52 protein-coding genes and 2 pseudogenes are annotated in these 53,942 nt (G+C 37.0%); 19 read left to right on the top strand and 35 right to left on the bottom strand.

The genetic code is table 11. The features are described from left to right. Nucleotides 1-80 precede the first annotated feature (80 nt). Nucleotides 81-455: a hypothetical protein gene (locus FTU80_RS15830; protein ID WP_180086092.1), complete on the bottom strand. Its 375-nt coding sequence runs from the start codon at nucleotides 453-455 to the stop codon at nucleotides 81-83. Nucleotides 456-723: 268 nt separating this feature from the next. On the opposite strand from FTU80_RS15830, the gene yddG reads away from it, so the two are divergent. Beyond that, nucleotides 724-1,647 (top strand): aromatic amino acid DMT transporter YddG, encoded by a 924-nt coding sequence (yddG, locus tag FTU80_RS15825; RefSeq protein WP_180086090.1) that lies wholly within the window; start codon nucleotides 724-726, stop codon nucleotides 1,645-1,647. Between the two features lie 24 nt (nucleotides 1,648-1,671). Here the strand turns inward: yddG and FTU80_RS15820 are convergent, their stop codons facing one another. The 14 genes from FTU80_RS15820 to FTU80_RS15755 form a co-directional block, all read right to left on the bottom strand. After that, nucleotides 1,672-2,970, bottom strand: a complete 1,299-nt coding sequence (locus FTU80_RS15820; protein ID WP_180086088.1) for an MgtC/SapB family protein — start codon at nucleotides 2,968-2,970, stop codon at nucleotides 1,672-1,674. Nucleotides 2,971-3,239: 269 nt separating this feature from the next. Beyond that, nucleotides 3,240-4,127 carry a DMT family transporter gene (locus tag FTU80_RS15815; protein ID WP_180086085.1) on the bottom strand — a complete coding sequence of 296 codons (888 nt, stop codon included), beginning with the start codon at nucleotides 4,125-4,127 and terminating at the stop codon, nucleotides 3,240-3,242. Nucleotides 4,128-4,367: 240 nt separating this feature from the next. Beyond that, complete coding sequence (locus FTU80_RS15810) at nucleotides 4,368-5,996, bottom strand: long-chain-fatty-acid--CoA ligase (RefSeq protein ID WP_180086083.1); 1,629 nt, start codon at nucleotides 5,994-5,996, stop codon at nucleotides 4,368-4,370. 407 nt (nucleotides 5,997-6,403) lie between these two features. Next, the gene (locus FTU80_RS15805) at nucleotides 6,404-7,150 is read right to left on the bottom strand and encodes an OmpA family protein (protein WP_257221598.1); all 747 of its coding nucleotides are present in this window, start codon (nucleotides 7,148-7,150) and stop codon (nucleotides 6,404-6,406) included. A gap of 20 nt (nucleotides 7,151-7,170) precedes the next feature. Then, nucleotides 7,171-8,130, bottom strand: coding sequence for a type VI secretion system-associated protein TagF (gene tagF / locus FTU80_RS15800; protein ID WP_180086079.1), 960 nt, complete (start codon nucleotides 8,128-8,130; stop codon nucleotides 7,171-7,173). A gap of 57 nt (nucleotides 8,131-8,187) precedes the next feature. Further along, a complete protein-coding gene (gene tssM, locus FTU80_RS15795) occupies nucleotides 8,188-12,018 on the bottom strand; it encodes a type VI secretion system membrane subunit TssM (RefSeq protein ID WP_180086077.1) in 3,831 nt (1,276 codons plus the stop codon). 28 nt (nucleotides 12,019-12,046) lie between these two features. After that, nucleotides 12,047-13,492 (bottom strand): hypothetical protein, encoded by a 1,446-nt coding sequence (locus FTU80_RS15790; protein WP_180086075.1) that lies wholly within the window; start codon nucleotides 13,490-13,492, stop codon nucleotides 12,047-12,049. A gap of 2 nt (nucleotides 13,493-13,494) precedes the next feature. Continuing rightward, entirely contained in the window at nucleotides 13,495-14,487 is a 993-nt protein-coding gene (gene tssG, locus FTU80_RS15785; RefSeq protein ID WP_180041440.1) for a type VI secretion system baseplate subunit TssG, read from the bottom strand. Next, entirely contained in the window at nucleotides 14,451-16,259 is a 1,809-nt protein-coding gene (gene tssF, locus FTU80_RS15780) for a type VI secretion system baseplate subunit TssF (RefSeq protein WP_180086073.1), read from the bottom strand. Before tssF ends, tssG begins: the two co-directional genes overlap by 37 nt. Nucleotides 16,260-16,274: 15 nt before the next feature. Beyond that, a complete protein-coding gene (tssE, locus tag FTU80_RS15775; RefSeq protein ID WP_078190770.1) occupies nucleotides 16,275-16,751 on the bottom strand; it encodes a type VI secretion system baseplate subunit TssE in 477 nt (158 codons plus the stop codon). Nucleotides 16,752-16,821: 70 nt separating this feature from the next. Then, entirely contained in the window at nucleotides 16,822-17,325 is a 504-nt protein-coding gene (locus FTU80_RS15770) for a type VI secretion system tube protein Hcp (protein ID WP_078190771.1), read from the bottom strand. Between the two features lie 48 nt (nucleotides 17,326-17,373). Beyond that, a complete protein-coding gene (gene tssC, locus FTU80_RS15765) occupies nucleotides 17,374-18,858 on the bottom strand; it encodes a type VI secretion system contractile sheath large subunit (protein ID WP_180050798.1) in 1,485 nt (494 codons plus the stop codon). After that, nucleotides 18,851-19,354 (bottom strand): type VI secretion system contractile sheath small subunit, encoded by a 504-nt coding sequence (gene tssB / locus FTU80_RS15760; RefSeq protein WP_078193364.1) that lies wholly within the window; start codon nucleotides 19,352-19,354, stop codon nucleotides 18,851-18,853. The genes tssC and tssB overlap by 8 nt, the downstream gene beginning before the upstream one ends. 15 nt (nucleotides 19,355-19,369) lie before the next feature. Beyond that, nucleotides 19,370-20,065: a hypothetical protein gene (locus FTU80_RS15755; RefSeq protein WP_180086071.1), complete on the bottom strand. Its 696-nt coding sequence runs from the start codon at nucleotides 20,063-20,065 to the stop codon at nucleotides 19,370-19,372. 372 nt (nucleotides 20,066-20,437) lie between these two features. On the opposite strand from FTU80_RS15755, the gene tssH reads away from it, so the two are divergent. From tssH to FTU80_RS15725, 6 genes are read left to right on the top strand one after another with little or no spacing between them, the layout of a single operon-like run. Beyond that, nucleotides 20,438-23,110 (top strand): type VI secretion system ATPase TssH, encoded by a 2,673-nt coding sequence (gene tssH, locus FTU80_RS15750; protein WP_180086068.1) that lies wholly within the window; start codon nucleotides 20,438-20,440, stop codon nucleotides 23,108-23,110. A gap of 19 nt (nucleotides 23,111-23,129) precedes the next feature. Next, nucleotides 23,130-24,260 carry a type VI secretion system protein TssA gene (gene tssA, locus FTU80_RS15745; protein WP_078193367.1) on the top strand — a complete coding sequence of 377 codons (1,131 nt, stop codon included), beginning with the start codon at nucleotides 23,130-23,132 and terminating at the stop codon, nucleotides 24,258-24,260. Between the two features lie 5 nt (nucleotides 24,261-24,265). After that, a complete protein-coding gene (gene tssK / locus FTU80_RS15740; RefSeq protein ID WP_180086066.1) occupies nucleotides 24,266-25,630 on the top strand; it encodes a type VI secretion system baseplate subunit TssK in 1,365 nt (454 codons plus the stop codon). A 9-nt stretch (nucleotides 25,631-25,639) separates the two neighbouring features. Beyond that, on the top strand, nucleotides 25,640-26,443 hold the full coding sequence (gene icmH / locus FTU80_RS15735) for a type IVB secretion system protein IcmH/DotU (RefSeq protein WP_078190778.1): 804 nt from the start codon (nucleotides 25,640-25,642) through the stop codon (nucleotides 26,441-26,443). A gap of 12 nt (nucleotides 26,444-26,455) precedes the next feature. Beyond that, complete coding sequence (locus FTU80_RS15730; RefSeq protein WP_180086064.1) at nucleotides 26,456-27,127, top strand: hypothetical protein; 672 nt, start codon at nucleotides 26,456-26,458, stop codon at nucleotides 27,125-27,127. After that, nucleotides 27,124-28,080, top strand: coding sequence for a M15 family metallopeptidase (locus FTU80_RS15725; protein WP_180008112.1), 957 nt, complete (start codon nucleotides 27,124-27,126; stop codon nucleotides 28,078-28,080). The genes FTU80_RS15730 and FTU80_RS15725 overlap by 4 nt, the downstream gene beginning before the upstream one ends. A 45-nt stretch (nucleotides 28,081-28,125) precedes the next feature. Here FTU80_RS15725 and FTU80_RS15720 read toward each other — a convergent pair whose 3' ends face one another. The 7 genes and pseudogenes from FTU80_RS15720 to FTU80_RS15690 all read right to left on the bottom strand — a co-directional run bounded on the left by FTU80_RS15720 (nucleotide 28,126) and on the right by FTU80_RS15690 (nucleotide 32,310). Then, a complete protein-coding gene (locus FTU80_RS15720; RefSeq protein ID WP_180086062.1) occupies nucleotides 28,126-28,887 on the bottom strand; it encodes an alpha/beta fold hydrolase in 762 nt (253 codons plus the stop codon). Between the two features lie 176 nt (nucleotides 28,888-29,063). After that, nucleotides 29,064-29,927: pseudogene (locus FTU80_RS15715) on the bottom strand (MBL fold metallo-hydrolase). Further along, nucleotides 29,927-30,346: a DUF6691 family protein gene (locus FTU80_RS15710; RefSeq protein WP_180086096.1), complete on the bottom strand. Its 420-nt coding sequence runs from the start codon at nucleotides 30,344-30,346 to the stop codon at nucleotides 29,927-29,929. Before FTU80_RS15710 ends, FTU80_RS15715 begins: the two are co-directional and overlap by 1 nt. Before the next feature lie 2 nt (nucleotides 30,347-30,348). Beyond that, on the bottom strand, nucleotides 30,349-30,762 hold the full coding sequence (locus FTU80_RS15705; RefSeq protein ID WP_180086060.1) for a YeeE/YedE family protein: 414 nt from the start codon (nucleotides 30,760-30,762) through the stop codon (nucleotides 30,349-30,351). 239 nt (nucleotides 30,763-31,001) lie between these two features. Beyond that, a complete protein-coding gene (locus FTU80_RS15700; RefSeq protein ID WP_180041448.1) occupies nucleotides 31,002-31,247 on the bottom strand; it encodes a hypothetical protein in 246 nt (81 codons plus the stop codon). Between the two features lie 43 nt (nucleotides 31,248-31,290). After that, nucleotides 31,291-32,022 (bottom strand): zeta toxin family protein, encoded by a 732-nt coding sequence (locus FTU80_RS15695; protein ID WP_180086094.1) that lies wholly within the window; start codon nucleotides 32,020-32,022, stop codon nucleotides 31,291-31,293. Nucleotides 32,023-32,049: 27 nt separating this feature from the next. Then, nucleotides 32,050-32,310 (bottom strand): hypothetical protein, encoded by a 261-nt coding sequence (locus tag FTU80_RS15690; RefSeq protein ID WP_078193376.1) that lies wholly within the window; start codon nucleotides 32,308-32,310, stop codon nucleotides 32,050-32,052. Nucleotides 32,311-32,477: 167 nt separating this feature from the next. On the opposite strand from FTU80_RS15690, the gene FTU80_RS15685 reads away from it, so the two are divergent. Next, nucleotides 32,478-32,669, top strand: coding sequence for a hypothetical protein (locus tag FTU80_RS15685; RefSeq protein ID WP_180023739.1), 192 nt, complete (start codon nucleotides 32,478-32,480; stop codon nucleotides 32,667-32,669). Nucleotides 32,670-32,868: 199 nt separating this feature from the next. On the opposite strand, the gene FTU80_RS15680 is transcribed toward FTU80_RS15685, so the two are convergent. Together FTU80_RS15680 and FTU80_RS15675 are read right to left on the bottom strand one after the other, a co-directional pair. Beyond that, entirely contained in the window at nucleotides 32,869-33,261 is a 393-nt protein-coding gene (locus FTU80_RS15680; protein ID WP_180086058.1) for a hypothetical protein, read from the bottom strand. Nucleotides 33,262-33,264: 3 nt separating this feature from the next. Continuing rightward, on the bottom strand, nucleotides 33,265-33,633 hold the full coding sequence (locus FTU80_RS15675; protein WP_078190788.1) for a hypothetical protein: 369 nt from the start codon (nucleotides 33,631-33,633) through the stop codon (nucleotides 33,265-33,267). A 1,119-nt stretch (nucleotides 33,634-34,752) separates the two neighbouring features. Between FTU80_RS15675 and aroQ the strand changes: the two genes are divergently transcribed. Genes aroQ through accC form a run of 3 tightly spaced genes read left to right on the top strand, consistent with a single transcriptional unit; the run spans nucleotide 34,753 to nucleotide 37,019 of the window. Next, a complete protein-coding gene (gene aroQ, locus FTU80_RS15670) occupies nucleotides 34,753-35,208 on the top strand; it encodes a type II 3-dehydroquinate dehydratase (protein WP_078190789.1) in 456 nt (151 codons plus the stop codon). A gap of 15 nt (nucleotides 35,209-35,223) precedes the next feature. Then, nucleotides 35,224-35,640, top strand: coding sequence for an acetyl-CoA carboxylase biotin carboxyl carrier protein (gene accB, locus FTU80_RS15665; RefSeq protein ID WP_078190790.1), 417 nt, complete (start codon nucleotides 35,224-35,226; stop codon nucleotides 35,638-35,640). A 17-nt stretch (nucleotides 35,641-35,657) separates the two neighbouring features. After that, on the top strand, nucleotides 35,658-37,019 hold the full coding sequence (gene accC, locus FTU80_RS15660) for an acetyl-CoA carboxylase biotin carboxylase subunit (RefSeq protein WP_111885487.1): 1,362 nt from the start codon (nucleotides 35,658-35,660) through the stop codon (nucleotides 37,017-37,019). 74 nt (nucleotides 37,020-37,093) lie between these two features. Here the strand turns inward: accC and FTU80_RS15655 are convergent, their stop codons facing one another. Further along, complete coding sequence (locus FTU80_RS15655) at nucleotides 37,094-37,576, bottom strand: hypothetical protein (protein WP_078190792.1); 483 nt, start codon at nucleotides 37,574-37,576, stop codon at nucleotides 37,094-37,096. A 299-nt stretch (nucleotides 37,577-37,875) separates the two neighbouring features. Here FTU80_RS15655 and FTU80_RS15650 point away from each other — a divergent pair, with 299 nt between their 5' ends. Further along, the gene (locus FTU80_RS15650; protein ID WP_257221591.1) at nucleotides 37,876-39,258 is read left to right on the top strand and encodes a sensor domain-containing diguanylate cyclase; all 1,383 of its coding nucleotides are present in this window, start codon (nucleotides 37,876-37,878) and stop codon (nucleotides 39,256-39,258) included. Nucleotides 39,259-39,282: 24 nt separating this feature from the next. Here FTU80_RS15650 and FTU80_RS15645 read toward each other — a convergent pair whose 3' ends face one another. Both FTU80_RS15645 and FTU80_RS15640 read right to left on the bottom strand, forming a co-directional pair. Then, on the bottom strand, nucleotides 39,283-40,443 hold the full coding sequence (locus FTU80_RS15645) for an MFS transporter (protein WP_180086054.1): 1,161 nt from the start codon (nucleotides 40,441-40,443) through the stop codon (nucleotides 39,283-39,285). Nucleotides 40,444-40,723: 280 nt separating this feature from the next. Beyond that, on the bottom strand, nucleotides 40,724-42,121 hold the full coding sequence (locus tag FTU80_RS15640) for an iron-containing redox enzyme family protein (protein WP_180086053.1): 1,398 nt from the start codon (nucleotides 42,119-42,121) through the stop codon (nucleotides 40,724-40,726). Between the two features lie 248 nt (nucleotides 42,122-42,369). Here FTU80_RS15640 and FTU80_RS15635 point away from each other — a divergent pair, with 248 nt between their 5' ends. From FTU80_RS15635 to FTU80_RS15615, 5 genes are all read left to right on the top strand, one after another. After that, nucleotides 42,370-42,843 carry a CinA family protein gene (locus FTU80_RS15635; protein ID WP_180086051.1) on the top strand — a complete coding sequence of 158 codons (474 nt, stop codon included), beginning with the start codon at nucleotides 42,370-42,372 and terminating at the stop codon, nucleotides 42,841-42,843. 189 nt (nucleotides 42,844-43,032) lie between these two features. Then, entirely contained in the window at nucleotides 43,033-43,305 is a 273-nt protein-coding gene (locus FTU80_RS15630; protein ID WP_180086049.1) for a hypothetical protein, read from the top strand. Between the two features lie 84 nt (nucleotides 43,306-43,389). Next, complete coding sequence (locus tag FTU80_RS15625; RefSeq protein ID WP_078193446.1) at nucleotides 43,390-43,686, top strand: hypothetical protein; 297 nt, start codon at nucleotides 43,390-43,392, stop codon at nucleotides 43,684-43,686. Nucleotides 43,687-43,729: 43 nt separating this feature from the next. Continuing rightward, nucleotides 43,730-44,413, top strand: a complete 684-nt coding sequence (locus FTU80_RS15620; protein ID WP_180086047.1) for a DUF421 domain-containing protein — start codon at nucleotides 43,730-43,732, stop codon at nucleotides 44,411-44,413. A gap of 138 nt (nucleotides 44,414-44,551) precedes the next feature. Then, nucleotides 44,552-46,630 (top strand): catalase, encoded by a 2,079-nt coding sequence (locus tag FTU80_RS15615; RefSeq protein WP_180086045.1) that lies wholly within the window; start codon nucleotides 44,552-44,554, stop codon nucleotides 46,628-46,630. A gap of 44 nt (nucleotides 46,631-46,674) precedes the next feature. Here FTU80_RS15615 and FTU80_RS15610 read toward each other — a convergent pair whose 3' ends face one another. Next, entirely contained in the window at nucleotides 46,675-48,645 is a 1,971-nt protein-coding gene (locus FTU80_RS15610) for a choline BCCT transporter BetT (protein WP_180086043.1), read from the bottom strand. Nucleotides 48,646-49,169: 524 nt separating this feature from the next. Between FTU80_RS15610 and FTU80_RS15605 the strand changes: the two genes are divergently transcribed. Together FTU80_RS15605 and FTU80_RS15600 are read left to right on the top strand one after the other, a co-directional pair. Next, nucleotides 49,170-49,730 (top strand): lipocalin family protein, encoded by a 561-nt coding sequence (locus FTU80_RS15605; protein ID WP_180086041.1) that lies wholly within the window; start codon nucleotides 49,170-49,172, stop codon nucleotides 49,728-49,730. Nucleotides 49,731-49,906: 176 nt separating this feature from the next. Next, the gene (locus FTU80_RS15600; protein WP_078193451.1) at nucleotides 49,907-50,140 is read left to right on the top strand and encodes a DUF2171 domain-containing protein; all 234 of its coding nucleotides are present in this window, start codon (nucleotides 49,907-49,909) and stop codon (nucleotides 50,138-50,140) included. A 774-nt stretch (nucleotides 50,141-50,914) separates the two neighbouring features. On the opposite strand, the gene FTU80_RS15595 is transcribed toward FTU80_RS15600, so the two are convergent. The 7 genes and pseudogenes from FTU80_RS15595 to FTU80_RS15565 form a co-directional block, all read right to left on the bottom strand. Continuing rightward, a complete protein-coding gene (locus FTU80_RS15595; RefSeq protein ID WP_111883687.1) occupies nucleotides 50,915-51,124 on the bottom strand; it encodes a cold-shock protein in 210 nt (69 codons plus the stop codon). 367 nt (nucleotides 51,125-51,491) lie between these two features. Further along, a complete protein-coding gene (locus FTU80_RS15590) occupies nucleotides 51,492-51,761 on the bottom strand; it encodes a hypothetical protein (RefSeq protein ID WP_078193453.1) in 270 nt (89 codons plus the stop codon). A 127-nt stretch (nucleotides 51,762-51,888) separates the two neighbouring features. After that, a complete protein-coding gene (locus FTU80_RS15585; RefSeq protein WP_180086039.1) occupies nucleotides 51,889-52,275 on the bottom strand; it encodes a hypothetical protein in 387 nt (128 codons plus the stop codon). 54 nt (nucleotides 52,276-52,329) lie between these two features. Further along, on the bottom strand, nucleotides 52,330-52,542 hold the full coding sequence (locus tag FTU80_RS15580; RefSeq protein WP_180086037.1) for a hypothetical protein: 213 nt from the start codon (nucleotides 52,540-52,542) through the stop codon (nucleotides 52,330-52,332). 3 nt (nucleotides 52,543-52,545) lie between these two features. Continuing rightward, a complete protein-coding gene (locus FTU80_RS15575) occupies nucleotides 52,546-52,761 on the bottom strand; it encodes a cold-shock protein (protein ID WP_180086035.1) in 216 nt (71 codons plus the stop codon). Between the two features lie 125 nt (nucleotides 52,762-52,886). Beyond that, nucleotides 52,887-53,108, bottom strand: coding sequence for a transposase (locus tag FTU80_RS15570; RefSeq protein ID WP_067766975.1), 222 nt, complete (start codon nucleotides 53,106-53,108; stop codon nucleotides 52,887-52,889). Nucleotides 53,109-53,832: 724 nt separating this feature from the next. Continuing rightward, a pseudogene (locus FTU80_RS15565) lies at nucleotides 53,833-53,942 on the bottom strand (IS5/IS1182 family transposase); the annotation flags it as partial.

Raw genomic sequence — 53,942 nt, 5'->3', positions numbered from 1 at the left:
CGCGACTCATAAGTGCTCGGTTATATGCGGGCCAATTGGTTGTGCGGTAGATTTTGTGTGCAGGCTTCTTCATTTGAAAATTATATCGCTGAAAAAGCCTTTACAGATAGGTTTGTGCAACAAAGCCCTTGCAAAGTGGCATCTACCGCTTTGGCCATATTCAAACTGCCGCAGATATAGAGACAAGCCCCTTGCTCTAGCCAATCAATCAATTCAGCTTTTTTTACAACTAGGACATCTTGCACATACTTTTCAGCAAATCCATCACGAGAAAATACCCGATCGATTTCTGCAATTTTACCTTGGCTTTGTAATTCATGTAGTTCATCAGCAAAAATTGCATCAAAAGCATGTTGACGTTCACCATAAATAAACCTGTTTTGATAGTGCACCGTTGCGACGCGTTGCCTTAGATGTGAAAGCAAACTCGCCATTCCTGAGCCATTATCAATCAAAATCTCAGACTTCCCCCCCCTCTTTGCTAAGTGTAAATTTGGATTCGCACGAATACAGGTATGAATATATTGACCAAGTTTTAAATCTTGTGTTAATAAACCAGAACCTAAACCTAGTTCATCGCCATGCTGCTCTTGACGTACGACGAGCTCTAAATATTTTTAATTAAATAGAGTTTGATAATTTCACGCTTATACTAAACGACTGAATAAAGACTATAATAAAAATTAAAAATTCATTCGCCATTTGCGAAATCTTCGAGCAATCATGTCCAAAAATCTTGCAACGCTGATTGGATTCAGTGCAATCTTACAATGGTCTTCTATTGTTGGTTTACTTAAGAAAATTAGTTTCAGTATTGGCCCTGATCTTGCTGTGCTCTTTATGTATACCTTGAGCGCAATTATTCTATTGCTCTTATTTAAAATTCCAAACCTTAAACTGGTTCCGCGCCAATTTTTGATATACGCCACCCTTTTATTTGTGATTTATGAGTTGTGTTTTTCGTATGCCATTGCTTTGGCTCAAACAGCTCAACAAGCGATTGAAATCAGTTTGGTCAATTATTTATGGCCGAGTCTGACAATTGCCGCGTTAATCTTATTTAAAGAATTAAAGTTTAACTTTTTCGTAATCATTGGTTTAGCCATTAGTTTGGGCGGCATTATTTTAATCCAAACTGTTAACGGAAGTTTTAACTGGTCTACAGTCTTTACCAACATTCAGTCCAATCCATTAAGCTATTTTCTTGCTTTTATGGGCGCGAGTTTATGGTCACTCTACTGTGTGATTACCCGTAAATACAGTCATGGACATAACCCTATTTCATTCTTTTTCGTCGTGATCACCATTGTGCTATGGCTAAAAATGTTAATATTTCACGGTATCCCGCGAATGCCTGCCGTAGACTTACATACCGGTATGTATATGTTGACCGTGTCCATTGTAACCGCTTTGGGTTATGCAGCGTGGAATGTAGGTATTATAAAAGGCAATATTACGATATTGGTGACCTTATCGTATTTTAGTCCGATTTTTTCTTCATTAATTTCAATGTTTATTTTACAGACACCACTGAGTTTAAGTTTTTGGCATGGTGCCATTTTAGTGACATTCGGTTCGCTGGTATGTTGGATTTCAACCAGCTGGCCACAAATAAAAGCCAAATTAATGCAATTGCGTCATGAATAATATGGCGCAGTTAATTGCCTCTGATTATCTTAAACTGAATAACAAAACCGCGATTAGGCACAGCATGTGAAGTAACTGTGTTGGTGCAAAATATAGAAAATATTTCCATCCACCTGTGAGAAATGCATTCACACATTTTGAAATCGCATGGGCTGATAATCCAATCACCACAGCATAAACCAATGTTAAATTGTCGATATTACCTTGCATCACCACGGTTGCCATAGCTGCATGGACTTCAAAGAGTGATGCTAATAATGTCCCTAAAATTAAGCCTTTATCACCTAAAGCGAGATTTAATCCATAAACAAGTGCTTGGATCAAAGTAAGCGTGATGGCAATGATTGCCGCCTGTTTTAAGCTAAACATTCGACTATCAGTATTTTCTAACGGCACTGTTTCATTCGCCTCTACACGAAGCATTTCAGGTTCTGACTCTTTATTATGCTGAACTTGAGATGAGCCATAAATCAGATATAACGCAGCAAGGACCAATATCAAGATGCCGATGATACTTGGTATAACTAATATTTTAAACCAAGCAAAACTCACCCCAAGGACAATGATCAAAAGTTGAACCAATGTCGCAACACATGAAAAAAGTCCTGCCCCTGCATTACTTTTGGCATTGGCTTTTCCTGCTCGTACTTCCATGCCTAAGCTTGCGATTGTTGCTGTGCTAGACACAAAACCTGATGCCAAGGCCGATAAGATAATCGCTTTATCAGAAGATAGAAGCCGCTTGGCGATGTGCGCTAATGACTGCACCACCAAGATCAATATCAGTAATTTTAAAATCACATAGGGATTTAATACTGAACCCCAATAGGCTTGATTCGGAGTTAAAGGTAAGGCAATTAGGATCAATGCCAGTAAAAAGACTCCATCTCTTAACTCATAGTCTTTGATCCAATGCGCTGCAAAATGATGTAAGCCTTTCTTTCCAACTAATATGAGGGTCAGCACCACAGCCAAACACGCAGCCAATGGAATATTAAATACACAAGCAGCGCCGATTAAATAGGTCATAACAAAAGCAAGTTCTGTGGTTGTGCCAATATCTTGTTTTTGCTGGCTTAATCCATAATAGCTATACATACTGACGACAATTGCACCGATTACACCAACAGCTAAATGGATTAAAAAACACAATGCTCCAAACAGCGCGCAAATGGTAAATGAGCGTAAACCAGCAAAACTCTGTTCACTGTCCAAATTGTTGTTACGTTGACGCTCCAAACCGATGAGCAGTCCACAACCTAAAGCCGAAGCTAAAATAGTTAACAATGCTGGGAAGGATAATGTTTGTATGAGTATTTCCAAATTTAAGCCCTCCCATCAATACATTGTTTATATTAGCAATATAAATAAAAAATAATTAAAAAAAATTAACGCTAAAATTCGAAAAATAAATATACAACTTGAACATTTTCAATCATGTTCAAAGTTTAGTCATCCTTTAAATCATAAACAATTCCATAATCAATATCCTAGTGGACATGGAATATTTCTCATATTTTAATTAAAAATATATTCGAAAAACTGACTTAAATTCGGCCTTTATTTGCCTTCATGATTGTTTAAAGCACACATTAAGCCCAAATCACCATAATGGCCGCAATCACCACTAAGGCTAATCCCCAATGATCGGTTCTTGCGAGTTTTTCCTTAAAGAAATATGCAGAGATTAAGAGGCTAAATAAGATTTCGATTTGACCTAAGGTTTTGACAATCGCAACCGTTTGCATACTCATAGCAGTAAACCAGCCCAAAGACGCTAGAAAGCTACAGACACTAACGCGAAAGGTCAGACCGACTCTATCCCACATAGCAATGAGCGTTTTACGGCTAAATAGACTGAGGTACAGCAGCATAATCACACATTGAAAGCCAATTACACTCAACAACACCCACGCCGCACGATGCAAAGTCGGTATATCGCTTAGCTCTAAACTGGCTTCACGAACCAATAAAGAGGTAATTGCAAAACTTAATCCACTCCCTACACCGATGCATAACGTTGGCAAAGATAACTTTTGTCGTTGAGAACCTTTGCTTAAAAGAAAAACGGCTATGCCACCAACCAAAACACCAATCCAACCAAATAAACTTAAATGTTCACTTAAGAAAATCACCCCCACTATGGCCGCAAATATGGCTTCACTTTTCGCTAAACCGACGCCGATGGCATAATTCTTTTGCTTAAAAAGCAAGACCATTAAAATCGTCGCTAAAATTTGACTTAGTCCTGCAATCACCACATAGACCCAAAACATAGTTGTAAATGTGGTCACCTGAGTCACAGGCTGTTGTTGGTACAGCACATATAAATAAATGCAGGCAAATGGGAGTCCAAAAATAAACCGTGCAAGGGTGACACCATACACATCAACAGTGGTACTGAGTTGTTTTTGAAATGCATTGCGCCATGACTGCATAAAAGCAGCCATTAAAGTGAACAAGATCCAAACTGGAAACATAAGAAAGGTGGTTTAACGGTGGATGCCTCATCAATTTACGCTTTTATTGAATTGAATGCGACCCAACACGGCTAGATTATTCATTGAACTTGGTTATGGATTCGTTGAAAAAAATTTATTTAAAAACCTCATATTAAGAATATGGTATTTATCAAAATTTAAGTTTTTATAAAAAACGCAAAGGTAACATACCTTTGCGTTTTGCTCCTTACCAACATTTAGTTAGTGACTTATATTAAGTTAGCTTTCAAGTAGTACAGCACCAAATTGCTCACGTAGATCTTTTTTCAGCATTTTACCTGTTCCGCTCAAAGGAATAGCATCCACAAAAATCACTTTATCTGGCACCTGCCATTTAGCAACTTTATCTGCATAATAATCCAAAATTTCTGTATCAGATAAATCGACATCTGGCTTTTTAATTGCAATCAAAACAGGACGCTCATCCCATTTCGGATGGGTTGCTGCAATCACTGCCGCCATAGCAATTTTAGGATGTCCCATAGCTAAATTTTCTAACTCAACGGAAGAAATCCATTCACCGCCCGATTTGATCAAATCTTTTGAACGGTCACTAATTTTTAAGAAACCATCTTCGTTCAGGGTTGCAATATCCCCGGTATCAAACCAACCATCTGAGGTTAATGCAGATTCTGTTTTGCCAAAGTAATTGCCAATAATCCAATGCCCTTGGATCTGTAAATTACCCGTCGTTTCGCCATCACGTGCAACTTCGTGTGTACCGTTTTCTTCATCGGTAATACGTAAATCGACCCCGAATGGTGGACGACCTTGTGACAATCGTACTTGTAATTGTTCTTCTTCAGATAATAACAAATGTTTGGCTTTAAATTGGTTTGAAGAACCTAATGGACTGGTTTCGGTCATTCCCCAAGCATGAATCGTTTCACAGTTAAATTGTTCTTTAAACACTTTTAACATCGCAGGTGGGCAAGCAGATCCACCAACCACATTACGCACTAAACTTTCAAGCTGACTACCCGCTTGTTGCGCAGCATTAATTAAACCCTGCCAAATCGTTGGAACACCCAATGCAACGGATACTTTATAGTCATCAATCATTTGCGTCAGGCTTGCTCCATCTAAACCTGGGCCTGGCAGCACTAAAGTACATCCCACCATTGCCGCAGCATATGGCGTACCCCATGCGTTGACATGGAACATCGGCACAACAGGCATCATAATATCTCGCGCTGAGATATTTAATGAATCCGGCATACAAATCGCATAACTGTGTAAGACTGTTGAACGATGGCTATACAACACGCCTTTTGGATTGCCTGTGGTACCCGAGGTATAACATAAAGAACTAGCCGATAATTCATCTAATTCTGGCCATGTATAGTCTGCAGATTGTCCCGCGATAAGTTCATCATAAAATTTAACATCTGGCACCGCTTCGACAATTGCTGCATCCGGTGCATCTAAACAAATAAAATGTTCAACAGATTTTAATAGTGGTTTTACTGCTTTGATTAAAGGCAAAAAGGTTTTATCAAATAACATCACGCGGTCAGCGGCATCATTGATGATAAAAATTAATTGTTCTGGAAATAAACGCGGATTAATGGTGTGACATACATAACCACTACCTGAAATAGCGTACCAAGACTCTAAGTGACGATGGTTATTCCAAGCGATGGTCGCAACACGATCTCCTAAATTTAAACCGAGTGAAGCAAGAACATTAGCAAATCGTTTTGAATTTTTATGGACATCACCCCAAGTGGTTTTCGTAATCGTCGTGTCTGTATTTTTTGAAATGACTAAACTATCCGCATGATAGCGACCTGCATGTTCAATCATGCTACTAATCAAAAGCGGTTTAAACATCATATTACCAAGCATTCTTTGCTCCCACATTCATCCATATTGAGTTGTTGTTTTTCCGCACTGTCCTGCAGATTTTTTAAAACTTTGCACCATGTCAAAAGTGATTATTCTTCATCGGCAAGGTTGAAAGCAGTAGATATGAAACGCATATCCAAAACTGATTCTTATGTTTTAACCTTAATTGATTTTAGAATCCACTGTTTTATTGCTCAAAATATGAATGCTTTAGTGGTATATAATGCAAAAATTAATAGCATCATCCCAATTCAAAATATGTTCCTATTTTGTTTTCGCTCTGTTGCTTTAAAAAATGTCGATTTCAGTTATCAAATAATTGACTGAATCAATTGGCATAAAAAAAACCCAGTCTAGATACACTGGGTTCATTCGTTGCATTAGCCGTTGTAGTTAAGTTGAAATAGTTACAGCACTTCAAACTCAATACGACGGTTTTTCTTACGGCCTTCAGGCGTAGCATTGTCTGCCACAGGCTTATTTGAGCCCATCCCTTCAGTACTTAAGTTCGCCGCTGCAATATTTTTTGAAATCAGGTAGTTTTTAACTGCATTAGCACGATCTTGGCTTAAACTTAAGTTTTTCTCAGGATTCCCCGAGCTGTCTGTGTGACCAATAATTCGTACTTTTTTCCCACCGACGCGATTCAGTGCGATAACCATTTCATCTAAGATCTGTACCCCAGATGGTGCTAAAATCGTGCTTCCAGATTCAAATTCAATAATACGATTACGTAAAGCCGCATCAATAATGGCCTGCTCAGCCTGATTGACAGAAAGCTGTGCATTGAAACGAAAAGGTGCTGTGACCAAAGACTGAAACTTGGTGGTCGTAGGTTGGATATCATTTTGATTTGACATCTTTCCACTTAAATCGACTTGCGTTCCGCGTACAGAGAGTTTCCCCTGTTTTACTTTTTTTAAGTCGTCATTAATCATTTGGCTTACGCTATTACCCCAACCATTAGGTGCTGTAACCGCTCGAACCTGAATTTTATCAACCACATTTGCCTGACCATAGGTCAAATAGGCTTTATTTAATATTTCTTGCTTGGTTGCTTCATTCGGTACAGCACCTTCAATCACAATAGGCTCTGCCCAAAGCAAAGTCGAACAACCTAAAATGCATACACTCGCAATAAATTTGGGCAACATTGGTAAGATTCTTTGCATCATTATTCTTCTATAAAAGTCTGTCTAAAAAGTTTAATGCCATGAATAAGGCTGATCTGACGCTCACTCAAAGACTGTTCCAAAACGGCTAAGCCTGCATTTTGTTCAAGATAAGGATCAATCCAACTGGCATCGATCAGGGAAACCCAATGATCACTTTGCATATTTTGGGTAAAAACATCACTGAGTGCAGTAATATCAGCACCTTGAAAACCAAACAGTAAAACAGGTGAATCACTGTGTAGGATGCCAATGAGTAACTCAGCATCTTGGTTTTCGACAAAACGACTAATTAGGTTGACCCAAAAAGCCGCAATTTCATAGCAGTAACTAATATTATTAATTGGTAAAATCAACACTTTATTCAACCGAGACGTGCCCTGATGAATAATCGGTTGTAGCAGCAAACCGAGACCAATCATGCTTTGCGCCAACTGATAAGGCGTAAAATTCAATAAACGTGCAAATGAATGCAACGTATGATGCTCATAAAAAGAAGAGGTTTCTTCTGTCCCGAACACTTGAATTTCGTTATTCAGTTTGCCTAATTTATCGAGCAAAATATCGGGATCGCGAATAGAACGCATCACTCGGTTACGCTGATATAAGTCAATTAAGGTTTGTTTATAACGATATGGTGCATACAAAATATTATCGAAAGGATCATCGATTTCTAGCAGATGAGCGAGCACCATTGGAAATTGACGCTTTGAACTGTCTTCACTACTAATCAAATTGGCAACCAAAAAACGCTTATCTTTTGGACTGGCAATAAAGAAATCTAATGAAGGCAGTGAGTTATACGCTGCATTAAAATTGTCTGAACGCATAGCGAACTCAAGCGCCTCCGTGATCCACTGATCGATTAACTGAATCAGTGAATATTGTTCACGGCTCTTTAAGAAGTCACCACGAGCTGGACATTTTCCATAAAACAGCGGTGTCGTTCTCACTTCATACATCGTCACACTCCTTGTTCTTTTGCACGAATGCCACCGCTCTCATTTTTAAATTCATCATCATGGTGTTGCTGTTCCTTGTACAACACTCATCGGTGAAGTCGCTGGCGCTACAGGCGCTTGTCCTGCAGGCATCGTTTGCGCTGCGACGACACGAACACCTTTATTCGTCACCACTTGATCAACAAGAGTCATACCTGAATAGCCTGAACCTGTAGTTGGGCCAGATGCGTTACCACTAATTAAACGGAAATTCACTTTAACAAACACTTTTGGATTTTGTTTGCTACGCCACACCATTTCAAATGAATTACCATTTTGTGTACGCTGAGCGCCTTCAACCAATCGGTTAATACCATATTCACCCGGCTCATCAAAAATCGTATGCGTTTGACCTTCCAAGTCAATTGCAGTAATACGTGCACCCGGAATTGCCCCTTTATTTGGCCAAACGAAGTTCACCCATTGCTGAACACCGTTTTCATACACCATACGCTGACCATCAATATCAATGGTATATGAAAGCAACTGTGTATTTTCTAATGGGAAGAACTGGAAGTTCGATTGATTGGTTGCCGCAGGTGCTGCTTGACTCAATTCCCCTGTAGCAACGCCATTACTTGGCGCAACATAGCGTTGGAAGTTCGCTACAAATTGTGGATTTAAACCAATGCCCAAATCTTTCCATGTTTTCGTGGTTAAGGTATAGCCTCGACGAATCACCAATGGATCCAAATATTCTTTTACAAAACGAGCGATACTTCCGTTTTCACCAAAAATTTGGCTAATTTCATTACTGGTCGCTTGTAAAGTAGCATTGCTATTAAATGGATATTTAGGTGCAAGATTGGTTGTAAATGGTTGATACGCCTGCATTGCCCACAACTTATTAATTTCGTTTTGAGCTGGAATCAAAAGAACTTCAAATGACTGAGTCACCGGCTGCATAAAGAGTTTTTGAATCAACTGTTGATCTAATTCATTCAGACCCACAGACATTTTTTCATCTACGAATTTTTGTGTGCTATTAAAGACTGAGCTTTGATCATTGATGGTTTGTTTCACCAATGTCATGCTTGCAGGTCCCATATCACCGCCACTCTTCAAATCATTGAACTTACTACGTACTTGACTCAAAGACAGCATGTATTCATCTAAAATAGATTTGTTTTGCTGATCATCACGCTTACGAACCAATTGATAGAACACATCAAACTCTTTTGCAATAACACCTTGACCGGCTTTAGAAGCAACTTGCTGTGCCTGCTGCGCATCATCACGGCTGAGGACTTTACGTTTAAACCACGCAATAAAACCTTTCTGAGGCGCAGCCAGTTCTGCTTGAACAATTGGATTATCCCAACTGGTTTCTTTCGCAATACGGTCCACCACTTTACGAATTGGCGAATTCTCAGGTTCACCTAAAATATCGATAAAACGTGACTGCTGAGCAACATCTGCACCTTTTCCATAATGCACAGCATTTAAAAATTTACGCCATTCAGCGATATATTCCTGCTTATAAAGTTCGGTTAACTGTTTACTGATCTGATCTGGACTACCACTAAACGTCAGGTCATCAGAGCGATTGGTATTGAGTACCCAATCTTGGGTATCTGTCGGATTATTCGCAGCTTGGTTAATCGCATCTTTTACATAATCATTCCATGCTTGGTAAGTAAAAATACCCGGCAAGGCATAACTACCTAACATGCTGTTTTGGCCTGTTTCACCTAAAATTTGCTTCACAGTTACTGCAGGGAAACGTACCGAACCACGCATTTTAATTTCATTATAAACGCGGTCACGTGCAGGAATACCCATAGTAACAGCCGTCAATAATTGACGTGTTTGATCAACCAATAAAGGATCAGATTCCATTTGTGGGAACGCAGGATCAGCAGCTAAAGTCATCGCATAAGATAAAACTTGTTCAGCTTTTTGAATCATTTCCCCACGTGGCATTTGACCGCGATTTGAATCTAACCATGAACGCCAGAAACGAGTAACTTGGTCACTCAAATGGCTCGATTCCATATATTTATGATTGCTCATCATCAAATACGCCTTCAGTGCATTATATGCATCCTGAGGGTTAGTATCTGATGGTTCTAAATAGGGCTGATTTGATTTCACAGCTTGAGTGATTTGCACATTGACGTGATTTTCTTTCAACGTCGCTTCATTGGCTTTAACGCGTTGTAAGTACTGCGCCATATTTTGCTGAGATGGTGCCAATACAATTTGTTGAATACCACGTAAATACTCAACTTTAAGTTTTTCACGGATTTTATTCCCTTGGTATAAACCAAAGCTGTATTTCAAAGGACGATCTTCATCAAAGTGATCGAGCTGCTGTAAATGCCCTTGTAATATCAGCAATGCATCCAATTGAGTCGAAAGCTCACTTCCGCTACGGCTTTCCATTTGCACAACTTTGTCTAAGTCAGCTTGAACTTCCGCCACGAGTTGTTGGTTATTACGATACGACCAAACCCATAACCCAAGCACCACAGCAACCAATAACAATGCAGCAATAAATGCCATAAAGCGCTGACGTTTACGTGCAGGATTGATATGTTGTTTAACTAGATTTTTATCTTTTAAAATGACGGTTGAAAAGAGTCCTTTTAAGAAATAACCATGGTCTTGCGAAACAGAATTTGTAGGAATGCCAAACTCACTATCGGTACTTTTCACTAAATGAAAATCTTCAGCGATTTGCTCGGTCATTGGACTTTCAATCACACCTTCTTGCAACGCACTGGTGAAATAGAACCCACGGAATACCGGTTTAAACTGATAAGGGTTGTCTTGAAACAACGTACCAATAAAAGTTTTTAACACTGGCTTTAAGCTTTTAAACTCAAGTGGAAATGTCATTACACTTGGAGAAATATTTTGCGAATGACGACGACTCAAGTGTGTCGTACTGACGCTCTTCAAACCATCGTATAAAATTGAATAATGCTTTTCGAACATCTCAACGGCATGCTCAGATGAGTCTGGATCATAAGGCAGTGTTGCACCCCAAACTTGATCAAATTCATCCTTATCATAACAATCAAAAAATTCAGTAAAGCCGGCAATCAAATCCATTTTTGAAAAAACGATATACACTGGCGCAAAAATTTCTAAACGTTCAGTCAAATCCTGTATACGTGCGCGTAAGTTTTTGGCTAATTTGATTGATTTTTCAGGGCTTTGACTGACAAGCTCCGCCACAGAAACAATTACGATTAAACCATTAATCGGCGCTTTAGAACGGTTTTTCTTTAGAATATTTAAAAAGCCTAACCATTCAGAATGGTCTTCGGCATAAACAGAATATCGACCTGCGGTATCGAGTAACACACCATCTGTAGAGAAAAACCAATCGCAGTTACGAGTACCACTTAAACCTGCCGACACCATTTTCTGATGAGTTTCTTCAAATGGAAATCTAAGGCCAGAATTATAAATTGCCGAACTTTTACCCGCTGCTGGGTTACCAATCACCATGTACCAAGGCAATTCATATAGCGCTGCATTACCCTTTTTATCGCCAAGTTTTGATTTACGGATAAGTTGAATCGAGTCTTTCATTTGCTGATTTATCAGCGCAAGTTCTTCTTTATTCTTTTGTTTGCCGTATTCAGCTTCATTATCTTTGGTAATCGCCTCAGCAAGCTCTTCGCCTTGCTGTTTATGACGATAATGTTGTACTAACTCATAAATACCCCACAGAATTAATCCGAGAATATAAACAGCAACCATAATGTAAAAAGTCTTTTGCGGAATCGAATTATGCATGGCAACAATAGCCACAAAAAATGACAAAGCCACCATCGCTTTAGGATTGGTGACGTACTGCCAAACATAACCGAGGATCGTATAAAATAGTGTGTTCACAATGTTCTCAATTTCGTCTTAATTCTAATTAAACAGTTTCTTGTTCAAGTTCATCTTCTACTGAAAATGCTTGAATAAAAGCAAATGTCGATTCTTGGTCTGTGCTATAAATCATGGCAGTTAACTCTTCTGGCAAGTGCATACCCAACATGAATCCAAAAATTTTTGCCAATTGCTGGGTATTTCCAAGATTCTGTTTTGTATATAAAAAATGATAGGTTTCAATCGCGGTTTCATTAAATTTATACTGTAATTTTTTCACCACTTTCATATCCGTTGCATCATCTAACATCAATAAAAAGGGTTGTTCTTGATCATACTGATCTAAATTATTCAATGCTTTAAGCTCTAAATTACGTTTCAACTCAGGCTCATGTGCCACCACTTGTAGCACTTTATTTGGAGTTAAACCTCGAACTTGAACGTCTGAAGCAGCCAAACACCAACTCGATGCAAACTCTGCAGCAATGTATTTTTCTTGTAACCACATCTTTTCATCAATCCATTCTTGGTCGATTTCAGAGTCAGCATTGAGAATCAAACTGACTTCAAACTTTTGTTTTGAAATCATCTCTAAAATGCTTAACCATTCTGAATAAGCGACTTGAGTGCCGATAAAATGTGGCTCGATATGAATTTGTTCAGGAATGATCGAAAATCCGTCAGAAAGATACTGCTGAATTACATTTGCATAGTCATCATTCCATTGATGAATCAAATTATCAGCAAGCAAAATATGGACATTTAAACGGTTTAGACGTGAAACTTGCTGTGCAGTGTTCGCCAAATGTTCTGGATGTTCATCTTGCGTATAATCTGGATCCACCCAACCCGGATGCATACGGTACTGATATGCCAATTCACTATCATAAAAGAGTGCTGATTTCTTCAGATGCTCAGCAATTAAAAATAGACTTTCAACGTGTTGCTCTAGTTGTTGCTGAATAAGTGACTGGATTCGTTTTTCACGCATGGTGATGGCACTAAATTCATCATCTGCTTCTTCATTGGTGAGTTCATCTAAATCTTTGATTCGAAATGAAAGAACAGGCAAACCGTATGCATTGAATAATTTATCATCGAGTTCAGGACTTTTGAATTGTTGAATATCTTGGATAATTTGTTCGTTTTCACCAAAACTATGCCAAGCTGCTGAAGAATAAACATTTAAACGAAATTGCTGTACATCGACAGGCTTCGGTTTTGCTTGTTCAATGGCCTCAAGTTGTTGTTGCTCAGCTTGTTCTTCTGCACGTTTTTCAGCTTCAAGTTTTTTTTCTTTTTGATATTGAATGCCCTTATAAATCAAATAAGGCGACAAAATAATTGCACATAAAGCGACAGGAAGAAGTAGAAAATAGGTGACCAGATCAAAAGCTGTCGGGTCATAGCCTGTATCTCGCCAGTAAAAAATCACGAAAGCAGTACACAAAACAAAAAGCGTACTAAAGGTTCCAATTATTAATTTCAGCATTATTATAAATTCCCCATTAAGGCATAACAGGTTTCTGTATTATCGACCTGTTTATTCGGCTGTAAAAATGCTCCCTGAGCTAAACCAATTCCGCTCAAAGAATTTAAACACACCGGTTTTATTTCTTCTTTTTGTAAAATTAAGCGCACATCCACCATTAATGTTGGACTGCACCAAGTTTGAATCATTTGTTTTAATTTTAGGCTGCGTGCCTGATTCGGTAAAAATGTTAAATAATCTTCATGATTTAAAGGTCCAATCACGATTTCAATTTTTTCGTCAATCTGTTGAATCTTCTCACCACAAAAAGTATTCAGCCCCAATAAGCTCGGCTGAGATCCACCTAAACATGTTCTCTGATCTTCTTCAAATACAAAAGTTTCAGGGATAAATTCTCGAATATCAAATTTCTGCTTAAAGATACAATTCAGCATGGTTTTTAATGCATAAGCTGTATTGTTTTGCCCCTGCATTAAACCTGAGAATTCAGCAAAATAATCATCTAAATCTGGCTGATCATGCTGGCTACTGATATAACCATTTAATGCATGTAAAATATCAAGATAGTGATTATCCTGCTCGATTTCATAACGAATAGGTAAATGATAATTTAAACTGGCATCAACATAATGTGCTGTTAATTTATGATTAAACAGCCCTAAAAACTTTTGTGTTTCGTGTCGCTGATGTCGCCCGCTGAGCTTAATCTTATTGGTATAGCTATAAGGTAATGCACCTTGAATACCCGTTAAACCCACCATTAAATTTGTCAGTTCAACTTTCTCATCGTTGAACTCTAAACTTTCAATTTCAGTGTTCGGGAAGTTCAAATTAAGTGAACTATTAAACTCAAAGTCATTGGCCCAATGGACCTGAGCTGCTCCATAAGGTGCATGTCTTAACAAACGAGTAGCTTGAACAAACTCGTAGGCTTTCGGTTCTTGGAAAAGTCCGTCAATTACAGAGCTTTCTTGCCACCAACGTTCTGCACGCATTGGTATAACTCCTGTTGACTATTTGCATCAAAAACCGAGACATCGACAAAGCTGTTCATATTGACTTTTAAATTAAAGATATGGGCTAGCAATTGACTAAATATATACAGGCTATGCCCTCTAAATATATCCGCATCGATATCGATCTGTACTTTTAAACCTCTGACAAATAATGGAAACGGTTTACTATCTACAAGTTTCTGTGTGGTAGAAAACTGAATATTTTTTATGGAGTCGATAATAATTTGGTTTTCTTTCGATTTAGGTAAATTATACAATTCCAAAAGTTCTTTAATATGAGAGACCGTATCGCCTTTCGTTAAAGACATATTATTCAAAGATAAATGTGAAATGACCCGCCACTGTTCTTGTTTATTTTGCTCAAAATAATACGGTAACGACGGTCGTTTGAGCATCAGGGCACGACGGGCCAAATTACTATCATTCAGAGTTAATGCATTTTGATCTTTATTATAACTTTCGTAAGGTAACTCACGATTACTACATAGTAGTTCAGTACTAATAAAATCGGACTGAGTGCTATGTGGGTCTAAAGCACGAGATATGATTGAATAGTTTAATTCCTGATGTTTATTCTTCATCTGCTGCGGATTTAAACTATAAAAAAACTGCACTTTATCCTGATGATAATGACTCATTGCAAAAAAAGGCAGTACCGGATAATACACTTCATCTTGGTTACTTTTTTCACGCACCATATTCATTTTTAAAATGCTATAGGCTTGAAAATATTCAGGATGGTGTGCATCTGTCACCAATGGATATTCCATTCGCTTATGATTAATCTTTTGCGGCTCTGCTTGTTTATTGAAAAGATTAACAATTGGTGTAGCAAACAATTTAAAATTTGCCGCATTTAATTCAGAATAATTTCGAATCGCTGCTTGATCATTTAAATTGAGTTTAAAGTGCATTTGAACATCAAATTCACTATGTTCTAAACTTAAAAACTTAATGAAATCTAGATTTAGATTTAAAAAATTGAATTTTTCAGGAACACAAAAATATTCCATCAGTAAACGATATGCATGATGTGTATGTTGATCGATAGGTAGAACACTTTGAACTTCATCAAAGCCCATAATTTCAAATGGATTGGCAATATCAAAAATGTGCTGCCCTACACGAATCGAAAAACTTGTAGTGGATTTAAAAATACTATCCAAAACCTGCAAAGGAAAATTAGAAATAGCGTCTAAAAAGATCGGCAAAGTTTCATTTTTGAGTAAAGCGTGCTTATTCGAAAAAATTTCAAATCCTAAGCTCAATGTAGCATTTTGATTTAAATGCATATGTGCCGATGGATGAGTTTTGAAATTGAGCTGTTTTAATTGAATCGGTAATAATGTAACTTCTTGTACCGTCTGATATTCACATTGAACACCGCGCGTACTTTTGGCTTTTAGACTGGTCGCCTTTGGAATAACGTGTCGATCTATTAATTGCTTAATTTTATTTATATCTTCGAAGCTCACCACAGAACATGCAGGAAATGGTTTTAAATATTGAGGAAACATCACCTCAAAAATTGATCGGGTAAAAACGTCATAACTATCTGCAAGTTTTTTATCAATCCGTGCAGAAATTAAAGAAAAGGCTTGAATTAAACGCTCAATATGCGGGTCATCTATTTGTTCTTGGTTTAAAGACAAACGCTGGGCGATTTTGGGGTATTTACTGGCAAACTCACGGGACTGTTGTCCAAATTCCTGTAGTTGTTTTTCGTAATACGGTAACAGCTCTTCAATCACAGATAACCCACTTCATTAAGCTCTTGGAGAAATAACATATTGTTGTGTTGTTGGTTTTAATAAGGCATCAAAAATAACTGGTTCGTATAAAGGATGAATATTTAAATATGCCTGAATACTTAAACATAGTGCCCCCATATTATGGCCATCCATGAGCATTTCGACTCGAATCTGTTTTAAACGCGGTTCATGTGCAGCAATCGATTGCTCAATTGACTGGCAAATTTTGTCGCGATCCGATGGATTTGCTGTCGATAAGCCCACAAAATCGATAATGCCAAATTGCAAAATAGACTTTTTTGCTAATGGAAAGTCATCAATCAGTTCATCTAATTTTGCCACACGACTATTGAGGAGATCCTCTAAATCGGAAGCAACAGATTCACGAAGTTCTTGCAAAGACAGACCTTGAGTCTGTTGAGCATCAGCTGGTAATAAGCGGTCAAATAATGTCGTTCTAAAACCATAAGGATAAAGCTGATCGAGATTCATATCTTCTTATAAATATTTAAAAAAATGAAAATAGAGGCTACCCAAGTTAGCCTCTATCTGAATCCATCTATTACGCTGCGTATGAAGCAGTGTTGTTAGATAATGACCACTTCTTAGTAACAGCACCTTTCGCAGTACCGTTAATATCTTGTTGGTTATATGTCCACTCTACTGCAGCATATTTCAAACCAAATGATTCGTGTGGAACACCTTCATCATTTACAGTTGGAGTCACGCTAGAAACCAACACATGTTTCAGTTTGATTTGAAGATATTTAATACGTTTGTCGCCATTCGCACGGTAGAAATCAATTTGAACTTCATCAAATGTATAACCTGCTGAACATGCTTCCCAAAGTTTAGGGCTTGTCGCGTCTAAATCTTTAACAAAAACCATATCAGAATGTTCTACACGTTCTGCAGTGTGACCACCCACACTGGAAGAAGTCGCAGATTTAGGTTGACGGATGTTATGCGTCCAAGAGTTTACTTCTAACCAACTCTTGTGCTCTGCATCACGAGATTCGCCGTCTACTTTGTACTTACCACGAAATTGAATGTATATATCTTTCATTGTTCTGAATACCTATTTATTTAAAGTTATTATAGTGTTGACCCAAAATTAATTTGAGGACTGAGGTAACTCGGTCACAAGTCGTAATGAAACAGACAACTCATCCAACTGGAAATGTGGTCTTAAGAAAACCACAGATTTGTAGTGACCAGGCAAAGCTGGATTTTCTACAACTTTTACAGAAGCTTCACGCAATGGATACTGAGCTTTAGCTTCTTGAGATGCACCATCATCAAGTAATACATATTGCGACAACCATTCATTTAAGAAGGTCTCAACATTACCCGCTGATGCAAAACTACCCACTTTGTCACGCATCATTGCTTTTAAATAATGTGCAATACGTGAAACTGCCATGATGTATTGGATCTGGCTAGACAATGCAGAGTTGGCATTTGCTGTATCGCTATCATATTTTTTAGGTTTTTGCGTCGATTGCGCACCGAAAAATGCTGCATAATCCGTATTTTTGCAGTGTACCAACGGAATAAAACCAAGGTCACTCAGTTCTTTTTCACGACGGTCAGTAATTGCAATTTCAGTTGGGCATTTAAAGACCACTTCGCCATCATTGGTTTTGAACGTATGGACAGGCAAGCCTTCAACTAAACCACCACCTTCTACACCACGAATCGCAGCACACCAACCATGCATATCAAATGCATTGGTTAAACGCGTACCAAAGGCATAAGCCGCGTTCATCCATAAATATTCATTATGATTTTCACCTGAAACTTCTTCAACGAAGTTAAATCCTTCAGTGGCAATGCCTTCTTTTGGATCATATGGCAAACGACCCAATACACGTGGCATTGTCAACGCAACATAACGTGCATCGTCACTTTCACGGAATGAACGCCATTGTACATATTCTGCTGTTTCAAAGATTTTAGATACATCACGCGGACGATCAATATCAGTAAAAGACTCTAGTCCCAACATATTCGGGCTAGCAGCCGAAATAAACGGTGCATGTGCAGCCGCAGCGACATGTGAAATTTGCTCAAGCAAATACATATCAGATGGAGTACGGTCAAACTCAAAATCACCAATCAGTGTTGCATAAGGTGCACCACCGAATGATCCATATTCTTCTTCATAGATTTTTTTGAACAATGTGCTTTGGTCAAAATCGGTCGCACCTTGGAAATCTTTAATCAGCTCTTTTTTCGTCGTATTTAACATACGAATTTTTGTTAAAGAATTTGAAGGTGTTTCTTGGCAGAAATAATACAAACCACGCCATGTCGATTCAATTTTTTGAAATTCAGCATGGTGCATGATTTTACTTAACTGAGATGAAATCAATGCATCAATTTCAGCAATACGCTTATCAATTGATAAAGTCATATTGTCTGAAACGGTGATGGTACCTGCCATCACTTCTTTAGCAAGTTCACCAATCAAACTTTTTGCACGATCATGTTCTTGATCTGTACGCGCGATACGACTTTGTTCGACAATTGAATCTAAAAGTGAATATTCTTCGGTTGCTTCAACGTTTGCAGCAGTTGCAGTATTATAATTACTCATTTTCTGCCTCCACGCTCAACTTACGAATTTGATCAGTGTTATGTAACACTTCATCCAATAAATCTTCTAAGCGTTCATTATTTGAAATTTTATTACGCAAGTCAGACAGACGCTCACGCGCAGCAACTAACTTTTGTAGTGGATCAACCTGTTGTACAACTTGCTCAGGAGTAAAATCGGCCATGCTCTTAAATGTAAGATCTACCGACATTTTTCCACCGTCTTCAGTCAAGGTATTTTCAACTTGAAAATTAGCACGTGGCGCTAAAGACTCCATGACTTCATCAATATTATCTAAATCAACATTAATGAATTTCTTGTCTTTTAATTTAGTTTTCTCTACTTCAGATGCCGCAGAGAAATCACCTAACACCCCAACAACGAATGGTAACTCTTTAATTTCTTTACCGTCGCCAACTTCAACATCGTAAGTCAATTGAACACGAGGAGGACGAATTCGTTGAAGTTTTTTCTGTACACTTTCACGTTTTGCCATGAGTGCTTTTCCTTGTTATTTATTCTTCAATGTATCGAAAGGTGAACCACTAGTAGCAGGTTTTTTCGCTGTAGTCTGCGGTTTTGCTGTCGTGGTGGTTTTCTTTTTACTTGCTGCTGTAGTCGTTTGTTTAGGCTTGGTAGACGCTGTATTGGTTCGTTTTTTAGTAGGTATCGTCTGTTTAGATTTCACATTGCTCGAAGATTCAGTACTTTTTTCACGAACATCTGCTGCAGTAGACGTAGATTTATCAATCGTCGGCTGAATATAACGAATATTATCCGACAACACTTTGGCAGGAGAATAGGTCTGTTCATCTAGAGTACGATTTTCATTACTGCGCATATGATTTAGCGCATTATAAGAAATAGCGATACCTGCTAAAAAAGTGACATCAGTAAGTTCAGGCGACTGATAGTTCTTTTCTCGCAGCAGATTGACTGCTTGCAATGCTTTTAAATTGTAACCATTGGCTTGATATTTTTTGGCAATATCTACAAAGATTTCATTTTTTAAGTTCTCATTTTTCTTATTTTTTTTGTCACATAATTGATTATAAAAACCAATAATCTCTGGATCTGTATCACCTACTGCCAGTGGATAATCCTTTAAACAGGATTTTTTCACAGATACCGCTTTATCTTTTGCAAAAACGGTTTGTGTTAAACTGGCTGCTAAAATTATAGGTAATAAAACACTAAATTTATTCAAAATTACCTCTGTATTTCTACGTGCTAAAACTTAATTTATGTGGAGAAATCACCACTTATTTTCCCGTGGGTTTTCTCTTCATTTATCAAAATTAAAAATATGCTGCAGATTTAACAAAAAATAAGCACATAGAGTCAATACAAAAATGTGCCAAACACTCCAAAGTTTGTCGTCTATTTGTTTTTTTTGTTTCATTTTATAAAAAAATCTTTTTCCTTTTTTTATTTAGTCTGTATTATATCGCCTAAAGCAAGACACTAATAATATATAAGGTGTTGATTTTAAAGTTTTTATTTTTATAGCAAGAAAAAAGAGATCACAGTCAAACTTGTAAAATTTCGTACTGTGGATTCTAAATTTGATGAGTTATTTATGAATAATTTAAAAGTTTTAATTACTAAACTTTCACCTCACACCCGCATTTCACTCGAAAAGTCAGCCAATACATGTATTTCACAGCAAAATTATGAAATCGAAATTGAACATTTTTTACTCGAATTATTAACCTATAACAATAAAAATGACCTCCAAATACTCTTAGAAAAATACAAAGTTTCTGCAGACGGTTTGGCAGATGACCTCAAAGAAAGTATTGCTCAACTTCCAAAAGGAAATACGCGCACTCCTATTTTTGCCCAATCCATTGTGCGCTTACTTGAACAAGCTTGGTTATTAGCATCTGCTGAACAAGATCCACAAATTCGTAGTGGTCATTTACTTGTTGCGCTCCTTACCGCGCCAGATTTATACCAAATTGCAGCAAGAGCTTCTTCTCTTTTCGATTTATTACCTATCGATACGATTAAACATAAATTTTTAGATCTTTGCCTAAAGAGCATTGAAAATGAAGATTTAGCAACTGCATCACCAGATGAAAAATCAGCAGCACAAACGAATGCAACTACGCCAGTTAAAACACTAGCTCTAGACCAATACACCATTAATCTTACTGAAAAAGCTAAAAATGGTGGCATTGATCCTGTGATTGGTCGTGAGTTTGAAATCCGCTTAATGCTCGATATTTTGATGCGTCGTCGTCAAAACAATCCGATTTTAACGGGTGAGCCTGGTGTTGGTAAAACAGCCGTTGTTGAAGGTCTGGCATTAAAAATTGCAACCAACCAAGTTCCAGATGCTTTAAAAAATGTCAGCATTCATACTTTAGATATGGGCTTACTACAAGCGGGTGCCAGTGTTAAAGGTGAATTCGAAAATCGCTTAAAACAAGTTATTCATGAAGTTCAAGCCTCTGCACATCCAATCATTTTATTTATTGATGAAGCACACACGTTGATTGGTGCGGGTGGTCAAGCAGGTCAAAATGATGCAGCAAACCTGTTAAAACCGGCGCTTGCACGTGGTGAGTTAAGAACCATTGCCGCAACCACATGGGCTGAATATAAGCAGTATTTTGAAAAAGATGCCGCATTAAGCCGACGCTTCCAAGTAATTCAGGTTGAAGAACCGACTGAAGAAGTCGCAATCGATATGCTGCGTGCCATGATTCCCGTGATGGCAAAACATTTCAATTTACAAATTGACGATGAAGCTATCGTTACTGCAGTCCATGCTTCGCACCGTTATATCACTGGCCGTCAATTGCCTGATAAAGCGATTAGTGTCTTAGATACAGCTTCTGCACGTGTTGCGTTAACGCAAAATGCACAACCAGTAAAATTGGATCAACTTCAAGCTCAATTACATAATTTGAAGCTTGAATTGGCGATTCTTGAAAATGAACATAAGAATATTCCGATTCACCACGAACGCATTGAAAGTGTAAAAACACAAATATCCGCGCTTGAACAGGAGATTCAGTCAACAGAAACGCAGTGGAAAAAAGAACTCGAAATCGTTCAACAGATTAAAACGCTTGAACAAGAGTCCGAGCAAAAACCAGAAAATATTGAAACTTTAAGCAATATTCGTAACCAATTGGCAACGTTACAAGGTCAAACGCCGCTGGTTTTTGAACGTGTGAATGCACAAATTATTAATGAAATCATTTCAGACTGGACCGGTATCCCAGTTGGAAAAATGGTGAATGATGAAATTCAGCAAATTTTGAAGCTTGAAGCACAGTTAGAACAACGTGTGATGGGTCAAGATTATGCACTGCATCAACTGGTACAAGGCATTAAAACCTCTAAGGCAAAATTGGAAGATCCAAATAAACCTCAAGGCGTTTTCATGCTGGTTGGCCCAAGTGGTGTGGGTAAAACTGAAACTGCACTCGCGTTAGCAAACGAGTTATATGGTGGTGAGTCACATTTAATCACCATTAACATGTCTGAGTATCAAGAAGCACATACCGTGTCGTCTTTAAAAGGTGCCCCTCCGGGCTATGTCGGTTATGGCCAAGGCGGCGTACTGACAGAAGCAGTTCGCCGAAATCCATATAGTGTGGTTTTGCTCGATGAGATTGAAAAAGCACACAGCGATGTTCAAGAGCTATTCTACCAAGTATTCGATAAAGGTACTTTGGAAGATGGCGAAGGTCGTGTCATTGACTTTAAAAATACTACGATCTTATTGACTTCAAATGCAGGCTCAAGTGCCATTATGCAGGCCTGTTTGAATCAGCCAGTAGAAGAATGGCCGTCAGCAGAAGAACTTTTAGATGTATTAAAACCAGCTTTATATAAACAATTTAAGCCGGCATTTTTAGGTCGTATGCGTATCGTACCGTATTTCCCATTGCACGATGATCTGCTCGTACGCATTATTCAGCATAAATTAGGTAAAATCACCGCGCGTATTGAAAAACAATATGGTACGCAAACACTTTATACCGACGATTTAGTCGAATTATTATTAAGTCGCTGTACTGAGGTCGATAGTGGTGCGCGTAATGTCGATAACATTTTAAATGCGACGGTCTTACCTGCTTTAGCCACTGAATTACTCATGGCAATGAGCGAGCAAAAGATTCCATCAGTCATTGAAATCGATGTCAAAGACGATGAAATTATTTATGTTTTAGATCCTAAAAGTAAACCTGCGAAAAAACGCAGCAGCAAAAAGACTAAAACCTTAGAAGCATAAGTTAGGAACGATGTAGAATATGAGTTTAGAGCTCGACGCTTTATTGCAACCGATTACGGATGATTTACCTTGCGGTAGTGATTTTTCATTTTCAAATGATTTTCATGCAATTAAAAAAGCTAAAACACAAGATGACCCGCTCTTGGATCAAGGCGACTGGATCGCAGAACCAAAACAGGCAGATTGGGGCTTTGTGCACCAAAAATCGTCAGATCTACTTCGCGAACATACAAAAGATATTCGCTTATATGGTTGGTTGCTTGAAGCGTGGACTCACATTCATGGTTTCGAAGGGATTGCCAAAGGGATTGAACTTACACAAAAAAGTTTGCAAGACTTTTGGCTACAACTTCATCCTGAAATTGAAGATGATGACCTTGATCAACGTTTAGGTTTATTACAAGGGATAATTAATCAAATCCCAACATTAATTAAATCAGTTTCAATCGTTCATGGCGCGGCAGCTTATTCCCTATCCGACTATGATCGACTACTTCATGTTCAAAACCAAAGACGTAAATCCAACCATGAAGATGATGATCAAGAAGAGTCTTTTAATGGTATGGAACAGTTTGAACATGCCTTGTTCAATACGTCAAAATCAATTCAATACCAGTATTACCAACAGTTTTTAGATATTTTAAACCATTGGGAAAACTTAAAAACGACTCTTGATGATTTGATGGGTTTAGATGCGCCAAGCTTTGCTGGCATTGACTCTCAAATCGAAATGATTCACTTGAGCTTAAAAAAAATCTATAAAGCAGATGCTTTTATCAATTCATCGAGCGCTGAACAGGTTCAATCAAATTCTCCAATTGAAAGCCAAACACTTTCCACTGTAACTTCCGTGCAGAATGATATGCAAATAATACAACAACAGCATACACAGCAATTTAAACCTCAAGTGCAAAATCATCTTGAAAACCGTGAACAAGCCATGAAAGTCTTGCAAGATATTGCGGACTATTTCCAAGTGAATGAGCCGCATAGCCCTGTCAGTTATATGCTGCAAAAAACCATTAAATGGTCACAAATGCCTCTACATGAATGGTTAACTCATGTGATTAAGGATGAAAACCCTCTTGAAGCTGTACAAGAAATGTTAGGTGTTCAGCAACAAAGTAATGAATCGAATAGCGACTGGTAAAAACAATGTTTAAAGCAGAAAAAATTTTATGGGGTGAAGGATTATTTTTACGCCCACAACACTTTCAATTACAAGATGCTTATCATGAACAGCGTTTAAACCATACGGTTCGCGCAACAATACCGTTCGCTTATGGTATTCAAAGTTTAATTTTTGATGAATCACAACTCAGTACCAATACTTTGGCTTTGAATAAAGTTGAAATGATTTGGCAAGATGGCGAGATTTATCAAGCACCTGCACAAGACTTATTACCTGAGCCTGTACTACTTGATTCATTAAATTTACGCGGTGAAATGCAAATTTATTTAGCATTACCAATCGTTCAACCGAAGAAACGAAACGTCAATTTTGAAGAAAATACCCAATCGAGTCGCTATCATTCACATTTGACTGAAACTCATGATTTGTTTACAGATGCGACGGCTGCTGAAATCACTTTATTACGCCGCCGTGCAGAGTTTAAAATCTTTGAATTAGGCCAAGAACCACAGCACAATCTTGATGGTTTTCTTTACATGCCTATAGGCCGAATCAAGCGCCAAAGTTCAGGTAATTTTGTCTTAGATTATCAATTTATCCCACCAATATTACATATTAGTTCGTGTGATTCGCTGATTACTGGGCTCAAACGAACGCTCAATATCATCAAAGCTAAAATTAAAACCATTCAATCGAATAATCGTGAAAACGAACAAAAGTTAATTGAATTCCGTTCAGGTGATATTGTGTCATTTTGGTTGGTTAATGCGCTAAATACTGCACATGCGACCTTAAATCATTTATTGCAATATCCACTGATTCATCCTGAACGTTTGTATTTTGAATTATTACGTCTGACAGGTTCCTTGCTCACCTTCTCGACAGCTTACGAAGTAGATCAGCTTCCGCAGTATCAACATCATAATTTGCAAGAAAGTTTTGCTCAATTAGATGTGATTTTACGTGAGTTGCTCGATACGATTATTTCAAATCGATATATCAGTATTAACTTGAAAGAAACCCGTCAATCCTACTGGGTGGGCAGCCTTGAAAGTGACAAAATTACTCGTGATTCTCGCCTGTATTTAGCTGTTTCAAGTAGCGTGATGCCTACACATGACATTATTTCTTATGTACCGCTGCGCTTTAAAGTCGGCAATACTGTCGATGTTGAACAGCGAGTCATGGCGGCATTACCGGCTGTGCCATTGCAACATATGATGCAAGTGCCAACAGCAATTCCGGTACGTTCAGGTGTGAGTTATTTTGAAGTTGAGCCAAATAATGATTTGTATCAACGTATGCTTGATTCTGAATCCATCTGCGTTTACATACCAGCTGGCTTCCAAGATATCTCGATTGAACTTATTGCTGTGATGAATGGTTAAGGAGCAATCATGAATATTTCAAATAATGCCCCTTCACTTTTTGACGATGGTCAAATTGGATTAGGCTCTTCAAAACCAAGTGCTGAACCGAAAATCAACAGTTCAACCAATTTAGTTGATCTACTGCATGATGGTTTTTACATCGTATTTTTACTCAAAAATCAATATGTTCCATCCAGCCCTGAAAGTTTCAGGACAAAAATTATGGATCTATTAAACCGATTTGAAAGCCAAGCCCGTAAGCTTCAATTCAGCAATGAAGATATCACGGACGCAAAATATGCCTATTGCGCTTTATTAGATGAAACCATTGTCACCCAACAAGATGCACGTTTTTTTGATTTACAAAACAATTGGATGATGAATCCACTGCAATTAAGTCTTTTTGGTTCACAGCTAGCAGGTTATCGTTTTTTTGAAAATTTAGAGCAAATTCGTTCTAAGAATAAAGATCGCTTAGCAGCACTTGAAGTTTATCATTACTGCATGCTCCTTGGTTTTCATGGTAAATACCGACTTGAATCGATTGAAATGCTCAATTCACTCGTTGCACGTGTCGGCGATGAAATTGATTATATGAAAGGTAAAAAGGCGTTTTCGCCTTTCGCGGCACTGCCGGATCAAATTAAAAATATTATTCACCGTGAATTACCATTTTTTTGGATCATTATCTTTTGGGCATTGTTTGCTGTATTAGCATTTGGTGGACTGAAATATATGTTATCCAGCCAAAATAATCAGGCGTTATCACAATATCAAAATGTCATAACTGCACCATCGGAACAGGCTTATATCACCATTCATTTACCATAAGACTTAGACACCATGGCAAACGAAAAATCGAATAACGTTAGAATTTTACAGTCGACTCAAAAGAATAATTTACCGCCTTTAGCTCATGCTGCGATTGGCTTTCTTGTTGGTGCTGCGGTCATTATTGTTGTTGGCCTGGGATATTTTTATCTAAGTTCTGACGATCAGCCTGCAAATACAGAGATGACTACTTCTGCTCCAACTGAAGATAAAACTGAAACTGAGGCATCCGCTGCGCCCCGTCAAAGTGAAAATGAGCAAGCTTCAGCTGAAAAAGCACCGCAAACCGTTCATGCAACTGAAGAAAAAGATCCGGATAATGGTTTATATTCGAATGATTTAGCTACCGCTTTCAATCATGGAAATACAACAAAAGTGACTCAGCCTGTTCAAGCTGTAGCGAATAACCGTTCGCCTTTTGAAATTACCCAACCGCAGCGCCCTGTTGTAGCTACTACAACAACCGTTAAACAACATATTCCAACCACATTAGCAAAACCTAAAGCTGCGCCAACAACAGCTAAGGTGACCAAACCTACAGAGCTTTCTACGAAAGCAGCAAAAGAAGAAGAACACTTTGAAGAACCGATGGGTGGAACGCAAATTTCTGAAACCAAACGTCCGAAAGTGGTTGCTGCAACAAACACTGCTAATGCGACTGTGAGCGCTACAGTTTCCCCATGATCATCTTTTTGGTTAGTTGTTTCTTTGTCTTAGCACTGGTGACAGTGCTTTGTTTTTCTTATGAACTCAGAATTAAAGTTCAGGATTTTTTCTTTCAAATCATTCCACAAAGTAAAAAAAGAATTCAGCACGCCAAAAATTTTGCTTATGAACTGAACTATGCAGCAGCACCACAACAAATTCAATCACACTGGCATTTACAACAATGGTGGATTTTATTTGCAGGCTTCTTACTGTTTGCCAGTATTTTATTATTTGCTTTTACTCGCCCGATTACTGCAAGTAAAGTGGAAGCTGATTATTTGCGTAAAGTCGACCCACAAATTTACGCTATGCTCGATGGACAGGTTTTAGATGCACCTCCTGAAGTTGAAGAATATCTTGTTCAAGAGGCAATCGCAGAAGAAGCAGCAATGATTGAGCAGCCATCTGTTATGGCCTCAAGTTTCAATCCAGAAGTTCAAGATATCCATACGCATTCATACTCTACGGATGTACCTTCAGCAGATCGTAAATGGCATAAAATGAACCCACGTTATAAGCAGCGTTTATTGATGGTGTTTAAAATTATGCGTGAACAACATGGCTATGAAATGGTTTTACTCGAAGGTTATCGTAGTCCAGAACGTCAAAATAATTTAGCCACCAATAAAAATACCACTCGTGCCCGTGGTTTCCAAAGTTATCATCAGTTTGGTTTAGCAGCTGATGTCGCCTTTAAACGCAATGGCAAAGTGGTCATTACTGAACGAGACCCTTGGGCTATGCGTGGTTATCAACTTTATGGTCAAGCCGCTGAGTCTGTCGGTTTAACATGGGGCGGACGCTGGAAATCTATTCAAGATTATGGTCATACAGAATATCGTATGCCAGGCCTGAAAAAAACTGCAGAGATGGCCGCACTACTGACCTCAGAAGGTCAGCTTCAAGCCAATAACATTTCGATTGAGTAATATTTCGATGTTTTGCCTTCAAAATATAATTGAAGGCACACCGTATTAATTTAAATAATTTTGTATTTGCTCTAAAACGTCAGTTGTTTTTTCTGCATGTAACCAATGGCCTGCACCTTCTATTTCTACAATTTTCGCATGTGGAAATTGGTGTTCTATCGCCTTAGTATGTTCCGTGTTTGAAATATAAGGTGACTCTCCACCTTTGATGAACAATACAGGCTGTTGCCAAGTATTTCCGATATTTTCCCAACCAATAATCTGGTCATACTGTTTATACAACGCATCTACATTAAACAACCATTGTCCTTTACTAAACGATTTGAGTAGAAACTGTATAACCATATCCGAATGAATATACTCACGCATAATTTCAACCGCTTGCTGTCTAGATTGAATTTGTGCATTTTGTACAGCGATCAAAGCTTTAAATATTTCATCATGATGACGTTCTTGATATGCAAAGGGTGCGATATCCAATACAACAAGTTGCTCTACCCGCTCTGAGATTAAAGCCAATTGCATTGCGACCTTGCCTCCCATGGAATGGCCAATCACTGAAAACTTATCAATGCCAATTACATCTAATGTCTCAAGTACATCGTTTGCCATCTCACGATAATTCATTTCTGTACTTTGAGGTGATTTACCATGATTTCGTAAATCAAGCTGAATGACAGAATGTGAATTTTGAAAAGCTCTGGCAAGCATCCCTAAGTTACTGAGGCTGCCAAATAAACCGTGAATAAAGACTAGCGGGTGCGTTTCGCCTTCTAATTTTTGATGATATTCGTAATTAAGGATCATTTTTGAATACTTTGCTATGTTGATATAATGATGCCTAGTTGAATGAATGAAATCAAATGACAGTTAAAACTTATTAATCCTACTTAGGCTATTTTTAGGTGGCAATTAATTAACTTGCTTAGGCTATTTTATTAAGTGAAATAGCCTACCGCATTCAACCTAAAGGTTCTTTGTCTTTAATTTGCAGATTTAAAGTGATTAAAAGGAATTTTTAAATAGCGAATACCATTCCCTTCTGGTTTTGGAAATTTACCTGCATCCATATTGATTTGTATTGCAGGTAAAATCAGTTTTGGCATAGCCAAATTTGCGTCACGCTGAGTTCGCATTGTGACAAAATCTTCTTTTTTCGTACCAACGTGGATATGAATATTCTGCTGTTTTTGCGCATGCACACTGCTTTCGCAGCAGTATTTTGCATGACATAAAAACACGCGCATTTCAGGTGCTAACTGATAAATCTTTTGTACAGAGTCGAATAATACTTCCGCACTGCCTTTGGGAAAATCACAGCGTGCTGTGCCATAATCAGGCATAAATAAGGTATCACCGACAAGCACAGCATCATCACCAACCACATAGCTCAGACAAGCAGGTGTATGTCCAGGCGTTGGAATGTTATAGGCATTTAACTCACCAATTTTAAATGCCTCATGATCTGCAAATAAATAATCAAATGACTGATGTGAATTAAAATATTTCACATCAAAATTATAAATGGCGCTGAATGTTTCCTGCACAATCTTGATGTTATGGCTCATCGCAATTTTACCATCAAGAACCTTTTTTAAATATTGAGATGCGGTTAAGTGATCTGCGTGCACATGCATTTCTAAAATCCATTCTACGCTTAGGCTATTTTCTTAAATACAATGAATAATCAAATCTGCATGCTTCGTTTGAGTAGTTGCAGAAGCAACATTATAATCCAATACACTGTCTATAATCGCACATCGGTTTGTTTGCGGATCGGCTAACACATAACTGAATGTATTGGTATTTTCATCAAAAAAATGTTGTACCTGTGCACGATTTGACATTAATTTGCTCCCGAAAATTTACGATGTATATAGACGCCCGCAAACATCGCTACAACGAAATAGATCGCTTGATAATAACCAAGCCCGATCAAAGTAAAGGCTGGCGCAGGACAAATCCCAGCAATACCCCAACCTATTCCAAAGATAACACTCCCTAAGACGAGTTTTACATCAATTTGATTATTACTTGGTAATTCAATCGCCGTCCCATCAAAGGTTGTCGGTTTTGATTGACGAACGGCCATTTGAAATGGAATAAATGCAACTGCAATGGCTCCCATCATCACAAAAGCTAAACTCGCATCCCACTGCCCTGTTGTATCAAGGAAACTTAAGACCTTTTCTGGATTAGACATGCCCGAAATCATTAAACCTAATGAAAAAATTCCACCAAAAATAAATGCCAATATATTTTTCATCATTAAGCTCCGATTACATGGCTCATTACATAAACTGTGATAATCCCTGCCAACATAAAACTAGCAGTTGCAACAAATGAACGCTTAGAAAGACGACTAATACCGCAAATGCCATGACCGCTAGTACAACCTGAACCTAATCGAGTTCCGAATCCAACCAAAACACCGACAATGATCATCATCCATGGACTTGCATCCAGTTCAATTGTCACAGAGGTCATTTTCCCGTAGATAAAAGGTACAATAAAAAGTCCCGCTAAAAACCATATCGCAGGTGTTTTTAAAATCGTCTGAGGATTCAACATTTGCGCAATTAAACCACTAATACCAGCGATTCGACCATGTACATATAGGTAGCCTACTGCTGCCAGGCCCAATAAGATCCCGCCGAGAAAAGCGGTTAGAAATGGATGCATATTTATCAGCCATAAAACAATATATGTTTTTATAATATTTTATTAAAAAAATATGCAAACTCACCAGTCTAAATATTCATTCTGACATGCATTTCCTGATTGAAAAATTTAACGCTTCAAGAGTGTTTGATTAGTTTTATTTAGAATTAATTTATAAACTTGAAAAATCACGAAATATATCCTCGGAGATTTTTCAATAAAGGCTGTTTATTATGAAGTTAATTGAAATAATAAATAATTTATAGATCAATACTAATATCGCTGAGTGCATCGCTCACCCACGTTAAAGCATCTGAGCCCAATTCTATAATATTCGAACCAATTTCAGCTAAGTCAGTCAAATCTACAGAAGACAACGGATCAGATGATGTACTATTTTTTTGCTGTTCTTGTTCAGCTTGCTGCTCAATGGCTTGATCAAGATGAGTTTGATCTAATGGAGATGAGTTTGAATGTTGTTGTAATTCATAGTCGTTATTTTGCATAGGTTCATCCTGTTATTTTGTTTTTTATTACGTTTAGTTGATATTAATTTGGCTCAAACTCTTTGAGCACCTTATCTACAAACCACCAAGGTAAACGCTGAATACCTGAATTCATCTTTAAAATTTCAGCTTGTTCAATTTCCGCAATGAAAGAAGCATGCTGTCCATCGGCAGAGTTATCAAATAAATAACTACGATCCGTTGCTTCTACCGCCTGCATTAACAGATCCATACTTCGATAATAACGTTCGCGAATTTTTTGTTCTGGCACACCATGTCCACCCTTTTTCACGCGGTACTGAACACGTGAAATATTGATAACAGGATCAATAGTGGAAACATAATATAGATAGGTTCGAAAGCCTTTTCTTTTTGCTTCGCGTAGAAACTCCACCTTTGAAATATGGGACATCACCGTTTCAAAGGTAAAACTAATTTTTAGTTCTAAAAACTGCAAACGGATGTAATCGATAATTCTTGCACAAAGATATGAATCAATCTGATCTGGATGAAATTCAATTTTCCACGGATCTAATATCTGAGGTTTTCGTGCTAATAGCGGAATAAATTCTCCATTCGCGGGACGTTTTTTCGTATCGAGAAAGTCAATTAATGCTTCTGATTTTAAAGCGGAATGGTAATCCAACAAATTGAGCCGGTGTGAATGTTTCAGTTGAGCTTCGAGTTCATCCGCATTTAAATATGCCCCAATATGATGGGGCAATAAATATTCTTTAACTGTGCTTTTACCTGAACCATTTGGACCCGCGAACATTCTAATGCGAGGTTGTGGAGGCATGTATTAAACAATTTCCTCTGTTTTCTTTTTACGTTTTAAAATTTTTGGTAGATCATCCACTTGTACGAAGTCGGCTGATACATCTTTTATTTGTACTTCTTGACCATTTTGCAGACGTTGAACCAGTTGTAGACCTTTTACATAAACCACAGTGGATGACGCACTTGCTTGTTCAAAAGCATGGCGAAATGCATGGATAGCAAGGCTCGGGATCATATCGTCCTCATATTGGCTTGCTTTCATTACTGAAGTATAAGCTGTCATGTAACAACTCCTCAAACATCAAAAATAATGTGTTCAATCATCTTATCATACTCGCAATATTTGTCTATTTATCCATCAGTCATCCTGAGAAGAAATTGATAAAAATTCAAAATGCTTAAATCATTTGATTGTATTCCTCGAACCAAACTGCACATATGAGTCAATGTATGGGGATGCCACATCATGAAAAATTTAAATTTTATCCAAATTCGATTTATAATCTGATTAAGCATTTAATTTTTCACAAAAAAATAGCCACTTATTCAGTGGCTAAAAGAGAACGACATCAACAAGTTGATGTATTAGGACTGACCTATGCAACAGGACCAGGGATGTTTGTTGCATATAAATCGTTCTAACTTGATCATAATAATGTGATGGACTTATCATTTTAAGCATATTTCATATCATTTCCTGACAATCTGCATTTTCAATTTCTAATATTATTAGAAACTGCACTTATAGTGAATAATGCTGTAATAATTTTGAAAAATAGAACAAAATGAAAGAAAGTTAGACTATAGCCCAAAAGTTTTAGAAGAGAAATTTAAACCTAAATTATTTTGTAGGACTCGAACAAAATGCACTTTCGTTTAAGCCAGATGACTGCATACTCTGTTGCTGTTGTAGTAAATAATGTTGTGAAGCCACTTGCATTAGATTGGCCATTTCAAGAGCTGAGTTTTGCTGAGATATTTCTAAAATCTGTCGATATGCATTCAATCTTAAACAAAAAGCTTGAGTTTGCTGCTGACCCGTTGCTGTAGATGCAGGGTCATCTAAAATAGCTTTGGTTGAATTAATTTGCTCAGTATATGCTTTTATCTGAGCATTATATTCAGCTTGAGTCAGTTGTGGAGTAACCGCTTCATTCACATTTGCATATGCTACAGAAGCAGTAAACACAGAGAAAATAAGGACATAAAGTTTATACATCAACGGAGAATGCATAAATTAAGCCTCATCACCTTCTTTCCAGACATCTTCATAATCATCAGCATCGATCATAAAACGATAGCCTACATCCAAAGCTAAATACGGTAGCACTTCAGGTACAACATCTTGCAGTTTACGCACAGTCATTGTTTCAAAGTTATCTGCGCCTTCAAGCTCACCACCATAAATATACCAACTGACATTTTCATCACCTTCTGCAGGCTTACGAATACCAACAATTGGATCTTTATTTAAGGTATGAACAGCCACAGCAATTACATCATCGCCCTGCACTTCTACATATGCAGAACCCACTTCTTCACATAAAAGTTTTTGTTCTGCAATCAATTCTGCCAAAGGTGATGAATTTTGCGTATGTTTTGCCATGTTTGTTCTCAGGCCATATAGGTTTCGGGCATTCTACCGTGAATTACACTTATATAGATAAATTTTTTCCGCGGGAAAGCATTCGAGCCTTGTTTTATCAATTCATTTATAGAAAAAGACTCAATGCGGTAGATTCCACCTAAAAGTATAAACAAGAAGAAAGGAAACTTATTCAACACATATACCGCTAAAACATAGAAATAGACGAATAAAAAATAGAATCAGCATGCAAACAGCAAGCTTCTTTACCACCACAGATTTAACTTTTGCCAATGCCTGTGCAAATTTGGACAAATACCCGATTTTCCAAACTTACATGATTTATGAAAGAAATCGTCAATGCCTTGCACATTTCATAGATTCAAAACACTGACTAGAAAATACACAGGATGGTTAATACGCTTATATATAGGTCTATAAAGTATGACTTAGCTAGGCAATAAATGTTCATCATATCTAAAGCTGCCTACTTATAAGGAAATGCTCCCACAGAATATTTAATTCGCTAAGGCAAACAAAATATCTAGCTTGAGCCCTATCATCTATGAAAAAAATTTCATTGGCCTAGAAATATGCTTTATAAACCATAGAAAAAGTAACTATCTTTTAATTTTTATATACTTAGCACACAAACCTGATTTATTCTTTCAAATAACTCGATTGAAAACTGAGAACAATTTAGATTCCTTTACGCGTGAAATAAGTTAAACCTTAGAATTTTTTAAGTCGCTGTATAAATACCATCTTTACGACTATGCATGCGTAGGCTGTTCAACTGACGATCTATAAGACAAATGTACAAGCCATCTCACCTTTCAAATCATTTATACTGGTTATTGCTACACGAATGCACCACGATAAAGCAAGTTTACACAAAAGATATCAACAGTTTTAGCCAATTGGGTTTAAAATGATGTCCTACAATATAATGATAAAAATGTAATTTTTTAACATTGCCAATTCTCTGCAAAGTTCGCATTATATAGCCCATTCTCGGCACATGCTTTTCACGTCAATTCAAAGAAATTATAAAAAAAATGTGGAATTTTATGCCATAATGAGCAAACTTTGCAGGTATCTTGCAAAGTAAATTTGCAACTTTTTATTGGAGCAGGCTGAATGAGCTCGACCATTTTGGTCATTCATGGACCGAATCTCAACTTACTGGGAAAACGTGAACCCGAAGTTTACGGCTATCTGACACTTGAAGATATCAACCAAAAACTGATTTCACAGGCTCAAAACGCTTCCATTTCTCTCGACACTTTCCAAAGTAATTGGGAAGGCGCTGTCGTCGACCGAATTCATCAAGCGCAACAAGAAGGCGTTCAATTCATCATTATTAATCCAGCAGCCCTAACACATACTTCGGTTGCTGTGCGTGATGCCCTTCTTGGTGTAGCCATTCCGTTTATCGAAGTACATCTATCAAATGTCCACGCTCGCGAAGCATTTAGACATCACTCCTATCTATCTGATAAAGCCGTTGGCGTTATTTGTGGTTTAGGTGCAAAAGGTTATGCCGCAGCACTAGACTTCGCCATCGAAAAAATTCAACCAACTTCTCAATCTTAATTAGGAATACTGTTCATGGATATCCGTAAAATCAAGAAACTCATCGATTTGATGATTGAATCTGACTTACAGGCGATTGAAGTTAAAGAAGGCGATCAATCGATTGCTCTAACTCGTCGCAATCCAGTAGTTGCTGCCGCTGCGCCTGCTATGGCTGCTCCTGCCGCTGCACCTGCTGCACCTCGTTCACCACGTGGTGCTGTTGAGCCGTCTCCTATGGTTGGTGTGTTCTATGCTGCGCCAAATCCAGGTGAAGCACCATTTGTTAAAGTTGGTCAAACTGTATCTGCTGGTGAAACACTCGGTATCATCGAAGCAATGAAAATCATGAACCCAATTGAAGCAACTCAAAGCGGTGTAATTGAAGAAATTTTGGTTAAAAATGGCGAAGTGATCCAATTCGGTCAACCATTATTCCGCTATCGCGCTTAAGACCACGGGGAATCACAATGTTGCAAAAAGTTTTAATTGCAAACCGTGGTGAGATTGCGCTCCGCATCACCCGCGCTTGCAAAACTTTAGGAATTAAAACCGTAGGGATTTATTCCGATGCCGACAAAGACCTAATGCACTTACGCTTCTGTGACGAAGCAGTGTGTATTGGACCAGGTGCCAGCAGCGAAAGTTATCTCAATATCCCTGCCATTATTACAGCGGCTGAAATCACCGGTGCAGATGCCATCCATCCAGGTTATGGTTTCTTATCTGAAAACGCTGAGTTTGCTGAAATTGTAGAAAACTCAGGTTTTATCTTTATCGGTCCGCGTCCTGAACACATTCGCTTAATGGGGAACAAAGTTTCTGCCATTATTGCGATGAAAAAAGCTGGTGTACCAACTGTTCCGGGTTGTGACCATGCTGTAACGATTCACAATGCATTGGCAGAAGCCAAAGAAATTGGCTTCCCATTGATCGTAAAAGCTGCTTCTGGTGGTGGTGGTCGTGGTATGCGTATCGTTGAACGTGTGGACACACTACTCGAATCTGTACAAGCTGCTCAGCGTGATGCGGAAATGTGGTTTGGTGACGACACCGTTTATATGGAACGTTTCCTTCAAAAGCCACGCCATGTCGAAGTGCAAGTTCTTGCAGATGGTAATGGCCATGCGATTCACCTTTATGATCGTGACTGTTCATTGCAACGTCGCCATCAAAAAGTGCTTGAAGAAGCGCCTGCACCAGGTTTACCTGAAGAAGCACGTGCGCATATTCTTGAAGCATGTGTAAATGCTTGTAAATTGATGCAATACCGTGGTGCTGGTACATTCGAGTTCTTATTTGAAGAAGGTGAATTCTTCTTTATTGAAATGAATACTCGTGTACAAGTAGAACATCCTGTTACTGAGCAAGTGACTGGCGTAGATATTATCGAGCAACAATTACGCATTGCTGCTGGCTTAGGTTTGGATCTTCAACAAGAAGATATTCAACTTAAAGGTCATGCGATTGAATGTCGTATTAATGCGGAAGATCCATCTACATTTATGCCTTCACCGGGCAAAATCGATCATTTCTATGCACCGGGTGGCGCAGGTATCCGACTAGATTCTCATATATATCAAGGATATAGCATCCCACCCTACTATGATTCAATGATTGCAAAACTCATTGCGCATGGTAAAGATCGTGAAACCTCTATTGCGCGCATGAAACAAGCTCTGGAAGAGATTATCTTAACTGGCGTGAAAACCAATATTCCGCTACATAAAGATTTGATTCTTCAAGATAAAAATTTCTGCGAACAAGCTATGGATATTCACTATCTTGAAAAGCATTTATTGAAGAAAGTCGAAGGACATGAAGATAAATAAATCTTCAACGTCAAAAAAACCACTCAAATGAGTGGTTTTTTATTTTTATAAGAAGAAATATCAATATGTCATACTTAAGGCAAAACTCGCCGCAATGTCGCAAAACACTGCTGAGCCTGATCATTGGCACAGAAATTAATAACCGATGGACTTTTCCACTTTACAAAGTACTGTGAAATTTCGCCGGTTTGATCTTGAATATTGCCCGAACAATCCATCTGATTATTGTCATATTTCACTTGTAAAATCAGTGCTGGAATTTGCACATTCGGATCTTGCGCAGGTTGATAGTCATATACCCCAGATGACCACTCTTCACCGCTTTTGATCACAACATCATTATTGCTCTTAAAATTATAATATTCAACGCACTTTTTATTGGTCGGAATTTCCATACCCCATAAGCCGACCAATTCAGAACGTGTTGTCACCCTAAAGCTATTCACCGCTTCAACTTGATTTTTAGCCTCTGAATTTTGAGTTGTATTCTTATTATCTGCCGCCATCACCAACGATGAACTCAACATGAGTAAAACTGTAAGATATGCTATTTTCATACATTTAATCAGTCATATAAATCATGCTCTTAAAGTAACACATTTTTTTACAAATCCGCGATTTATCACATTTTCATAACAATCATTTTTCCTATTTATCCAAAAAATCAATCTGGGTTAACGAAACTACAAATCAGCTAAATGCCAAACAAATCACACTATTTACAATAAAATAATATAAAATCTTTTTTATCGTTTAATATACGAAAAAAATGAATTCTCCCATATTTAACCTAGGCTTACATAAGCTAATGAAACTGCATTCGAATAGTCTTGCTCCGCTTAATGCACGCCACAGCATGGCTTTTGTAATAGTCGCTGCAGTTATTCTTTGCTGCTGTTTAATCGGTATTTTCACCCGCCCATTAAGCTATTTAGCGATTTTTTGGCCTGCGAATGCAGTATTGTTAGCAATATTCTTAAGGTTCCCTAAACTGAGTAATCTGGGAGGATGGTTAGGTGCATTTACCGGTTATATGCTCGCAGATTTAGTGACGGGCAATTATTTCCAACTCACTTTATTTCTCACTTTTTCAAATTTAACCAACAGCATGGTATCGCTATTTTTTATGCGATATTTTCAGGTGAACTATCAAAACTATAATAAAGGTTTCACCTTTCTGACCATGATTGTCATCATCGCCTGTGGTGGATGCCTTGCAGGTGCTCTTTTTGCTATTTTCACTGTGCCTTATATCCCCAACACGTTTATGTCGACCGATAGATTATCGATTGATTTTGGTATGTGGTGGATTACTGAAATATTAAATGCGCTGATTATATTACCGCTTATTCTGTCTTTTCCTAAACTGGCCGATCTTAAACTTTATTTCAAAGATCGACGTCATCAAAGCTTTCAGATCAATAAAATATTTCCGGCAATTGCAGTTGTCTTCTGTGTATTTTTAACAGCCGTTTCTGCAGGTCCAGGGGCAATTCTCTACCCTTTAGCGGCTCTAATTTGGGCAGCATTAACCTATCGCTTATTTACCTTATCCCTAATTAATGCCGTGGTAATTTTAGCGACCTATTACAATTTAAATGCGTTCTACTTACACGATTCTTCATTAGCCTATTTATCGACAGCAATTTCAGTTCGTATTGGCCTAGCCATGCTGATTCTCTCGCCGTTGATTCTTTGTATTATTAGCCGAAATCGGCACGAACTATATAAAGAGGTTTTATACCTTGCAAATCATGATAGTTTAACGCATGCGATGAATCGTCGATATTTTTTCGAGCAAGGTGAGCTTTACCTACAAAACCAAATTCAGCTCAATTTTTCCATTATCATGATGGATATCGATCATTTTAAAAAATTGAATGATCAATATGGGCATTATGTCGGTGATCAAGTTTTACAAGAATTTTCGAGCGTTGTGCGTAAGAATTTACGTGAAACAGATTTATTTGCACGTATTGGTGGTGAAGAGTTTAGTGTATTACTCACGAACATTGCAGCACCTGAAGCTCAAGGTATTGCTGAGCGTATCCGAAAAGTCGTTGAAACTACGCCAATCATCATTGATGAACAAAATACGATTGATATTACGGTGAGTATAGGTCTGATTCATCAGTCTTTGCCCAATGCTCCAAGTTTGCAAAGTATGATAAATCAAGCCGATCAGGCCTTATATCAAGCCAAAGAGCTCGGCCGTAATCAGGTGATTTTAGTTCATTGAGATTTATCAAAATACTGAATTGTTTTAAGTTGGCTTTTGGATCGTTTTAGGCAAGCCCACGACCAAAAACATGGCAGGTATAACCGCCAGTCCTGCGATCATAAAAATAACGGGTCCCGAAAGCATGTCCCAATATCGACCTGCTAAAATACTGCCACTCGCAACACCTAAGCCCCACATGGTACTGTATAGCGCTTGACCACGCCCTTGTTGACTTGCGGTAAAATTTTGAAAAATGATTCGCATAGCGATTAAGTGGAATAATCCAAAACTAAAGGCATGAATCGTTTGCGCAGCAAATTGAGTGATAAACACCGTCGGATATAAGCCTACAATCAACCATCGCATCCCTGTTAGCCCCAAACAAATGAGCACTAAGTTACGCAAAGAATATCGATTAAAAAAGACAGTGGCATAGGCAAACATAATGATTTCTGCAATGACTCCTACAGACCATAAAAAACCGATTTGGCTCGTCGAAAAATCAGCCTGTTTAAGGTAATTGCTATAAAAACTATAAAACGGTGCATGCGAAAAGAGCAGAAAAAATTCAATGATAAAAAAACTCGCTACAGCTGGTCGTTTTAAGATAGGCCAAAGTGGTTCAAGTTTTTTCTGTGAAGATGGTGCAGTAGCGGGCTCTTTAATCGTAAATGACCAAATAAATGCGAGAAATGCAATGCATAACAACATGATAGGTAGCATTGAAACAGGTATTATTTCTAGCAAAGCCCCTATTCCAAATACTCCAATAATGAAGCCAACTGATCCCCATTTTCTGACTTTTCCATAAAGTTCTGCACGCCGCTCAGCTAACCAAAATAAAGTTACTCCTTCAAACTGAGCCAATATAGCATTTTGAAAGAAACTAAAAACCAGCATGAGTAATGCAACAGACTGAAAACTGTTTGGAATTATAAAAATCAGAAACCAAATACAGGCTTCCATCCATGTTGCTATTCGGACTAAAAGCATGCGCTTGCCGGATTTATCTGCAATCCAACCCCAAATAAATGGGGCAAAAAAACGTGTCACAATTGCAATCGAAGATAAAATACCTATTTCTTGATAATTAAACCCTTGATCCTCTAAATACAAACTCCAATACGGCATGAATGTACCCACTATTGAATAATAGAAAAAGTAGAATCCACCGAGTTTGGAATGGATTGGAATGTTAAGCATAAAGCTGTATTCCTTTGTATTTACAATAGGTTATAAACTTTTCAGAGTTGTATACTTTTGCATCTAAAAGGCTTGGTTAGGATATGGCGAGTATACAAATTTATTTTAATTAAATTATTTCAAAATTTGTATACTTTTACAAAAAACTAAGCATTATTTTATTTTTTATTAATAAACATGTATTTATTTTTATCTGTAGAATTATCACATATTAGTAAAAAACCGCCCGGAGGCGGTTATTTTTGACGATGAAAGTTATAAAACTTTTTGAGCATTCATTTTATTGACGAGCTAGAGATGGAAATAAACATTCAACAATACGTTGGGTACTCCATAAACCAATTTCTTGATGATGCATATGAGGTGCTAAATACTTTAGAAGTTTGTTGATCTTATATCCTGTATTCGTACTTCCATCAAATTGTTTCTTAAGCTCAGCCATTTCATGGTTGGCTAAATAATTAAATGAATTGGTCTCTAGGAAGTTTTTCACAAACTCATTATTCACTTGATTTTGTTTGGAATCTACTGATTTACCTGCAATCCAGTCATAAATAAAAGTTTTTTCAACAGCATTAAACACTCCAAACATTTTACCATCTTCGTCGTGAATCATCTGCCAAAATCTACTCTCTTCAGGTGGTCGATTCAATTTTATCCAGCCCATACGTACAAGCTCAAAAATAAACTCTTCAACACTATCATCTTCAGATAGCCATTCATTCGTCGTTCTATTGTTAAACATACATTTATTACTATGCATATGTTTACCAACGATCGCTTTTTTCTTAAATATTTCTAGGACCATTTTTTCGGTGCTTAAATTTTTAATTATCTGAACTGAACTCATTCCTTTGTTATTTAGGAGATAGCCGATTTTGAGTTTACGAATGAACTCTTCTTTAGATCTGTACCTTGTAGAAAGTTTTTTAATGGCATTGGTCGCAAGCTGCGCATGCCCATTATCAAAATTATCTATCGTGATATGAACATTAAAATAGTGTGCATCAATTCCAAGTTCTTTTAACTCGTAATTGCTAATTAGCAAATGTAAAGGAAGTTGTTCATAGCCTAAATTAAAACCTGCTATCTCTGGTATAAACTCTGAAGGTGCATATGCAAGCGCAAGCTGTATTGCTGCCTGATGGTAATAGGCATCAGATAAGTTTAAAGATAGTTGATTCAAACCATGTGCCAGTAGTAGGTTGTCGTACATTCTCACGTGATTGGCTTTTTCTGAACCGAGACCAAGTTCCTCTAAATATATCTGAATAAAATCTCTAAATACTGGATCATTCCAATACTGAGTAAAGCTATATAGCCATGAACCATCCACTTTTTTTGTGGGTGCAACCTTGTATAAAAACTCATAAGCTTTACTAACTGATGAAAAATACTCTCTTCCTCCACCTTGCTTTCTTCTATCTAGGTATTCTTTATAATATTCACACTGTGTACGGTTATTATGATGAATCCAATCGACAAGATGGTCTATCTCATTTGGCATCTCATCAATGTGTTCGAGAGTTATAATTTCATTCTCTAAAACCTTAAATGCCTTTAATTCTTTGGCAGAATTAGGTATTGAAGCATCTAAGAAGAACTCAACAATTTCGAAATATTTCTGATGATCTTTGGTTATTAAATTTAAGATTCTTTCTTTTACTGCTGTAGGCATTATAATTCTCACGCGGTAAATGATTCTTCTTAACCATAGTTCAGAAAATAAGTAGTATTTGTTAATTTTTTTTAATAAAAATTTAACGCAATGTAATATTTTAAAAATTTTAATATATAAAACACACCTTTAGCATAATTTTTAACAAGTTTTTAAAAAGTAACATTTTTTTGATGTGACTTAATTCACATATTCATATTTAAATATCAATTATGATTCTTTTATAAAATATTCATAGGATAATTTATATGAAATCAATTTTTGACTTTATTTCTAAAAAATCTCTATCGATAACGCTATTTGAAAGTGCGAGTTCAGGTTATTTAGCATATAGAATTTCACAAGATAAAAACTCTGGAATACTTCTGGATGGTTCTATTGTTAGTTATGACTTACTATTCAAGAAGCGTATTTTAAATATAAAACAATCACTTATAGATAAATATACTGCTGAATCCCCAGAAGTAACCAATCAAATGATTATAAATGGGAAAAAATTATTTAAATCAGATATTTATATATCTTGCACTGGACTTTTAAAGCGCGGAGGATCCGAAAACAAAAAGAAACCTGTAGGTACTTTTTTCTATTGCATTTATTTCAAGAAAAAATTTTATAATTTCAAAATTTTAACTAAAGGTAAGCCTATCAAAAAATTAAAAATACTATATAAAGCTCTATGCAAGTCACTCACTAAAATATTAAAAAATTATTATTGTTAGTTTCATGTAATTAAAAAAGGACTATTTGTGTATATAAAACAGCCCCCAAAGTTTTACTTTTAAACAAATTGAAACTTAATAAAGATTATGTAACATCTTTAATAATCATATTAGCAATATTCATGTTAATAATAAATGATCTACTGTAATTGAGTAGATTATCTAATTAATCTTTAAAGGAACAGTATTATGTCTAATTATAACCAAGATCAAAATAATGATACTCGCTTACAGCACCAACGTGGCGATACTCAAAAACCTCAAAACCAACAAAATCAGCAGTCTGATCAGCAGCGCCAGCAGAATGATCAGCAACAACAGCAGCAACCCCAACATCAACAAAATCAGCAGTCTGATCAGCAGCGCCAGCAGAATGGTCAGCAACAGCAGCAGCAACCCCAACGCCAACAAAATCAGCAATCTGATCAACAGCGTCAGCAGAATGATCAGCAAGACCAATAGTCAAAGTAACAACATTAATTTTTATTTGCAGAAGTAGCTCAGGGATCACTACTTTTGCAATTTATTAAATAATTTATCGGAGTTATTACTATGAACGACCATCAAAATGAACATCCAATACATCATGACTGGCGCACGGATTACTCCAATAGACCGTACTATGGGGATCTGCAACGCGAAGTGCCAGATATAGATTATGACCGTGATCTAAGGTCAGCTTATGAGCTTGGTGAGCGCGAACGTCATTTATACGGTGAAAATGCGCGTTTCGAAGATTCTGAGCCGGATTTACAAACCAAATGGGAAGAGTTTAAAGCAGATTCTCGCTTGAAATGGGAACATGCTAAGCATGCGATTAAGGATGCTTGGGATAAAATTTAACCCTGTATGTATGTAAAACTAGAATTAATAAATTGTATCAAATATGGACTTCATAAAAATAATTCTGCATGACACCTCTTTTAACTTTGCATTGGAAATTATTTTCCGATGCATCATTATGTTTATCTTAATTATTATTTTTTTAAGATTTTCAGGTAAAAGAGGTGTCAGGCAACTTTCATTATTCGAGTTAGCTATTATCTTAAGTTTGGGTTCTGCAGCTGGCGACCCCATGTTTAATGATGATATCCCCATCGTACAAGCACTCATTGTGTTTGCAGTCATTATTCTTCTATATAGATTTACAACGTATCTAATCATGAAATCAGATACTTTTGAAACAATGTTAGAAGGGAGGCCGATGTATATCGTTAAAGATGGCTTGCTGATCGTTGAAGATATCAAACAGGAAAAATATTCATATGATGAATTTTTTGCTGAGCTAAGGCAAAACAAAATAGAACACTTAGGGCAAGTCAAATCAGCATTACTTGAAACAGATGGGTGTCTAAGTGTGATTCCTTATGCCAAAGATAATATTAAATGGGGACTACCAATTTTTCCTGATCACTACCAAAAAGCACAGCGTTTTGATTCCAAAAAATACTATTCATGCATGCTGTGTGGTCAAACACAATTTATTAGTTCTCTAAATGCTCAATGCCCCCGCTGCAAATGTGAACGCTGGGCTGAATCTGCTTTTTATTGTGAAAGCAACTCTATTTAACCCTCAGATTGAACACAAAATAGACAATTTTTTACTTTAAATTTGCCGAGCATCTTTATTGTCTATATTAGCTTTATGCAATAGCAAAACCTTATCTAGCACATGTACTAAATAACATCAGACAAAGGGATGTAGCTCATGAAAAAATCAAATAATCCTAAAATTGATCAGTTTGAAAAAGAGGCATATGTAGACCCTAAAGGTAAAACACTGACCTCATCTTTGGGTGTACCTGTAGCTGACAATCAAAATAGCTTAAAAATAAATCAGACTGGTCCTACTCTGTTAGAAGATTTTCTCTTACGAGATAAGTTAATTCATTTTGACCGTGAACGTATCCCTGAGCGTGTAGTGCATGCTCGTGGTGTAGGTGCGCATGGTTATTTTGAAGCTTATGAAGGCAACGAAAAATGGACTAAGGCTAAATTTTTGACTAATACTCAAAATCCAACACCAATCTTTGTCAGAATTTCTACAGTACAAGGCGGACGCGGCTCAGCTGATGTAGTCCGTGATGTACGCGGATTTTCCATCAAATTTTATACCGAAGATGGAAACTACGATTTAGTCGGTAATAACATTCCTGTATTTTTTATTCAGGACGCAATCAAGTTCCCTGACTTTGTCCACGCAGTGAAGCCTGAAGATCCGAACGAAGTTCCTACTGGTCAATCTGCGCATGATACCTTTTGGGATTTTATTTCTTTAAATACCGAAGCTTCTCATATGACTACTTGGGTGATGTCAGATCGTGCTATTCCTAGAAATTTACGATCGATTCAAGGTTTTGGTGTACATACCTTCAGATTAATTAACAAAGATAATCAGGCGCATTTGGTTAAATTCCACTGGACACCGAAACAAGGTGTTGCCCAAGTCGTTTGGGATGAGGCCTTAAAGCTTAATGGTAAAGATCCCGACTTCCATCGTCGCGATCTATGGGATGCCATTGAACGTGGCAATTATCCTGAGTGGGAATTAGGGGCACAGATCTTTACTGAAGAAGAAGCCGCTCAATGGGACTTTGATGTGTTGGATGCTACAAAATTGGTACCTGAAGAGCTCGTACCTATTACTCCACTAGGTAAATTTACTCTAAATCGAAATACAGATGATTTCTTTGCTGAAACAGAGCAAGTTGCTTTCAGTCCAGCCAATATTGTTTCAGGAATTGATTTTAGTAATGACCCTTTATTACAAGGTCGTTTGTTCAGCTATACAGATACCCATTTGCACCGTTTAGGTACTGCAAACTTTAATCAAATTCCAATTAATAAACCAGTCTGCCCCTTCCATACAAATCGACGTGGCGGCTATGCAAACCATGAAGTCTATAAAGGTAAAGCGAATTATGAGCCTAACTCTGTAGATGAAAATTGGCCTAGAGAATCTAATAATGATCCGCATGCATTTCGGACCCATCCTGAAGAAATCCAAGGCAGCAAGTTAAGAATCCGACCAGAAAGCTTCGCAGATCATTTCTCGCAAGCGACCATGCATTACCAAAGTCTTGCTAAGCATGAACAACAGCATATAAAGGATGCCTATGCATTTGAACTCTCAAAAGTGAAAGCTGTTGAAATTAGGGAACGGGTCGTAAATGAGGTGCTTGCAAATATTGACTTGGATTTAGCGAAATTTGTAGCGAATGAATTGGGGTTAGATGCTCCAACTAAGCAAAGTAAATCGGTTAAGAAAGCGGCCATCGCTAAATCTGATCACTTAAGTACATTGGCATACCCTGCATCTGATATTAAGCAACGTAAAATTGCACTGTTGGTACACAACGGTGCTAATGCTTCCTCTATCGATGCAATTAAGACTTGGGGCGATTCAGAAAGCGCTGTAGTTGAAGTTTTAGCCCCTAATGCAGCGCCGGTGAAATCTAACGATGGTAAAGAAATTGCAGTTGATGGACGTCAGAATGGCGAACCTTCAGTCACCTACGATGCTGTCGTTGTTATTGATGGTAATAATTTAGATGAGTTCTTGAATGATGGTGTAGCTAAACACTATGTTTTAGAAACATTTAAGCATCTTAAACCTATAGTACTATTAGGTGATAAAGAGGCTTTAATTAAAGAGCTTAATCTGACTCAAGATGCTGCGCTTTTCACTTCACAAAGTTTCAAAGATGTCAGTGATCAATTTAAAACAGCGATACAGAATCACCGTTATTGGGACCGTGAAGATAAGGTTGCTTCTATACCGGCCTAATTTAACTATGAATAAAAAAACCGCCCTTTTGGGCGGTTTTTTATCTATTGGTTCTTGGTTCTAACTAGATTTAAAAAATGTAGATGACGTTCGTATTGATCAATAACATCTTGCAAAATATCTTCTTGCGTCCATTCGATGATGTCATAATTTTGACCACCTTCCCTCAAAAACACTTCAGCTTGGTAATCTTGCGTAATTTCATCTGAATCAGTCATAAAACTTGGTGTATTTTTTTCTTGAACAACCACTTGGTAAATAAAGTTAATCTCATCTTGATGGTTTACACGTAGCTGCAAGCCATCATCTATCGTGTTTACTGTCACATCTAAATGACGACGCTTAAACTCTTTCTGTAGATTTAAAAATGCCTGGCTTACCGTTTTTTCAATATAATCTTCAACTTCTTTACGTGTATGCGGATAATGCATAATCAATCCTAAACGTTGCTGCCAACTTCTCGGATTATGAATTGCTCTAGGCGTAATACGCGCATCCTGTAATGCTTGCATCTTGGTTGCATCTAAATGTAGAGCCTTGACTAAGCCCCAGCAAATTAAAAGCATTACGAAGGTGAATGGTAATGCACTCAACATTGTTGCAGATTGCAAAGCACCTAAACCTCCAGCGAACAACAAAACAATCGCAAGAACAGCCATTAACGTTGTCCAAAACAATCGCTGCCAAGTTGGAGAGTTTTCAGATTTTGCAGTTAGATAGTCTGTAACTAAAGCCCCTGAGTCTGCCGACGTCACAAAAAATAGCATAACCAGTATAGTCGCAACAAAACTCATAATGCCTGAGAATGGCAAGGTCCCTAAATATTCAAATAACGCAACGGATGAATCTCGTTGCACTGCAGAAATCAGCGAGGTGTTCGCTTCATTTAAAATACTATAGAGTGCAGCATTCCCCATGACTCCCATCCAGATCAGCGTAAAGCCTGTTGGAATAAGTAAAACACCTACAATAAACTCACGAATAGTACGTCCTTCAGACACACGCGCAATAAACATACCTACAAATGGTGACCATGAAATCCACCATGCCCAGTACATAATTGTCCAACCACCGATCCAACCATCAGACTGGTAGGCATATAAATTAAAGGTCATATTGAACAAATTTGAAATATATTGCCCCGTGTTTTGGATAGTCGTTTGCAATATAAAAATGCTTGAACTAGCAAAAAATACAAATAGCAACAGCACTAAAGCTAGGCCCAGATTAATCTCTGATAATCGTTTAATACCCTTGTCTAAGCCCATAAATACAGATAAAGATGCCATAGCTGTAACAATGACAATTAAAATAAGCTGCGTCGTCGTTGAATATTCAATTCCGAATAAATAATTTAAGCCAGAGTTAATTTGGGTTACACCAAAACCTAAAGTCGTTGCGACACCAAATACTGTACCGATGGTCGCAAAAGTATCCACACCATCACCAATTGGACCATAAATTTTCTTTCCAATAAGAGGATATAAAGCAGAGCGAATCTTAAGAGGTAGATTATGTCTATATGCAAAGTAAGCTAAAGCTAAGCCCACAATTGTGTAAATTGCCCAAGCATGAAGTCCCCAATGAAAGAATGTTACACGCATGGCTTGCTGCGCTGATTGAATTGTTTCAGGTTCACCAGTTGGAGGTGAAACATAGTGCATCACTGGTTCCGCGACACCGAAGAACATTAAGCCAATGCCCATACCAGCTGTAAATAGCATAGCGAACCAAGAGCTATTACTAAACTTTGGCTGGCTATGATCTAAACCAAGTTTAATTTTACCCATATTTGAACAGGCAATATAAATAAGCACTATTAGAAAAATGGCTACAGATAGCACATAGAACCAACTGAATGAGTTTGTAACCCATTGATTCAGTTGTTTAGTTATTAAATCAAAAGCATTGGGAGCTAAAAATACAATGGCAATAAAAATGCCAATAATAACAACTGTGCTAATAAACACATTTGGATTCACATTGGAATACCATGACGGTTTCAATGAAGACATACCTTCCCTATTCCGTTTTATTTGTAAGACAGATCTGAATTGATCAAAGAGATATCCGCTATTTGCGGAAGAAACAGGCTTGTATTGAAAAGTGCTGGCATTTTCATTTTCGTTTGAAAATTTAAGGCTGACTCATTCAAAGCCATTGCTTAGAGTTTGAGCATGTTATCATATTTTTAGATATATAATCCAATATTAAGTAGTAAAGCAAATTAAGACCACTACTAAACTATTTATTTCGTCAATTAATTTTCTTATTCAATACTCTCTTGAAGTGCTTTAGAAGTAAGTGAGTTCTTAGAAAGTAATTATAATTTTGCTTAATGTAAGCATTTTTTCACTTAGTTTTTGGGCTTATATAAGTAATATTATTTATCTGTTAAAAATGGTAGTAAAAGGATTAATAAAACTTAAAAAGTTAAACAATGATTAAAGATCAAATACTTAATACATAAAAAAACAAAATGAGCTTAAAAGCAATTTATAGTAATTAATTCACTTTCAAATTAAAGCAGGCTTATAACATGAATTCAAAAACCCGTAAGCTCCTTTTAGCTGGTGGTGCAGTACTTATTGCAGGTTCATTGCTCTCAACGGCAAATGCAAATACTACGGAAGTTCAAGCGGTACCAAAAGTAGATTTAAATAAATATCTTGGTACTTGGCATGAGATTGCACGTAAGCCACTTTATTTCCAAAATAAATGTGATTATAACGTCACGGCTAAATACTCTTTAAATGAAAATGGTAACGTGAAAGTCGATAATAGTTGCTATAGCGCAGACGGCAAACTTAACCAATCAATTGGTGAAGCATATGTTCAGAACGCGCCAGCCAACTCGAAACTTAAAGTGAGCTTTTTACCAAAAGCAATTCGTTGGTTGCCAGTAGGCCGTGGTGATTATTGGGTTTTAAAAATTGATGATGACTATCAAACTGCATTAGTTGGGTCACCAAATAAAAAATATCTTTGGGTGCTCAGCAGAACTGCTAACCCCAACCAAGCCACAGTTGACGAATACCTAGATTATGCAAAATCTATCGGTTTTGATTTATCAGATCTCATTAAGACTCAGCATAAATAAGTTATTTAATAAGTCCCATTCTTGGGGACTTATTTCTAAATAATACAATGTAATTTATCTGGTCAAGAACGTAAGAATATAAGACCCTTTGTATCCCTTCTATTTCAATCCCTGATATCAGCGTCTATTTACGATAGGCTGAATGCTCACTCACATTGAAATAGGATAATATTCTAATGACTACTATTAATGTTGAAAATATTAAGAGCCATGCAGATGTAATTGCTTCATGTGGGACTAAAGTTGGTGAAGTAGACCACTTGCAAGGTTCGGATCAAATTAAACTGACTAAGCATGGTGATGGTCATCACCACTTAATTCCAGTTTCATGGGTTGGTGAAATTACAGACAATAAAATTGTACTGACTAAAGACTCTCAAGAAGTTAAAGATAATTGGATTGAAGCTTAAAACCCTAATCCTAAAAAAACCCTCTTAGTGAGGGTTTTTTTATATCTCCTGTAATAATCATTGGAGGAAGTTAGTCTTTATCTAATGTATGAGGTGTTGTCGTCTCTTCATTTTCATTACTGTCTTTTTGCTGGCAACCTACCAGCCCCAATACGAATACCACGCTTATAATGGCTAACATTTTCATACTTTAGGCCTATATATTTGTTAAAACTCTACACTAACAAAGCATGACGATTACTGTGTAAATTTATGAAAATCATTGATGAGATACATAATAAGAAAGTTCTTAAATAAGGATTTTCTTATATTGATGATTGTCTAGATTATGAAGTTATCCCTACATTCAAATAATTAAATTTCACGCAGGCCAGTAATTCTTGTGCTGGCGCTAGACGTATAGCGTCCTCCTCCTCAGTCTGATCAATTAGTTCTAAAGGTGAGAATGGTCTAAAGTATTCCATATGTTTAGCTCCTATTATTGAGCGTGACTTAATCCTGCTCTAGCTTCGATGATGATTTTTTGAATTTCTTCCCGTCGTTGTTTCTTCTTTTCATGGTAAATCCACACAGAAGAAATCAACACACTTATAATTAGTCCGCCAATCAGTACTTGTAGTCTTGTAAAGGCCATTTTTTATTGCTCTTATCATGTAGTTTTCATTTAAATTAAGCATTTAAATATTAAAACTTAATGGCAATTAATGACAAAAACCCGTCAAATTATTGACGGGTCAAGACATGACATGTCATCACATGTTTAGTAAATGTTTTTTAGAGAATTTGGATATTGCTGGCTTGCTTGCCTTTCTTGCCATTTGTAATTTCAAACATTACGCGCTGACCTTCCTCTAGTACTTTATAGCCATCGATTCGTACCTCACTATAGTGTGCAAATAATTCTTCACCAGTATCGGAAGCAATAAATCCAAAACCTTTTGTACCGTTGAACCACTTCACTGTCCCGTTTGTTAAATTAGACATTCATTTTTCCTTTAAGTAATTATAAGTTTAGAAATTGCTGTAAATATTGATTAATTAACAAGCATATTCAATATAACCAATAATCCTTAAATATGAGGATACAACTGTTAGATCTATGTGAATCAAGTTATTGTTTTATTTTGCAATTATGCAGAAAAGTGATAAATAACTCTCACATTAAGGTAATAATCAGATATAGATTGTAATATTCGATCATTCACACTTTCCATAAATTGAATGAAAAAAGCCCCACATATACATGTGGGGCTTCACCCAATTCATTTGCGCTGATATGAGCCAGTAAATTATAAAGCACTTTAATCAAAATATGTATTCAAAATATATCTTTAAAGCTAATTAATATAAACTATCGATTCAACTGCGTGTATGCCCATTTTAAAAATTTATCTTTATCATGAAAGTTTGGTACATTGATTAAGTGAATAAAACTCACTGCTCCAAATTTACCCGCAATCTTTTTAGGATCAACAATTTCAAAATCATTGTCATTACCTAAATTAAGTTCTTTGAAAAACTCCAGAACCTTGTTATGCAAACCTTGCTGTGAATGTTCAGTTCGCTCTATCAGAAAATCATAAATCTGGCTTAAAACATGTAATTCAAAATTTTTATTCATGACTTTCTTCTCATAATTGTTAAGGTTGAAATCCCAAACTAACGGTTATTATGAGAAAATTAAAGTAATCTAACATCCTGAAACAATATGCTTTGAAATATCTAATTTAAGATAACTCATGTTTTTTTTAAGCTTTTAGCCAGGCCTTTGCCCGCCCCATATTGATATCTGCAAGTTCAAACCTGTGAAATCGATATCCCAATTCTTCAGCATAGTCATAACGATCCATATTCCAAGCCTTCGTTGCAAGTTTGCCTTTACGACCTCCAGACCATGGACCAGTTGCTATTTCAATTAGCATGCGATGTTCGATGAGGTGTAAATCAAAACGCCAATGTTTGGTACTTTTGAAATGAAAGTACTCCTCATACTTCATTTCCATCCGGTCTAATATTTCTTTTAACCTCTCGAATGCTTCTAAGTATTTTTCACTGGCTTTAGGTAAAGGCCTGGTGCGTGGTTTCTTTTTGGGACGTATCTTTTTGGTTAGCGCTTTATATACATCAGGCTCCATATTTCACCCAATAAAAAACCTCCCGGAGGAGGTTTATTCAACTAGATATAACAATTAAAATAATTTAAATATTTTCCCAGTTTTATTACTGTAAAAATGCATATCAAAGCTAGGCTTAATTATTTCATCATCTATATTTAGATAACGGACGCAATCCCCAAAACTATTTGGCTCATCAGAGGATTTTTCGCACATAGCTTCTAGTGTATAGACAGCGCCATGTTGATCAACCACATCTAACATTACTTTGTTTAATAAAGTTTCCATGTATTAGCCATCAATCCCAACGATTTCACTCGCTTGGAAACCACGTTGACCTTTTGATACGCTAAATTGTACACGCTGACCTTCAGCAAGTGATTTGAAACCACCTGAAATGATTTGAGAAAAATGAGCAAAGACCTCTTCGCCATTATCAGCCGCGATGAAACCGAAGCCTTTAGCATCATTAAACCACTTAACAGTACCTGTAGTTAAATTTGACATAATAATTTCCTTTAATAATATTTAATATAGAGTTCTTGAAAAAATTAAGAAAATAAATAATTAATTTATAAATAATTTAATTAAAAAATTTTAGCTCTAAGTTGTTCAGGTTTAAGAGTGAGAGTTTAAAAATACAATTTATATAGTTTATTTAGTTCAGTATAAAAAGATTTACCATCAATATTTAAAGTTAACTTTTGTCCTGATTCCAAGACAACTTGTTTAGCAACTTCAACTAAGGTTTTACCATTCAAATTGCTTTGAATTTTTTTTAACGGAATAATATTCACTCGAATTTCATCACCGTTAGTTGCTGAAGCAGTAGTCCAGCCGTTAGATATGTTCATTTATTGACTCATATAATGAGCTTTTGTAAACAGAATAGTATTAAAAATAAAACCAACTTTAATTTTGAAGATTGTTCACTTATGAAAAATTTAAACTTATGATATTTACAGTAGCTGTGAAATTTAAGAAAGATAAAAAAAATTAAATTAATATCTTAAAAATAGAATTTAAGGAAAACCCACGGATAGCTGCAGGCTTCCCTTGATCGGCATGATGCGAATTCATGCTATGCGTTAACTGTTTGAATTTGATGCTTGAACATCAGAATGGAGGGAATACGCAATTCCGTTAACAACTCAAACACTACCGTTCCGCTTACGGATTCGATCAAACACACTATATCAAATATTTTAATATAAATCTAATGTTATTTCAATTTTATTTATATTTCATAACTTATAAATTAACTTTTTGTTAGCTAGGCATATTCGGGGCATTAGGATTACAACACTTCATACAAATTTCTAAGTCTAGTTTCGCCTGTGCTTTGTCTGTCATATAGTCACCAAAAAAATCCCGCTACTTCCTAGCGGGATTTTCTGAAACTTTAAATTATTTTGAGTCGTTATTTCTTTACTTTTAAACAACTCTAACAAAAAAATTAAATTTCCATCAAAGCACTTTCGTGTAACCATCTCACTATGTATACTAATCATACATTTTATAATTTGTAACATTTTAATGGCCCTTGATATATTAAATTAATTAGGGTCTGTTGACATTTCATAATGGTAGCCAAATAAAGATACAAGCTAAGGCAACAGAATTTTCATAGCTTTGCTTTAGCTTGTCATAGCGTGTGGCAATTCCTCTAAATTGCTTTAATCTAGCAA

This window comes from Acinetobacter sp. YH12145 (genome assembly GCF_013418335.1).
Lineage (GTDB): Bacteria > Pseudomonadota > Gammaproteobacteria > Pseudomonadales > Moraxellaceae > Acinetobacter > Acinetobacter amyesii.
The sequence above is the reverse complement of the archived record's forward strand: the minus strand, read 5'-3'. Positions and strand labels throughout refer to the sequence as shown.

What these genes read in the sequence shown, in the direction of transcription:
- yddG (WP_180086090.1), top strand. Translation starts at nt 724, where the DNA reads ATGTCCAAAAATCTTGCAACGCTGATTGGATTCAGTGCAATCTTACAA.
- FTU80_RS15815 (WP_180086085.1), bottom strand. Translation starts at nt 4,127, where the DNA reads ATGTTTCCAGTTTGGATCTTGTTCACTTTAATGGCTGCTTTTATGCAG.
- FTU80_RS15810 (WP_180086083.1), bottom strand. Translation starts at nt 5,996, where the DNA reads ATGCTTGGTAATATGATGTTTAAACCGCTTTTGATTAGTAGCATGATT.
- FTU80_RS15805 (WP_257221598.1), bottom strand. Translation starts at nt 7,150, where the DNA reads ATGTTGCCCAAATTTATTGCGAGTGTATGCATTTTAGGTTGTTCGACT.
- tagF (WP_180086079.1), bottom strand. Translation starts at nt 8,130, where the DNA reads ATGTATGAAGTGAGAACGACACCGCTGTTTTATGGAAAATGTCCAGCT.
- FTU80_RS15790 (WP_180086075.1), bottom strand. Translation starts at nt 13,492, where the DNA reads ATGCTGAAATTAATAATTGGAACCTTTAGTACGCTTTTTGTTTTGTGT.
- tssG (WP_180041440.1), bottom strand. Translation starts at nt 14,487, where the DNA reads ATGCGTGCAGAACGTTGGTGGCAAGAAAGCTCTGTAATTGACGGACTT.
- tssE (WP_078190770.1), bottom strand. Translation starts at nt 16,751, where the DNA reads ATGAATCTCGATCAGCTTTATCCTTATGGTTTTAGAACGACATTATTT.
- FTU80_RS15770 (WP_078190771.1), bottom strand. Translation starts at nt 17,325, where the DNA reads ATGAAAGATATATACATTCAATTTCGTGGTAAGTACAAAGTAGACGGC.
- tssC (WP_180050798.1), bottom strand. Translation starts at nt 18,858, where the DNA reads ATGAGTAATTATAATACTGCAACTGCTGCAAACGTTGAAGCAACCGAA.
- tssB (WP_078193364.1), bottom strand. Translation starts at nt 19,354, where the DNA reads ATGGCAAAACGTGAAAGTGTACAGAAAAAACTTCAACGAATTCGTCCT.
- tssH (WP_180086068.1), top strand. Translation starts at nt 20,438, where the DNA reads ATGAATAATTTAAAAGTTTTAATTACTAAACTTTCACCTCACACCCGC.
- tssA (WP_078193367.1), top strand. Translation starts at nt 23,130, where the DNA reads ATGAGTTTAGAGCTCGACGCTTTATTGCAACCGATTACGGATGATTTA.
- tssK (WP_180086066.1), top strand. Translation starts at nt 24,266, where the DNA reads ATGTTTAAAGCAGAAAAAATTTTATGGGGTGAAGGATTATTTTTACGC.
- icmH (WP_078190778.1), top strand. Translation starts at nt 25,640, where the DNA reads ATGAATATTTCAAATAATGCCCCTTCACTTTTTGACGATGGTCAAATT.
- FTU80_RS15730 (WP_180086064.1), top strand. Translation starts at nt 26,456, where the DNA reads ATGGCAAACGAAAAATCGAATAACGTTAGAATTTTACAGTCGACTCAA.
- FTU80_RS15725 (WP_180008112.1), top strand. Translation starts at nt 27,124, where the DNA reads ATGATCATCTTTTTGGTTAGTTGTTTCTTTGTCTTAGCACTGGTGACA.
- FTU80_RS15720 (WP_180086062.1), bottom strand. Translation starts at nt 28,887, where the DNA reads ATGATCCTTAATTACGAATATCATCAAAAATTAGAAGGCGAAACGCAC.
- FTU80_RS15710 (WP_180086096.1), bottom strand. Translation starts at nt 30,346, where the DNA reads ATGAAAAATATATTGGCATTTATTTTTGGTGGAATTTTTTCATTAGGT.
- FTU80_RS15705 (WP_180086060.1), bottom strand. Translation starts at nt 30,762, where the DNA reads ATGCATCCATTTCTAACCGCTTTTCTCGGCGGGATCTTATTGGGCCTG.
- FTU80_RS15700 (WP_180041448.1), bottom strand. Translation starts at nt 31,247, where the DNA reads ATGCAAAATAACGACTATGAATTACAACAACATTCAAACTCATCTCCA.
- FTU80_RS15695 (WP_180086094.1), bottom strand. Translation starts at nt 32,022, where the DNA reads ATGTTCGCGGGTCCAAATGGTTCAGGTAAAAGCACAGTTAAAGAATAT.
- FTU80_RS15690 (WP_078193376.1), bottom strand. Translation starts at nt 32,310, where the DNA reads ATGACAGCTTATACTTCAGTAATGAAAGCAAGCCAATATGAGGACGAT.
- FTU80_RS15685 (WP_180023739.1), top strand. Translation starts at nt 32,478, where the DNA reads ATGGGGATGCCACATCATGAAAAATTTAAATTTTATCCAAATTCGATT.
- FTU80_RS15680 (WP_180086058.1), bottom strand. Translation starts at nt 33,261, where the DNA reads ATGCATTCTCCGTTGATGTATAAACTTTATGTCCTTATTTTCTCTGTG.
- FTU80_RS15675 (WP_078190788.1), bottom strand. Translation starts at nt 33,633, where the DNA reads ATGGCAAAACATACGCAAAATTCATCACCTTTGGCAGAATTGATTGCA.
- aroQ (WP_078190789.1), top strand. Translation starts at nt 34,753, where the DNA reads ATGAGCTCGACCATTTTGGTCATTCATGGACCGAATCTCAACTTACTG.
- accB (WP_078190790.1), top strand. Translation starts at nt 35,224, where the DNA reads ATGGATATCCGTAAAATCAAGAAACTCATCGATTTGATGATTGAATCT.
- accC (WP_111885487.1), top strand. Translation starts at nt 35,658, where the DNA reads ATGTTGCAAAAAGTTTTAATTGCAAACCGTGGTGAGATTGCGCTCCGC.
- FTU80_RS15655 (WP_078190792.1), bottom strand. Translation starts at nt 37,576, where the DNA reads ATGAAAATAGCATATCTTACAGTTTTACTCATGTTGAGTTCATCGTTG.
- FTU80_RS15650 (WP_257221591.1), top strand. Translation starts at nt 37,876, where the DNA reads ATGGCTTTTGTAATAGTCGCTGCAGTTATTCTTTGCTGCTGTTTAATC.
- FTU80_RS15645 (WP_180086054.1), bottom strand. Translation starts at nt 40,443, where the DNA reads ATGCTTAACATTCCAATCCATTCCAAACTCGGTGGATTCTACTTTTTC.
- FTU80_RS15640 (WP_180086053.1), bottom strand. Translation starts at nt 42,121, where the DNA reads ATGCCTACAGCAGTAAAAGAAAGAATCTTAAATTTAATAACCAAAGAT.
- FTU80_RS15635 (WP_180086051.1), top strand. Translation starts at nt 42,370, where the DNA reads ATGAAATCAATTTTTGACTTTATTTCTAAAAAATCTCTATCGATAACG.
- FTU80_RS15630 (WP_180086049.1), top strand. Translation starts at nt 43,033, where the DNA reads ATGTCTAATTATAACCAAGATCAAAATAATGATACTCGCTTACAGCAC.
- FTU80_RS15620 (WP_180086047.1), top strand. Translation starts at nt 43,730, where the DNA reads ATGGACTTCATAAAAATAATTCTGCATGACACCTCTTTTAACTTTGCA.
- FTU80_RS15615 (WP_180086045.1), top strand. Translation starts at nt 44,552, where the DNA reads ATGAAAAAATCAAATAATCCTAAAATTGATCAGTTTGAAAAAGAGGCA.
- FTU80_RS15610 (WP_180086043.1), bottom strand. Translation starts at nt 48,645, where the DNA reads ATGTCTTCATTGAAACCGTCATGGTATTCCAATGTGAATCCAAATGTG.
- FTU80_RS15605 (WP_180086041.1), top strand. Translation starts at nt 49,170, where the DNA reads ATGAATTCAAAAACCCGTAAGCTCCTTTTAGCTGGTGGTGCAGTACTT.
- FTU80_RS15600 (WP_078193451.1), top strand. Translation starts at nt 49,907, where the DNA reads ATGACTACTATTAATGTTGAAAATATTAAGAGCCATGCAGATGTAATT.
- FTU80_RS15595 (WP_111883687.1), bottom strand. Translation starts at nt 51,124, where the DNA reads ATGTCTAATTTAACAAACGGGACAGTGAAGTGGTTCAACGGTACAAAA.
- FTU80_RS15590 (WP_078193453.1), bottom strand. Translation starts at nt 51,761, where the DNA reads ATGAATAAAAATTTTGAATTACATGTTTTAAGCCAGATTTATGATTTT.
- FTU80_RS15585 (WP_180086039.1), bottom strand. Translation starts at nt 52,275, where the DNA reads ATGGAGCCTGATGTATATAAAGCGCTAACCAAAAAGATACGTCCCAAA.
- FTU80_RS15580 (WP_180086037.1), bottom strand. Translation starts at nt 52,542, where the DNA reads ATGGAAACTTTATTAAACAAAGTAATGTTAGATGTGGTTGATCAACAT.
- FTU80_RS15575 (WP_180086035.1), bottom strand. Translation starts at nt 52,761, where the DNA reads ATGTCAAATTTAACTACAGGTACTGTTAAGTGGTTTAATGATGCTAAA.
- FTU80_RS15570 (WP_067766975.1), bottom strand. Translation starts at nt 53,108, where the DNA reads ATGAACATATCTAACGGCTGGACTACTGCTTCAGCAACTAACGGTGAT.